Annotated in this window: 52 protein-coding genes, 1 tRNA gene and 1 pseudogene (2 of these 54 running past the window's edge); 33 read left to right on the forward strand and 21 right to left on the reverse strand. The window is 70.0% G+C overall.

The annotated features are described in order from the left end of the window. The 9 genes and pseudogenes from GNT64_RS09825 to GNT64_RS09860 form a co-directional block, all read left to right on the forward strand. Positions 1-9, forward strand: the 3' end of a protein-coding gene (locus GNT64_RS09825) for a hypothetical protein (RefSeq protein WP_156679375.1). 327 nt of this gene lie to the left of the window's left edge; the window shows 9 of its 336 coding nt (coding positions 328-336); the start codon falls outside the window, past its left edge; it ends in the stop codon at positions 7-9. A 121-nt stretch (positions 10-130) separates the two neighbouring features. Beyond that, positions 131-529 carry a hypothetical protein gene (locus GNT64_RS21530; protein WP_197277351.1) on the forward strand — a complete coding sequence of 133 codons (399 nt, stop codon included), beginning with the start codon at positions 131-133 and terminating at the stop codon, positions 527-529. Beyond that, positions 522-2,456 (forward strand): ParB/RepB/Spo0J family partition protein, encoded by a 1,935-nt coding sequence (locus GNT64_RS09835; RefSeq protein ID WP_156679376.1) that lies wholly within the window; start codon positions 522-524, stop codon positions 2,454-2,456. Before GNT64_RS21530 ends, GNT64_RS09835 begins: the two co-directional genes overlap by 8 nt. Further along, positions 2,453-2,761, forward strand: coding sequence for a hypothetical protein (locus GNT64_RS09840; protein WP_156679377.1), 309 nt, complete (start codon positions 2,453-2,455; stop codon positions 2,759-2,761). Before GNT64_RS09835 ends, GNT64_RS09840 begins: the two co-directional genes overlap by 4 nt. Further along, positions 2,758-3,237: a hypothetical protein gene (locus GNT64_RS09845; protein WP_156679378.1), complete on the forward strand. Its 480-nt coding sequence runs from the start codon at positions 2,758-2,760 to the stop codon at positions 3,235-3,237. Before GNT64_RS09840 ends, GNT64_RS09845 begins: the two co-directional genes overlap by 4 nt. Further along, positions 3,234-3,359, forward strand: a pseudogene (locus GNT64_RS22275) (helicase HerA domain-containing protein); the annotation flags it as partial. The gene GNT64_RS09845 and the pseudogene GNT64_RS22275, both read left to right, overlap by 4 nt. 150 nt (positions 3,360-3,509) lie before the next feature. Beyond that, complete coding sequence (locus GNT64_RS09850; protein ID WP_231639424.1) at positions 3,510-4,886, forward strand: ATP-binding protein; 1,377 nt, start codon at positions 3,510-3,512, stop codon at positions 4,884-4,886. Further along, positions 4,883-5,152 (forward strand): hypothetical protein, encoded by a 270-nt coding sequence (locus GNT64_RS09855; RefSeq protein ID WP_156679380.1) that lies wholly within the window; start codon positions 4,883-4,885, stop codon positions 5,150-5,152. Before GNT64_RS09850 ends, GNT64_RS09855 begins: the two co-directional genes overlap by 4 nt. 160 nt (positions 5,153-5,312) lie before the next feature. Then, positions 5,313-6,653, forward strand: a complete 1,341-nt coding sequence (locus GNT64_RS09860) for a site-specific integrase (RefSeq protein WP_156679381.1) — start codon at positions 5,313-5,315, stop codon at positions 6,651-6,653. Between the two features lie 15 nt (positions 6,654-6,668). Here the strand turns inward: GNT64_RS09860 and GNT64_RS09865 are convergent. Then, a tRNA-Thr gene (locus GNT64_RS09865) sits at positions 6,669-6,744 on the reverse strand. A 156-nt stretch (positions 6,745-6,900) separates the two neighbouring features. Here GNT64_RS09865 and GNT64_RS09870 point away from each other — a divergent pair. The 6 genes from GNT64_RS09870 (at position 6,901) to GNT64_RS09895 (ending at position 15,766) form a co-directional block, all read left to right on the forward strand. After that, positions 6,901-7,818 carry a PAS domain-containing protein gene (locus GNT64_RS09870; protein ID WP_156679382.1) on the forward strand — a complete coding sequence of 306 codons (918 nt, stop codon included), beginning with the start codon at positions 6,901-6,903 and terminating at the stop codon, positions 7,816-7,818. Between the two features lie 129 nt (positions 7,819-7,947). Beyond that, positions 7,948-12,651 (forward strand): NAD-glutamate dehydrogenase, encoded by a 4,704-nt coding sequence (locus GNT64_RS09875; RefSeq protein ID WP_156679383.1) that lies wholly within the window; start codon positions 7,948-7,950, stop codon positions 12,649-12,651. Positions 12,652-12,746: 95 nt separating this feature from the next. Next, the gene (locus GNT64_RS09880) at positions 12,747-13,391 is read left to right on the forward strand and encodes a PepSY-associated TM helix domain-containing protein (protein ID WP_156679384.1); all 645 of its coding nucleotides are present in this window, start codon (positions 12,747-12,749) and stop codon (positions 13,389-13,391) included. Positions 13,392-13,401: 10 nt separating this feature from the next. Continuing rightward, positions 13,402-13,926, forward strand: a complete 525-nt coding sequence (locus GNT64_RS09885; RefSeq protein WP_156679385.1) for a DUF2271 domain-containing protein — start codon at positions 13,402-13,404, stop codon at positions 13,924-13,926. A 14-nt stretch (positions 13,927-13,940) separates the two neighbouring features. Continuing rightward, a complete protein-coding gene (locus tag GNT64_RS09890; protein WP_156679386.1) occupies positions 13,941-14,768 on the forward strand; it encodes a DUF4198 domain-containing protein in 828 nt (275 codons plus the stop codon). 89 nt (positions 14,769-14,857) lie between these two features. After that, positions 14,858-15,766, forward strand: a complete 909-nt coding sequence (locus GNT64_RS09895) for an FAD:protein FMN transferase (RefSeq protein WP_156679387.1) — start codon at positions 14,858-14,860, stop codon at positions 15,764-15,766. A gap of 525 nt (positions 15,767-16,291) precedes the next feature. Here GNT64_RS09895 and GNT64_RS09900 read toward each other — a convergent pair. The 7 genes from GNT64_RS09900 to GNT64_RS09930 all read right to left on the reverse strand — a co-directional run bounded on the left by GNT64_RS09900 (position 16,292) and on the right by GNT64_RS09930 (position 23,920). Continuing rightward, positions 16,292-16,975: a Fe2+-dependent dioxygenase gene (locus GNT64_RS09900; RefSeq protein WP_156679388.1), complete on the reverse strand. Its 684-nt coding sequence runs from the start codon at positions 16,973-16,975 to the stop codon at positions 16,292-16,294. 16 nt (positions 16,976-16,991) lie between these two features. After that, complete coding sequence (locus GNT64_RS09905) at positions 16,992-17,747, reverse strand: energy transducer TonB (protein ID WP_156679389.1); 756 nt, start codon at positions 17,745-17,747, stop codon at positions 16,992-16,994. 102 nt (positions 17,748-17,849) lie between these two features. After that, on the reverse strand, positions 17,850-18,125 hold the full coding sequence (locus GNT64_RS09910) for a ribbon-helix-helix domain-containing protein (protein WP_277873266.1): 276 nt from the start codon (positions 18,123-18,125) through the stop codon (positions 17,850-17,852). 13 nt (positions 18,126-18,138) lie between these two features. Continuing rightward, positions 18,139-18,861, reverse strand: coding sequence for an acetoacetyl-CoA reductase (gene phbB / locus GNT64_RS09915; protein WP_156679390.1), 723 nt, complete (start codon positions 18,859-18,861; stop codon positions 18,139-18,141). Positions 18,862-18,892: 31 nt separating this feature from the next. Next, on the reverse strand, positions 18,893-19,897 hold the full coding sequence (gene hemH, locus GNT64_RS09920; protein WP_156679391.1) for a ferrochelatase: 1,005 nt from the start codon (positions 19,895-19,897) through the stop codon (positions 18,893-18,895). A gap of 24 nt (positions 19,898-19,921) precedes the next feature. After that, a complete protein-coding gene (locus GNT64_RS09925; protein ID WP_156679392.1) occupies positions 19,922-22,135 on the reverse strand; it encodes a xanthine dehydrogenase family protein molybdopterin-binding subunit in 2,214 nt (737 codons plus the stop codon). 99 nt (positions 22,136-22,234) lie between these two features. Continuing rightward, entirely contained in the window at positions 22,235-23,920 is a 1,686-nt protein-coding gene (locus GNT64_RS09930) for a class I adenylate-forming enzyme family protein (protein ID WP_156679393.1), read from the reverse strand. Positions 23,921-23,991: 71 nt separating this feature from the next. Between GNT64_RS09930 and lgt the strand changes: the two genes are divergently transcribed. The 3 genes from lgt to pgeF all read left to right on the forward strand — a co-directional run bounded on the left by lgt (position 23,992) and on the right by pgeF (position 26,790). Continuing rightward, positions 23,992-24,852, forward strand: coding sequence for a prolipoprotein diacylglyceryl transferase (gene lgt, locus GNT64_RS09935; RefSeq protein WP_156679394.1), 861 nt, complete (start codon positions 23,992-23,994; stop codon positions 24,850-24,852). 157 nt (positions 24,853-25,009) lie between these two features. Next, positions 25,010-25,978, forward strand: a complete 969-nt coding sequence (locus GNT64_RS09940) for a class I SAM-dependent methyltransferase (protein ID WP_156681529.1) — start codon at positions 25,010-25,012, stop codon at positions 25,976-25,978. Positions 25,979-26,028: 50 nt separating this feature from the next. Beyond that, entirely contained in the window at positions 26,029-26,790 is a 762-nt protein-coding gene (pgeF, locus tag GNT64_RS09945) for a peptidoglycan editing factor PgeF (RefSeq protein ID WP_156679395.1), read from the forward strand. A 19-nt stretch (positions 26,791-26,809) separates the two neighbouring features. On the opposite strand, the gene GNT64_RS09950 is transcribed toward pgeF, so the two are convergent. Next, a complete protein-coding gene (locus GNT64_RS09950; RefSeq protein ID WP_197277353.1) occupies positions 26,810-27,463 on the reverse strand; it encodes an N-acetylmuramoyl-L-alanine amidase family protein in 654 nt (217 codons plus the stop codon). Next, the gene (locus GNT64_RS09955) at positions 27,460-27,918 is read right to left on the reverse strand and encodes a glucosaminidase domain-containing protein (protein ID WP_156679397.1); all 459 of its coding nucleotides are present in this window, start codon (positions 27,916-27,918) and stop codon (positions 27,460-27,462) included. Before GNT64_RS09955 ends, GNT64_RS09950 begins: the two co-directional genes overlap by 4 nt. Positions 27,919-28,047: 129 nt before the next feature. On the opposite strand from GNT64_RS09955, the gene GNT64_RS09960 reads away from it, so the two are divergent. Continuing rightward, positions 28,048-29,376, forward strand: a complete 1,329-nt coding sequence (locus tag GNT64_RS09960; protein ID WP_156679398.1) for a cystathionine gamma-synthase family protein — start codon at positions 28,048-28,050, stop codon at positions 29,374-29,376. A gap of 18 nt (positions 29,377-29,394) precedes the next feature. On the opposite strand, the gene GNT64_RS09965 is transcribed toward GNT64_RS09960, so the two are convergent. Both GNT64_RS09965 and GNT64_RS09970 read right to left on the reverse strand, forming a co-directional pair. Next, on the reverse strand, positions 29,395-31,191 hold the full coding sequence (locus GNT64_RS09965) for an EAL domain-containing protein (RefSeq protein WP_156679399.1): 1,797 nt from the start codon (positions 31,189-31,191) through the stop codon (positions 29,395-29,397). A 98-nt stretch (positions 31,192-31,289) separates the two neighbouring features. Further along, positions 31,290-31,964, reverse strand: a complete 675-nt coding sequence (locus GNT64_RS09970) for an HAD family hydrolase (protein WP_156679400.1) — start codon at positions 31,962-31,964, stop codon at positions 31,290-31,292. 160 nt (positions 31,965-32,124) lie between these two features. Here GNT64_RS09970 and GNT64_RS09975 point away from each other — a divergent pair, with 160 nt between their 5' ends. The 4 genes from GNT64_RS09975 to GNT64_RS09990 are packed head-to-tail and all read left to right on the forward strand — an operon-like array spanning position 32,125 to position 35,684. Next, positions 32,125-33,228 carry an ABC transporter permease gene (locus GNT64_RS09975; RefSeq protein ID WP_156679401.1) on the forward strand — a complete coding sequence of 368 codons (1,104 nt, stop codon included), beginning with the start codon at positions 32,125-32,127 and terminating at the stop codon, positions 33,226-33,228. Further along, positions 33,225-34,127 carry an ABC transporter ATP-binding protein gene (locus tag GNT64_RS09980; protein WP_156679402.1) on the forward strand — a complete coding sequence of 301 codons (903 nt, stop codon included), beginning with the start codon at positions 33,225-33,227 and terminating at the stop codon, positions 34,125-34,127. The genes GNT64_RS09975 and GNT64_RS09980 overlap by 4 nt, the downstream gene beginning before the upstream one ends. 7 nt (positions 34,128-34,134) lie before the next feature. Next, complete coding sequence (locus tag GNT64_RS09985; RefSeq protein ID WP_156679403.1) at positions 34,135-35,076, forward strand: MlaD family protein; 942 nt, start codon at positions 34,135-34,137, stop codon at positions 35,074-35,076. Further along, positions 35,073-35,684, forward strand: a complete 612-nt coding sequence (locus tag GNT64_RS09990) for an ABC-type transport auxiliary lipoprotein family protein (RefSeq protein ID WP_156679404.1) — start codon at positions 35,073-35,075, stop codon at positions 35,682-35,684. The genes GNT64_RS09985 and GNT64_RS09990 overlap by 4 nt, the downstream gene beginning before the upstream one ends. Before the next feature lie 13 nt (positions 35,685-35,697). On the opposite strand, the gene mnmA is transcribed toward GNT64_RS09990, so the two are convergent. Next, positions 35,698-36,807 carry a tRNA 2-thiouridine(34) synthase MnmA gene (mnmA, locus tag GNT64_RS09995; RefSeq protein WP_156679405.1) on the reverse strand — a complete coding sequence of 370 codons (1,110 nt, stop codon included), beginning with the start codon at positions 36,805-36,807 and terminating at the stop codon, positions 35,698-35,700. Between the two features lie 122 nt (positions 36,808-36,929). Between mnmA and GNT64_RS10000 the strand changes: the two genes are divergently transcribed. The 3 genes from GNT64_RS10000 to GNT64_RS10010 all read left to right on the forward strand — a co-directional run bounded on the left by GNT64_RS10000 (position 36,930) and on the right by GNT64_RS10010 (position 38,077). Further along, the gene (locus GNT64_RS10000) at positions 36,930-37,250 is read left to right on the forward strand and encodes a hypothetical protein (RefSeq protein WP_156679406.1); all 321 of its coding nucleotides are present in this window, start codon (positions 36,930-36,932) and stop codon (positions 37,248-37,250) included. A gap of 76 nt (positions 37,251-37,326) precedes the next feature. Then, a complete protein-coding gene (gene sciP / locus GNT64_RS10005) occupies positions 37,327-37,626 on the forward strand; it encodes a CtrA inhibitor SciP (RefSeq protein WP_156679407.1) in 300 nt (99 codons plus the stop codon). Between the two features lie 181 nt (positions 37,627-37,807). Next, positions 37,808-38,077, forward strand: a complete 270-nt coding sequence (locus GNT64_RS10010) for a GlsB/YeaQ/YmgE family stress response membrane protein (protein WP_156679408.1) — start codon at positions 37,808-37,810, stop codon at positions 38,075-38,077. A 61-nt stretch (positions 38,078-38,138) separates the two neighbouring features. Here the strand turns inward: GNT64_RS10010 and GNT64_RS10015 are convergent, their stop codons facing one another. Then, on the reverse strand, positions 38,139-38,861 hold the full coding sequence (locus GNT64_RS10015; protein WP_156679409.1) for an SIMPL domain-containing protein: 723 nt from the start codon (positions 38,859-38,861) through the stop codon (positions 38,139-38,141). A gap of 191 nt (positions 38,862-39,052) precedes the next feature. Between GNT64_RS10015 and GNT64_RS10020 the strand changes: the two genes are divergently transcribed. The 4 genes from GNT64_RS10020 (at position 39,053) to GNT64_RS10035 (ending at position 45,081) form a co-directional block, all read left to right on the forward strand. Continuing rightward, positions 39,053-40,246, forward strand: coding sequence for an efflux RND transporter periplasmic adaptor subunit (locus tag GNT64_RS10020; RefSeq protein WP_156681530.1), 1,194 nt, complete (start codon positions 39,053-39,055; stop codon positions 40,244-40,246). Between the two features lie 13 nt (positions 40,247-40,259). Next, positions 40,260-43,331 (forward strand): efflux RND transporter permease subunit, encoded by a 3,072-nt coding sequence (locus GNT64_RS10025; protein WP_156679410.1) that lies wholly within the window; start codon positions 40,260-40,262, stop codon positions 43,329-43,331. 126 nt (positions 43,332-43,457) lie between these two features. Continuing rightward, positions 43,458-44,663 (forward strand): DUF445 domain-containing protein, encoded by a 1,206-nt coding sequence (locus GNT64_RS10030; RefSeq protein ID WP_422396638.1) that lies wholly within the window; start codon positions 43,458-43,460, stop codon positions 44,661-44,663. Positions 44,664-44,745: 82 nt separating this feature from the next. Next, complete coding sequence (locus tag GNT64_RS10035; RefSeq protein WP_156679412.1) at positions 44,746-45,081, forward strand: hypothetical protein; 336 nt, start codon at positions 44,746-44,748, stop codon at positions 45,079-45,081. A gap of 44 nt (positions 45,082-45,125) precedes the next feature. Here GNT64_RS10035 and murA read toward each other — a convergent pair whose 3' ends face one another. From murA to GNT64_RS10055, 4 genes are all read right to left on the reverse strand, one after another. Then, positions 45,126-46,406: a UDP-N-acetylglucosamine 1-carboxyvinyltransferase gene (gene murA / locus GNT64_RS10040; protein WP_156679413.1), complete on the reverse strand. Its 1,281-nt coding sequence runs from the start codon at positions 46,404-46,406 to the stop codon at positions 45,126-45,128. Positions 46,407-46,477: 71 nt separating this feature from the next. Beyond that, the gene (clpS, locus tag GNT64_RS10045; protein WP_156681531.1) at positions 46,478-46,804 is read right to left on the reverse strand and encodes an ATP-dependent Clp protease adapter ClpS; all 327 of its coding nucleotides are present in this window, start codon (positions 46,802-46,804) and stop codon (positions 46,478-46,480) included. Positions 46,805-46,997: 193 nt separating this feature from the next. After that, positions 46,998-48,002: a phasin family protein gene (locus tag GNT64_RS10050; RefSeq protein ID WP_231639430.1), complete on the reverse strand. Its 1,005-nt coding sequence runs from the start codon at positions 48,000-48,002 to the stop codon at positions 46,998-47,000. A gap of 115 nt (positions 48,003-48,117) precedes the next feature. Further along, positions 48,118-49,851 carry a PHA/PHB synthase family protein gene (locus GNT64_RS10055; RefSeq protein ID WP_231639510.1) on the reverse strand — a complete coding sequence of 578 codons (1,734 nt, stop codon included), beginning with the start codon at positions 49,849-49,851 and terminating at the stop codon, positions 48,118-48,120. Positions 49,852-50,016: 165 nt separating this feature from the next. Here GNT64_RS10055 and GNT64_RS10060 point away from each other — a divergent pair, with 165 nt between their 5' ends. The 3 genes from GNT64_RS10060 to GNT64_RS10070 all read left to right on the forward strand — a co-directional run bounded on the left by GNT64_RS10060 (position 50,017) and on the right by GNT64_RS10070 (position 52,327). After that, entirely contained in the window at positions 50,017-51,225 is a 1,209-nt protein-coding gene (locus tag GNT64_RS10060; RefSeq protein WP_156679414.1) for an LL-diaminopimelate aminotransferase, read from the forward strand. 81 nt (positions 51,226-51,306) lie between these two features. Further along, positions 51,307-51,771, forward strand: a complete 465-nt coding sequence (locus GNT64_RS10065; RefSeq protein WP_156679415.1) for a DUF2721 domain-containing protein — start codon at positions 51,307-51,309, stop codon at positions 51,769-51,771. A gap of 70 nt (positions 51,772-51,841) precedes the next feature. Continuing rightward, positions 51,842-52,327: a pyridoxamine 5'-phosphate oxidase family protein gene (locus tag GNT64_RS10070; RefSeq protein WP_156679416.1), complete on the forward strand. Its 486-nt coding sequence runs from the start codon at positions 51,842-51,844 to the stop codon at positions 52,325-52,327. Between the two features lie 48 nt (positions 52,328-52,375). On the opposite strand, the gene dgcA is transcribed toward GNT64_RS10070, so the two are convergent. The 3 genes in view from dgcA to GNT64_RS10085 are tightly spaced (at most 15 nt apart) and all read right to left on the reverse strand, a layout consistent with a single transcriptional unit that may run on beyond the window. Continuing rightward, the gene (gene dgcA / locus GNT64_RS10075) at positions 52,376-53,347 is read right to left on the reverse strand and encodes an N-acetyl-D-Glu racemase DgcA (protein ID WP_231639432.1); all 972 of its coding nucleotides are present in this window, start codon (positions 53,345-53,347) and stop codon (positions 52,376-52,378) included. Between the two features lie 15 nt (positions 53,348-53,362). Beyond that, positions 53,363-54,919 carry a hypothetical protein gene (locus GNT64_RS10080; RefSeq protein ID WP_156679418.1) on the reverse strand — a complete coding sequence of 519 codons (1,557 nt, stop codon included), beginning with the start codon at positions 54,917-54,919 and terminating at the stop codon, positions 53,363-53,365. Next, on the reverse strand, positions 54,900-55,598 hold the 3' portion of the coding sequence (locus GNT64_RS10085; RefSeq protein ID WP_156681534.1) for a polyhydroxyalkanoate depolymerase. The gene runs 531 nt beyond the window's last position; only the last 699 of its 1,230 coding nucleotides appear in the window; the start codon falls outside the window, past its right edge; its stop codon occupies positions 54,900-54,902. Before GNT64_RS10085 ends, GNT64_RS10080 begins: the two co-directional genes overlap by 20 nt.

Consider the following 55,598-nt stretch of genomic DNA (forward strand, 5'->3'; position numbering starts at 1 on the left):
GCGTACTGATGGTCCGCGCCTGGCGATGGTTCGTGGGCCTTCTCCGCGCGGAGCGGGAGCAGCGCAAGCGGCGGCGGGACGAGGGCCTCTGCCCGGAGTGCGGCGTACGACCACCCGAACGCGATGGAATGTGTCTGCCTTGCTGGCTGCACAGCCGGTGGTGAAGCCGGTCCGCAGCGCCGCCACCTCGCGCGAGGTCCGCGCCGGTTGCTTCACCTGCCACGGCGAGGATGCCCGTTGGCGCGGCCCACAAGCCCAGGGAACGGCCGCGCGCCACCATGACCTGACCGGGCATCCCACCTGGTGCGACGTGAGGCTGCTTGTCCGGTACGGCCAGGCGCTTGCCGATCCGCGCCAGATCGACATCGAGGACAGCATCGCCGCCCTCGGTTCGGGGGACCGGCCGGAAGCGGTCCCCCTCCCCGTTCCCGACGCACCGGTCGCTGCCACGGCCGGTGTGAGCGCACGCAAAGGCCGCTCGTCGAGATCTGCGCTCGCGGCCGTAAAGCCGGAGCACGCCCATGCCTAGCACGACGTCCAAGGGAACCGTCACGTCCGCGACGATGACGATCGACCAGATCGAGGTTTCGCCGCTCAACGTCCGCCGCCACCGCGCCACGATCAACGCGATCGCGGCGATGGAGGCTTCGATCCTCGGCCGCGGTCTGATCCAGCCGCTCAACCTCCACCCGATGAAGGGCACCAAGAAATTCGGCGCCTTCGCCGGCGGCCGCCGCGCGCGCGCCATCCGGAACCTCGTCGATCGCGGCGACCTGCCGGCCGACTGGCCGGTGCGCGTGGAGATCTACCGCGACTATTCCGACATCGAGATCATCGAGCTGTCGCTCGGCGAGAACATCCAGCGCGCCGATCTCGAACTCTACGAGATCTGCGCCGGCATCCGCGCCCTCGACGCGCGTTGCGAACCTGCCGAGGCGATCTCGACCGCGCTCGGCCAGCCGCTTGCCCTCGTGCGGCGCTGGCAGCGGGTCGGCCAGCTGGCCGAGCCGATCTTCGTCGCGTTCGCCGAGGAGAAGATCTCCGGCGACCTGGCCCGCGCCTTCGCCGCCACCACCGACCACAAGCTGCAGCTCGCCGTCTTCGAGCAGTTGCAGGGCTGGCGCGACTATGAGCGGACGCCGGAAAAGGTCCGGTCAGCGCTGAAGGTCGGCGATCGCGCGGCGGCCAGACTGCTTCGCCTGGTTGGCGCCGACGCCTATCGCGCCGCCGGCGGACGCTTCGAGCTCGATCTCTTCGCCGACGAGGCGGAGCAGCGCGGCCGGATCGTCGACGAAGGTCTGCTGAGCCAGCTGGCCAACGCACAGCTGGACGAGGCGCGCGATGCCACTCGAGCTGCGGTCGGTCGCAGCATCCGCTTCGTCCCCAAGCCGCCGGTCAACGCGTCGGGCTACCCCGACTATACGCTGCAGGTGACGCCGAAGAAGGGCGCCGAGGGCAAGCTGGTGCTGCCAGAGGGAGAGGTGGTCGCCGCGATCGACCTTAGCGAGGCCGGCGAGCCGCAGGTCACCTACTGGTGGGAAAGCCGCAAGGCCAAGTTCGGCTCCGGCAGCTCGGCAGAGGCGCGCGACACGGCGAAGGTCAAGGTGAAGGGCGCTGCCGCATTCTCGGACCCGTACCATTCCGCGGCCCCGGCCCGTGCACTGGCGAAGGAAGAGCACGGCGTCTCGGCCGATGCGCTCGAGGTGATCCGATCGACGCGCCGCGAGCTTCTGCGAGCCTTCATGGTCGAGGACGCGCAGCGCGGTGGCGACGCCGGCCGCGATTTCGCGCTCTGGGCTCAGCTGCGGGCGCTGTTGGCGCGTGGTAGCGGCCAGCTGGTCGGGGCACGATCGCCGGCGCCGACGGAACATACGATCGGCATCGCATTCGGCGCGCTGCGCGCCGCCGACGAGCAGCTGGAGCAGCACGTCGCGCACGATGTCTGGCTCGGCGCGGTCCGCGAGATCTCTGCCGAGAGCTTCATCACCGAGCCCGACCTCGCTGCGGCGTTCGTCGACTTTCTCAACGCCGGCGCCAGCACCAAGCGGCTCGCCGGCGCGGTCCTCGCCGGACTCACTCTCGAGCGCAGCGCCAACGCACCCGGCTTCACGCTCGCGCCCCACGACGCCCTCGCGCAATTTACCCGGGGCGTCCACGCGCCGCTGGTGCGCAAGCTCTGGTCGCCGACGGCCGAGTTCCTGGCTCTGCTCCCGAAGGCGCAGCTGCTGGCGATCGCAGAACCGCTCGTCGGATCGGAGACGTTGGCGCGCTGGAGCAAGGTCAAGGCGGCCGAGCTGCCCGGGCTCCTCGCCCAGGCGCTGAATGGCGCGGGCAACGCCGTGGCCGCCCGCAACCGCCAGGCGGCGCTGGAGTGGATCCATCCGCTGCTGGCTTTCCGCCAGCTGGACTTCAAGCAACCTGCGCCCTCGGCCGCACTCGCGGAGGCGGCGGAATGAGCCAGCATCGCATCGCCGAGGATCTCGGCCGCAAGATCGCGAGCGAGCTGCAGGAGAAGCTGCAGCGGGAGATCGACCTGGCCCAGGCGGTCGGGCTCGAACCGCCCGCGCTCACCGCGATGGTGATCGAGCTCGCCGCCGGCATGGCGAATGCCGCCTGCCTGATTGGCGTCCAGATGCGAAAGGACGGCGTCTCCGAGCAGGCAATCTACGACACCACTCTGGCGCTGGTGACGCAGCGCGCGCGCATGATGCAGGCGCGCAGCCTTCAGACGCTGCGCGCCGCCCAGGAGCGTGCGCGTTGACCCGGCAGACCGTGGCTCGCGAGATCGCCCGGCTGGATGCGCTCAGCCGCACGCGCGCGCTCGACGTGGGCGAGACACAGCAGCTCGCCCGTCTCGTGCAGACCGAGCGGGCATATGGGCGGATGCAGGCGGCAGAGCCCCGGATCGCGCCGGCAAGGAAGACGACGTCGCCACGATCGCCGATATCGATCGTTGAGCGCCTCGACGCGACGATCGCCCGGATGGTGCGCGAGAGCCTGTCCATCCGCGCGATCTACCTCACCGAGGCCGATCGCACCGCGCTTCTCGCGACAGTCGGCGACTGTGGGGCGACTGGAAACCAGCCTCTCTCCTACCGCGGCTACCCGGTTCGCCAGACGTCGAGCGGGACGCCAAAGTCGACGATCTACTCGATCCACGGGATCGCGCGGAGCGTGTATCTGGGCGGACGCAAGTCGCCGTCGTCTGCCCAGCCGGCCGAGGCGGTTGCACCATGACGATCGACGCGATCCTCGACACCCACACCGCGATCGTCGGCGCGTCCGGCGCCGGCAAGACGGTGACGGCCAAGGGCTTCGTCGAGCAGCTGCTCGGCGATCGCCGGCACGTTGTCGTGATCGACCCGACGGGCGCGTGGTGGGGCATGCAGTCCAACGCTGCCGGCGACGGTGCGGGCTTTGCGATCCCGGTGATCGGAGGTCTTCACAGCGAGATCGCGATCGAGGCAGGCGACGGCGCGGCGATCGCCGGCCTTGTCGTCGAGCAGGGCATGTCGGCGATCGTCGACCTGTCCGAGCTTCACGACGAGGAGGATCTGCGCGGCTTCATGCTCGCCTTCGTCGAACGTCTGCGCGCCAAGCCGCCGGCGAACCTTCATCTCGTCGTCGACGAGGCCGACGAGTTCTGCCCGCAGATCGCACCTGACAGCGTCGGCTACCGCCTGATCCGGCAGATGACCTGGATCGCCAAGCGCGGACGCCTGCGCGGCTTCGTACTCACCGCGATCACGCAGCGTCCCGCCGACATCGCCAACGCCGTCCTCTCGCAGATGCAGACGATCGTCGCGCACCGGCTGATCCTGCCGCACGATCAGGATGCGATCGATCGCTACCTCAAGCGTCACGCCTCCAAGGACGTTCGCGCCGAGGTCATGGGATCGCTGGCGGCGCTCGCGCGCGGCGAGCGCTGGATCTACAGCCCGGCTGAAGCCCGGCTGGAGCGGGGCATCTCGCCTCTGCTCACCACGTTCGACAGTTCGTCGACGCCGGTCGCCGGCGAGAAGCGCGCGCTGCCCCTCCCATCCGGTGAGATCGATATCGCGGCGATCCGCGCGGCGCTCGCCAGGCCGGCCGCGGGCGCCAGCGCGAATGCATCGCCGACGGACGTCGACCGACGCGTTTTCGAGCTCGAGGAGGAGGCTGCGGGTCTGCGCACCGAACTTCACGCGGCGACGGTCAGATCCGAGCAATATGAGGCCGGGCTCGGCATCATCGAGGAGCTGCTCGTTGCCGTGCGCGACGGAAAGCCATGGCCGAACCTGCAGCCGGAGAATGCAGGATCGGCCGCGACAACCGATCTCGGGACAACGCGCGGAGCGGCGGCCAAGCGCCGGCCATGCGTTGCGGACGCGCCGCCGCCGGCTCCCCTCTCCGGTGGCGGCGCGTCCGGTCTTCTGCCCGGGCACGGCGCACGCGAGATGCTGGGGCTGCTGATCGTACTGCACCCGGAGGGCGTGAGCTGGGCGGATCTCGCGCTCCTCGCCGTGCGCAGCCCGCAGGGAGGTGCGATCAACGTCGACCGCAAGGCTCTCCGCACTGCAGGCCTGGTCGAAGAGCGCGATGGCCTGGTCTATGCGCTGAAGAGCACCGCCACGTGGGCGGCGGCATCGCCGGTGGGATTGCCGCGCCCGGCCGAGCTGCGCGAGCGCTGGTCGGCAAAGCTCGGCCGCGTGCCGCGCGCGATCATCGAGCTGCTCGGCGACACACTGACAGGCACGGCGCCGACGGCGGCGATCGGCGCAGCGACCGGCCGGGCGACCCGCGGCGGCTCCTGGAACGTGGCGCTCAAGGCGCTCCGGACCGCGAACGTCGCCCACCTGAACGACGGTGAGCTCGCACTGCACCGCTTCATGGTGGATCCCGCATGAGCGACCAGCTTCTCTGGCGAAGCATGGACAGCGCGCCTCGTGATGGCCGCGGCTTCCTCGCGTTCGGCATCCACACCGATCCGGTGCCCGCCAGCGCCGGTCGGGGCGTGAAACCCGGCGATCACTGGTGGGCGATCCTGCTGTTCGACGTCTGGCGCGTGCAGAAGCAATTCGTCTTCGCGAAGGACGGCACCGCGACTTGGTCGCAACCTCTCGCCTGGGCCGAGCTTAGAGTGCCCACGATCATCTTGGGAGAATTGGCATGAGCGCGTCGCCGATCGTCCGTCTTGATCAGCGGCTGAGCCGCGCGGCGGAGGAGGGCCGCGGTATTCGCTTGGAGCCGGCCGACCTCGACGTCCTTGTCAGCCTCGGCTGCTTGGACAAGCTGCACGAAGCCAAGGCAATCTTCATCAAGGAACAGACGCGATGCCGGGACGCGAGACGCCGCTCTATCGGCGCGGGAAATATTGGCTCGGTTGGGACCGGCGGAACGATGGGAGCCTTCGCTCCCCCAACCTTACGATCTTCTGGTACGATCCCGCCGCGAGACGCGAACGAAGCGCGAGCACGGGCACGGCAGAAGAGCAGCTCGCCATCCTAGCTCTCGATCGCCGCTATCTGGCCGACGCCGACGAGGCACCCGCTTTCTGTCACGCCTGTGGCCAGCCGCTCGCACAAGCGGAAGCGTATTTGCTCACCGACGCGATCGCGGACTATCGCCTCGAGTGGGGGAGCACGCGCGTCTCGGCCGACACCATCGAGGGGCGGATCAAGCACGTCCTCGACTTCCTCGATGCGGAAGACGCCCGCGGATCGGACGGGCGATTCGGTATCGCGACCAGCTGCGCGGCCGCCTGCACGGTGGTGTTCGTCAACGCGTTCCGTAGCTGGTCGCGGCTTCAGCCTGTGACCTGGCGCAACGGTGCCGGCGCAGTGACCGTGTCCAAGCCCCGCTCGCCGGCAGCTACGGAGGCGGCGATCGCGCAGCTGATCGCCGTGCTCAACCATGCGGCCAATGCTAGCCCACCGCGATCCGACAAGCGCCCGACCTACCGGCCGCTGCCGGGTAGCCAGGTGCAGCGCAAGCGCAGGACGCGGATCGGCGTGGACGAGTTGGCGCGCATTGTGGCGTACGCGGCAGAGCCGAACAAGAGGCGCGGCTCGCTCCACCGCTTCGTGATCGCATCGATCTGCACGATCGCCCGTCCTGGCGCGGTGGTGGACATCTCCGTCGCTCCCGACCGGCAGCAATGGTGGCCGGGGTCGCCGACGATAGACCTCAACCCGCTGGGCCGATCGCAGAACAAGAAGCGCCGGCCAGTGCTGCCGGTGCTGCCGCTCCTCGCCGATTGGCTCGAGGCCGAGTGGGAGGAGTTCGTTGCCCTGAAGCCCGAACAGCGCGTCGGACGAGGTTGGCTGGTCAACTATTACGGGCGCTCGGTGAAGAGCATCGATTCCGCCTGGGCGGCGATGCTGGTCGACCTGAAGATGCCGACCGGCCGTGACTGGCAACCTTATGTCCTTCGGCACAGCCTTGCGACGCTGGTTCGCAACCGCGGCGCCGAACGCTGGGATCTCGAAGGCTTCATGGGGCATCGCGCCTCGAGCCAGACCGAGGTCTATGCGGTCGGCGAATTTCCCAGCGTTGTTCGCGCGCTACAGACACTTCTCACGGAGATTGAGCGGCTGGCTCCGGGCTCCCTGCACCGGAAACGCACCGGAGCCAGCCGCTCCTCACCGCCAGCGCGGGAGGCAAATATGCCGTAGAAACCAGCTTTTCGGTGGTGCCGCTTACAGGACTCGAACCTGTGACCCCCGCATTACGAATGCGATGCTCTACCAACTGAGCTAAAGCGGCATGGTTCGCGCGCCTTATCAGCGGGCTCGGCGCAGCACAAGCTCCCGCGCAAGCCGCGCACGGCGTTTACCGAACGGCAACCATGTCGCGCGCATGACCGGCGGGCACGATCCTCCCACCGGCCGGGAGGGCGGCTGGGGCGATGATATGGACAGCATGGGTTCGATCGACGGCGAGGATGTGGAGCGGGACTATCCGGCCGCAGACGAGCCCGCCATGGAGCCGCCGCCCTCGATCGGGTCGGACGAGCGGCGCATGCACGTCCGCGCGTATAATCACTGGGTGTCGCTGCTGCACGGCCGCTCCTACCCGGTGATCGCGGAGCTGCGGCCGGAGACCGTGCCCGATTTCGGGCCGCACGGCGTGGTGCTCGATTTCTCGGCCGGCGCGGACGATCCGGCGATCCCGTTCGTCGGCCAGGCGCTGCGCGACGAGGGCGGGCACGATCGGCCGATCGAGCATGTGTCGGATGTGCCGCGCGGCTCGCTGCTGTCGCGGCTGACGGATCATATCGACGAGATCATCGCCAATCACGCGCCGATCGGCTTCGAGGCCGAGTTCGTCAACCAGCGCGGCCGCAACATGATGTACCGCGGCATTTTGATGCCCTTCTCGTCCGATCAGCGGACGATCGACGCGATCTACGGCGTGATCAACTGGAAGGAGGCGCCGGCCGCCTCGGAGAGCGCGGCGCTGGCGGCGGAGGTGGATCGCGCGCTGCGGCAGGCGCCCGCCCCGCTCGCGGTGCCGAGCCCGGTGTGGGCGGACGGGCCGAATGCCGGCCCGCAGGGTGCCTTCCACGCCGATACGGATCATCAGTCGCTGGACGATCTGGGCATGCCGATGGCGCCGGCGGATACGGCATCGCCGTTCGATGGAGCGGAGCCGGCGCATCAGGCACGCCGCTTCCTGCGCGATGCCGCGCCGCGCGCCACGCTGGCGCTGAACGGCATCGATGCGGACGAGTTCGTCCTGCTCGTCGCGCGGCGGCTGGCGGATGGCACGTTCGGCGTGCTGGCGCCGGTCCACGATCCGCTGCTGCTCGATCGCGCGCTGCGCCGCCTGGCCGATTGAGGCGGGCGGCCGGCCGCCGGGCGGGATGCGCCGCCTTGCCCGTGTCACGCACGCGGCGCATATAGGCGGCCGTTCGAGGCGGCGGCCATCCGAGACCGCGCCCGGTGGTTTGCGGAGCGGGACGGAACGATGACGGCAATCAAGGCGAAGTCTGCCGGTGGCGCCCCCACCGGCGCCGAGGGCGATTCGGCATCGGGCGCGGCGCGGACCGATCCGGCGGTAAGCGCGGCGATCGCCGAGGCGCTGCTGGCCGGCGCGCTGCCGGGCGAGACCGATCGCTTCGATCGGGCGGCTCGTGCGGAGGCGGCCGCCTTCGTCGCCGATGTCGCCGCCAGCCGCCCCGCCGGCCAGCCCGCCCTGCGCATAGAGTCCATCGGCGGGGAGGATGCGCGCCGCCGAATGCGCCTGGCCGCGATCAACGACGACATGCCGTTCCTCGTCGATTCCATCGCCGCCGCCATCGCCGCGCACGGCCTGGACATCCACCGGCTGCTGCATCCGGTGGTCACGGTGCGGCGCGACGCGGCGGGCACGCTCACCGCCATCCTGCCGCCGGACGAGAGCGGCGAACGCCGCGAGTCGATGATCTATATCGAGATGGAGCGTGCCGACGCGAAGGCCCGCCGCGCCCTGGCCGACGATCTGCGCGACGTGCTGGGCGACGTGCGCGCCGCCGTGCGCGATTGGCCGCGCCTGCAGATCGCGCTGCGCGAGGATGCCGAGAGGCTGCCCGATGGCGAGGGCGCGGCGCTGCTGCGCTGGTTCGTCGATCGCCACTTCACCCTGCTCGGCCATCGGGTCGAGACGAAGGAGAACGGGCGCGAGAACGGCCTCGGCATCCTCGCCGGCGATCGCGCGCCCATCTGGGATGCGGCGGCGCGCGACGCGGCGATCGCCCATTTCGAGCATGGCGGGGAGGCGCCGCTGATCCTGAAGGCGGATTGCGTCGCGACCGTGCATCGCCGCGCGCCGATCGATCTGATCGTGCTGCCGTCGCGGCAGGAGGGGCGTGTCGCCGGCGTGTCCGTCCATGCCGGCCTGTGGACCAGCGCCGCGCTCGCCACCCCATCGGAGAAGGTGCCGGTGCTGCGCGCGCGTCTCCGCGCGATCGAGGAGAAGTTCGGCTTCGATCCGCAGGGCCATGCCGGCAAGGCGCTGCGTCACGCCCTCTCCGCTCTGCCGCACGATCTGCTGATCGGCCTCCGCTCGGCGGATCTGGAGGCGCTGGCGCTCACCGCCATGTCGCTCGCCGATAGGCCGCGGCCCAAGCTGATGCTGGTGGCGGGATCGCTGGCCCGCCACCTGTTCGCCTTCGTCTGGCTGCCGCGCGACGAGCTCACCACCGGCCGCCGCGTCGCGATCGGCGAACTGGTGGAGCGGGCCGCCGGCGGCACCGTCTCCAGCTTCGCGATCGAGCTTGGCGAGGGCGGCGTCGCCCTCGTGCGCTACATCCTCGATCTGCCGGACGGCGCCGCCGTGCCCGATGCCGCACCGCTCGACGCGCAGGTGGAGGCGATGGTGCGCGGCTGGGGTCCGGCGGTGGAGGCGGCACTGGTCGATCGGCTCGGCGCGGGCGCGGCCGCGCGCCTCGTCATCAGCTACGGCAACGCCTTTCCGCCGCCCTATCGCAACCGCTACTCGCCGGAGGAAGCGGGGCAGGACATGGTCCGCCTGCGCGGTTTGGCCGGGCCGGAGCAGCGCGGCGCCCGCCTCTACCGCAACGAGGCGGACGGGCTGCGCCGGCTGCGCCTGAAGACCTACCGTCTGGGCGACTTCATCCCGCTCTCCGATGCGGTGCCGGTGCTGGAGAATTTCGGCTTCCGCGTGCTGGAGGAGAATCCCACCGCGCTCGATGGCGGCCGGCTGGGCTACGTCCACGATCTGCTGCTGGAAGTGGACGAGACCATCGACGCGGACGCGCTGATGGCGCGGGCCGATGTTGCCGAGGGCGCGATCGCGGCCGTTCTTGAGGGCCGCGCCGAGAATGACGCGTTCAACCAGCTGGTGATCGCGGGCGGGCTCGATCCGGTCTCGGTCGTGCTGTTCCGCGCATGGTTCCGCTACCTGCGTCAGACCGGGCTCGCCTACGGGCTGGATACGGTGGCGGCGGCGCTGCGCCGCGCGCCGGTGGTCGCCCGCCGCCTGATCGATCTGTTCGCCGCGCTGCACGATCCCGCGCGCCAGAGCGAGGACGCGGCGACCGCCGCCGGCGAGGCGATCGATGCCGCGCTCGCCCAGGTCGCCGCGATCGACGACGATCGCATCCTGCGGCGGCTGCGCGCCGTCGTCACCGCCACCTTGCGCACCAACGCCTATACCCCCGCCGCCGACGAGGCGCTGGCCTTCAAGTTCGACAGCGCGCTGATCCCCGGTCTGCCTGCGCCGCTGCCGTGGCGCGAGATCTGGGTCTATTCGCCGCGCGTGGAGGGCATCCACCTGCGCGGCGGGCCGATCGCGCGCGGCGGCCTCCGCTGGTCGGACCGGCGGGACGATTTCCGCACCGAGATCCTCGGGCTCATGAAGGCGCAGGTCGTCAAGAACGCCGTCATCGTGCCGACCGGCGCGAAGGGCGGCTTCTACCCCAAGGCGCTGCCGCCGGCCGCCAACCGCGACGCCTGGCTGGCCGAGGGCACGGAGAGCTACCGCATCTTCATCCGCTCGCTGCTGTCCGTCACCGACAATATCGTCGAGGACGCGGTGACGCATCCGGCCGGCATCGTGATCCGCGACGGCGAGGACCCCTACTTCGTTGTCGCCGCCGACAAGGGCACCGCCGCCTTCTCCGACGTCGCCAACGCCATCGCCCTCGATCGCGGTTTCTGGCTCGGCGATGCGTTCGCCTCGGGCGGTTCGCAGGGTTACGACCACAAGGCGATGGGCATCACCGCCAAGGGCGCGTGGGTGTCCGTGCAGCGCCACTTCCTCGAACTCGGCGTGAACGTGCAAAGCGATCCGGTCACGGTCGTCGGCTGCGGCGACATGTCGGGAGACGTGTTCGGCAACGGCATGCTGCTGTCGAAGACGCTGCGGCTGGTGGCCGCCTTCGATCACCGTCACATCTTCCTCGATCCGGCGCCCGATGCCGGCCGCAGCTGGACGGAGCGGGCGCGCCTGTTCGCCCTGCCCCGCTCCTCCTGGGCGGATTATGATGCGGCCCTGATCTCGCCCGGCGGCGGCGTCTTCCCGCGCACGCAGAAGGCGATCCCGCTCTCGGCGCCAGCGGCGGCGGCGCTTGGCGTGGAGCCCGGCACCTACGATCCGTCGGGGCTGATCGCCGCGATCCTGAAGGCGCCGGCGGACCTGCTCTGGTTCGGCGGCATCGGCACCTATGTGAAGGGCCGTGCGGAGAGCAACGCCGAGGTGGGCGATCCCGCCAACGACGCCAACCGCGTGAACGGCGAGGATGTGCGCGCCCGCGCCATCGGCGAGGGCGCCAATCTGGGCGTAACCCAGGCCGGGCGCATCGCCTTTGCCGCGCATGGCGGCCGCATCAACACCGACTTCATCGACAATTCGGCCGGCGTCGACTGCTCGGACAACGAGGTCAACATCAAGATCCCGCTCAATCGGGAGATGCGCGAGGGCCGGCTCGGCTTCGACGATCGCAACGCCTTCCTGGCGGCGATGACGGACGAGGTCGCCGCGATCGTGCTGGAGGATAACCGCCTGCAGACGCTCGGCCTGTCGCTGGCCGAACATGGCGGCGCGTCGGCGCTGCCCGCGCAGGTCCGCGTGATCGAGATGCTGGAGGCGTCCGGCCGCGTCGATCGCGCGGTGGAGGGGCTGGAGAGTTCGGACGAGCTGCTGCGCCGCGCGCAGGACGATCGCGGCCTCACCCGGCCGGAGCTGGCGATCCTGCTCTCGCACGGCAAGCTCGCGCTGCAGGCGGCGATCGAGAAGACCGATCTCGCCGCCGATGCCACCCTCACGCCCCTGCTGCACGCCGCCTTTCCCAGAGCCATGCGGGATCGGTTCGCCGAGGCGATCGATCGTCACCGGCTGCGCGGCGAGATCGTCGCCACCAAGATGGCCAACCGCGTCGTCAACCGGCTGGGCGTGGTGATCCCGTTCGAGCTGGCCGAGGAGGAGGGCGTCTCGCTGGCGCAGGTCGCCGCGACCTACTTTGCCGCGGACGCGATCTTCGGCCTGGAGGATATCTGGACGCAGATCGAGCAGGCGAAGGTCGCCGAGAATGCGCGCCTCTCGCTGATGGAGGCCGCCGCCGGCAGCGTACGCCTGCACATCGCCGATCTCGTCCGCGCATCGACGCCCGAGATGAACGCCGGCGCGATCGCGGAGCGGTTCGGCGCCGGCGTCCGCCGTCTCGACGACGCGGCCGAGGCGCTGCTGCGGCAGGAGGCGCTCGTCCAGGCCGATGCCCTGCGCGCACGGCTGGCCGGCACCGGCGCTCCGGACGATCTGGTCCGCCGCATCGTCCGCCTGAACGAGCTGGACGGCGCCGTCGGCACCGCCGCCGTCGCCAGCCAGCTGGGCGTCGACGAGGTGGCGGCCACCCACGCCTATGTCCGGCTGGGCGAGGCGCTGGGGCTGGACTGGGCGAAGGCGCAGTCGGTCCGCTACGTCTCGTCCGATCCGTGGGAGCGGCTGCTCACCGCCGGCCTTTCGCGCGATTTCGAGCAGTTGCGGCTCGATTTTGTCGCCCGCGCCGGCGGCACCGATCCGGTCGGCGCGGTGGAGGCGTGGCTGGAGGCGCAGCGCCCGCGCGTCGCCCAGTTCCGCACCGTGGTCGACCGCGCCCGCACCGCCCCGGCCACCACCGCGGCGATGCTCGCGCAGATCGCCGGTCAGGCCAGGGTGTTGCTGGCGCGATAATCTCCGGCCGGGGCCGGTTGATACGCGGCACTACTTGCGAATGATTATCACCCGCGTTATGCGCCTTCCAACGGGGAAGGCGAACAAGACGGGGCATGTCCAGCACGACGCGACCAACCGGCCGGGCCGATCGGCAGCGCCGTGCCTTCTGGCTGAAGCAGCTCCACCAGTGGCACTGGATGAGCTCGGCCCTGTGCCTGATCGGCCTGCTGCTGTTCACCCTCACCGGCATCACCCTGAACCACGCCGGCGACATAGATGGTGCGCCCCGGGTCACGACGACGCGGGGCGCCCTGCCCGCCCCGCTGCTGCGCGCGATCCGGCCGGATGATGCGGCGGACGCGAAGAAGCCGCTGCCCGCGCCCGTCGCCGCCTATCTCGCCGCCACGCTGAGGATCCACGCCGGCGGCCCCGCCGAATGGTCGACCGACGAGATCTACCTCGCTTTGCCGCGCCCCGGCGGCGACGGCTGGGTCACGCTCGATCGCCGCACCGGCGCGATCGAGGCCGAGGTGACGGATCGCGGCTGGATCTCCTGGCTCAACGATCTCCACAAGGGCCGCAACGCCGGGCCGGCGTGGAAATGGTTCATCGATGTCTTCGCCGTCGCCTGCCTGGTCTTCGCGATCACCGGCCTGTTCCTGCTCCAGCTCCATTCCGCCAGGCGCCGGCTGACATGGCCGATCGTCGGCATGGGGCTGCTGATCCCCGCCATCCTCGCCGTCTATTTCGTCCATTGAAGGGGCAGATATGAAGCCTAACCACATCCTCGCGCTCACCGCGCCGCTGATCGGCGGGCTGGCCGCCAGCCCCGCTCTCGCCGCCGGCATCGACCTCACCGTCACCATACCGCAGCTGAAGGTCGCCGAATATCACCGGCCCTATGTGGCCATCTACTTGGAGCAGCCGGGCCAGCCGGTGCGCAATCTGGCCCTCTGGTACGATGCCGACAATCGCGAGGATGGCGGCCGCAAGTGGCTGACGGAACTGCGCCAGTGGTGGCGCAAGAGCGGCCGCACCCTGAAGCTGCCGGCGGACGGCATCACCGGCGCCACCCGCGCGCCCGGCCCGCAGAAGATATCCTTCGCCGCCGGTGCCCGCCCGCTCGGCACCCTGCCGCCGGGCCAGTACATGCTCGTGGTGGAGGCGGCGCGCGAGGTGGGCGGCAAGGAGATCGTCCGCCTGCCCTTCGCGTGGCCGGCCAAAACGCCGCAGGTGGTGAACGCCGCCGGCACCACCGAACTCGGCGCCGTCACCGCCACGATCAAGCCCTGAAGGAGCGCGCAGCCATGATCCGCGTCACCAAGATCCGCCTTGCCCTCGCAGCACTCGCCGCCGCCGCGCTCGTCCCCGCCGCCGCGCAGGCCCATCGCGGCTGGATGCTGCCCTCCGCCACCACCGTTTCCGGCGACGATGCGTGGGTGACGGTGGACGCTGCCATCTCCAACGACCTGTTCTACTTCGAGCATCAGCCGCTCCGCCTGGATGGCGTGAAGGCGTGGGCGCCGGACGGCACAGAGGCGAAGATCGAGAACGCCTCCACCGGCCGCTACCGCAGCACCTTCGACGTCCACCTCACCCAGCAGGGCACGTACCGCATCGCCACCAGCATGGGCGGCATCATGGGCGGCTACACGCTGAACGGCGAGCAGAAGCGCCTGCCGCGCGGCCTCACGCCGGACAAGCTGGCCGCCGCCATCCCCGCCGGCGCCACCGACGTGAAGCTGTCGGAGGGCATGAACCGCAACGAGACGTTCGTCACCAACGGCGCCCCCAGCACCAGCGTGCTGAAGCCGACCGGAAAGGGGCTGGAGTTCGCCCCCGTCACCCACCCGAACGATCTGGTTGCGGGCGAGCCGGCGACCTTCGGCTTTCTGCTGGATGGCAAGCCCGCCGCCGGCCTGAAGGTCACGATCATTCCCGGCGGCATCCGCTACCGCAACGCGCTCGGCGAGATCGACCTCACGACCGACGCGAAGGGGCAGGTCACGGTCAAGTGGCCATATGCCGGCTTCTACTGGCTGAACGTCACCGCCAGCGACAAGAAGGTCAGCGTGCCGCAGGCGACCGAGCGGCGCCTGGGCTATGTCGCCACGCTGGAAGTGCTCGCGCCCTGATCGAGCCGCGCCTCGCCATCCCGACGACGCTGTCGCCCGCCGGGCTGGCCCCGCCGGCCGGCGTCGTCCACCGGATCGGCGGCGCGACGATGGGCACGACATGGTCGGCCCGCTTCGTCGCGCCGCCGGGTCTCGACACCGCGCCGGTCCGCGCCGCGCTGGTCGCCGAACTGGACGGCGTGATCGCGGCGATGAGCCCTTGGGAGCCCATGTCGGAGATCAGCCGCTTCAACCGCGCCCCCGCCGGCAGCTGGCACACGCTGTCGCCCCCCTTCTTCCACGTCCTCCAGGCCGGCCTCGCGCTGGCGGAGGCGACCGGCGGCGCCTTCGATCCCGCCGCCGGCGCGCTCGTCGATCTGTGGGGCTTCGGCCCCGCCCCCGCCCGCCTCGCCCCGCCGACACCGGCGCAGATCGAGGCCGCGCGCGCCGCCGGCGGCTGGCGCGGCATCGCGATCGACCCGCCCGCCCGCCGCGCGCGGCAACCGGGCGGCGCGCGCCTCGATCTTTCCGGCATCGCCAAGGGTCATGCGGTGGATCGCCTCGCTACCCGCCTCGCCGCGATCGGCCATCCGCACGCCCTCGTCGAGATCGGCGGGGAGCTGCGCGGCGGCGGCGTCAAGCCGGACGGCCAACCCTGGTGGGTCGCGGTGGAGGCGCCGCCGGGCGTCGCCGTGCCGCCGATCCGCGTGGCGCTGCACGGCCTGTCGATCGCCACCTCGGGCGATTATCGCCGCTGGTTCGATCACGACGGCCGCCGCCACGCCCACAGCATCGATCCCCGCACCGGCCGCACGGTGGCGAACGGCATCGCCTCCGTCACCATCCTCCACGCGAACTGCATGACGGCCGACGCACTGGCCACCGCCCTGCTGGTCCTCGGCACGGACGCGGCGCTGGCCTATGCGGACGCACACGACATCGCGGCGCTGATCGTGGAGCGTGGCGATGTGGGAACAACGGAACACCTGTCGCCGGCTTTCGCCGCGATGCTGGGGTGAGACGGCCGGGGCAGCTGAGGCCCACTTGCGGACGATCGCTACGGTAAGCGACGAGACCGGCGATACTCTGCGCTTGTTCCTTCGAGACAGGGTTTGCCTTGCTTCTGACAACCCGCAGCATGACCGATACGCGCCTTCAAAGCGCGCTTCGCCGCGCAATCGAGGTCCGATGAAAACTGAACCAAGGTAAGCGGCGCAGGACTCATACGCGCTGCCTGCCGAAGATAGGTGAAAAAGGTCACGTCAGCTATGGTAGAGCCGTTCCACTTCCAACCGCCTTTATCAAGTTGAACGGCGACATTGTAGATTGGTTCGGAATAGGGAACTGGTGAAGGTTTCTGTTCTTCTGCCAGTTCCCAGCCGGGCACTTTCGGGCACGTCCCTTTGCCATAAGCAGAACCTCCGGCCGCTGCGCAGGTTAGGCCCATGATAAATATCGATGTAAGCGGTCGGTTCACCTCATCAGCATATTCAAGCCGACCGTCTTCGCAACGTCCGCTTTCCACCAATCCCGGCCGCTTCAACTCAGCAGTCCGCCCACCGCCGCAGCAGGTTGTGATAGACGCCGGTCAGCCGGATCATCGCCGGATCGGCGTGGCCGCGGTCCGCCGCGATTATCTGGATCGACTGGTCGAGATCGAACAGGGTGCGCCGCGCGTCGTCGTCGCGCACCATGCTCTGGATCCAGAAGAAGCTCGCCACCCGCGCGCCGCGCGTCACCGGCTCCACCCGGTGCAGGCTGGAGGCGGGGTAGAGCAGCATGTGCCCAGCCGGCAGCTTCACCGCCTGCGTGCCGAAATGATCCTCCACCAACAGCTCGCCGCCGTCATAAGCGTCGGGCGGCGCCAGGAACAATGTCGCCGAAAGGTCGCTGCGCACGCGGAAGTCGCTGCCGCGCTGGATGCGGACGGCGTTGTCGACATGGATGCCGAACGCCTCGCCGCCCTCGTAGCGGTTGAACAGCGGCGGAAACACCTTCAGCGGCAGCGCCGCCGCCACGAACAGCGCGGTGCGGCCGAGCGCGTCCAGGATGATGCCGCCCGCCTCCCGGCCCGCCACCGATCCTTCCGGCAGCTGCCGGTTGCGCTTGGCCAGCGCCGACTGGTGGCCGGCCGTCACCTTGCCGTCGACCCACTCGGCCGCGTCGATCAGCGCGCGCACCCGCGCCACGCCGGCGGCGTCCAGCACATCGGGAATGGCGATCATCATCGGCGGCGCGGAGGGCTCAGGCCTGCAGCACGAACGGGATCTCGACCATGCCGCGCACCTGCACCGCCTGCCCGCCCTGCACGGTGGGGGACCAGCGCCAGCGGCGCACCGCCTCCAGCGCCGCCTTGTCCAGCCGGTCGAAGCCGCTGCTGCGCGCGACCGCGATATCGGCGACGCTGCCGTCGATGCCCAGCAGCAGGCGCAGCACCACGGTGCCCTGCTCCTTGTTGCGGCGGCACTCCACCGGGTAGCGCGGCGGCTTGGCGGAGACCATCCTGGTCGAGAGGTCGATCGCCACCGGCGCGGCGGTCACCGCCTTGGGCGCGGGCGGTGCCACGATCGCGGCCTGCGGCGGCGGCGCCTCCGCCACCACGGCCACGGGCGGCGGCGGGGCCGGCGTCTCGACGATCGGCGGCGGGGCCACCAGCGGCGTCTGCGGCGGCGTAACCGGGGCCACCTCGGGAACGACGGCAGCGGCGGGCGGCGGGGGCGGCGGCGGATTTGTTTGCAGATCGACGACCACCAGCGGCGGCGCCGCCTCGCGACCGATCTCGATTACGTCCAGCCGCACCAGCGCGAACAGCAGCGCCGCATGGCCGGCGACGATCGCGGCGATGGCGGCCCAGTTCGGCCGTTCGCGCGCGCCATAGCCACCCGGCTCCGGCGCCATCGCGGGCGGACTCTCGACAGAAGGGGGCGCTTCCGGAAAGCTGGCGCGGAAGTGCGGCTCGCCCGCTGCTATCCGGCCATCGCGAGCATAGGCAGCCTGCATCGCCTCTCCCCCTCTGATCCGATCCGCCTAGCGCAAAGACTATTGAGAGGCAATCGCATCTTTGATCGACCTGAGAACGCGGCGCAATCGCCGCGCAGGTCCTCAGTCGGGCGGACCGGGGGAGCGAAGGTCGCGGTTCAGGTCACGTCGGCAGCGGGCAAACAGCCACACGCGCACCGCGCTGGCGAGGTTGGCGGGTGCCTCCGCCGCCGCGCGGGCCACGTCGATGCGGTCGGCATCGATCCGCGCCACCAGCGCGTTCAGCGGCAGCCGCTCCTCTGCGGCTGCAACGGCCAGCGCATCCCAGAAGATCGGCTCCAGGCTGATAGAAGTCGCGTGGCCCGCGATCATCACCGATCGCTTGACGGGGCCGGCCACGCCGCCGTCCGGCTCAGTACATGTGCTGGCCGCCGTTGACGGACAGGGTGGAGCCGGTGATGAACCCGCCCTCCTCGGCGCAGAGGAACACCACCGTGCGGGCGATCTCGTCCGCCTGGCCCAGCCGGCCGACGGGGATCTTGGCGACGATCTTGGTCAGCACCTCGGCCGGCACCGCCGCCACCATGTCGGTATCGATATAGCCGGGCGCGATGGCGTTCACCGTCACGCCCTTCTTCGCGCCCTCCTGCGCCAGTGCCTTGGTGAAGCCGTGGATGCCGGATTTGGCGGCGGCATAGTTCACCTGACCATATTGGCCGGCCTGGCCGTTGATCGATCCGATGTTGACGATCCTGCCCCAGCCGCGCTGCACCATGCCGGGGAAGGTGGGCTTCACCATGTTGAAGCAGCCGCCCAGATTCGTGTCGATCACGTCCTTCCAGTCCTGCGCGCTCATCTTGGCGAGCACGCCGTCGCGGGTGATGCCGGCATTGTTGACGACGATGTCTACGGGGCCGAGCGCCGCCTCCACCTGCTGCACACCCTCGGCGCAGGCGGCGTGATCCGCCACGTCCCACTTGAACGCCTGGATGCCGGTGCGGTCGGAAAAGTCGCGCGCCCGCTCCTCGTTGCCGGCATAGTTCGCCGCCACGGTGACGCCCGCCTCGCGCAGCGCGATGCTCACCGCCTCGCCGATACCGCGTGTTCCGCCCGTCACGATTGCAACGCGTGCCATGATCGCTCTCCCTTGCTTGCTTATGTGCCGGTCAGGGCGGTGTTAGCCATCCGGCAAGCTGGCGCGCAAGCACAATGCGCAGCATTTCGATCCCCGCCGGATCATCGTTGAGGCAGGGCAGATAGGCGAAGTCCGTACCGCCCGCTTCGATGAAGGTGGCGCGTCCGCGGATCGCGATCTCCTCCAGCGTCTCCAGGCAATCGGCCGAGAAGCCGGGCGCCACCACCGCCACCCGGCGCGTGCCCGTCGCCGCCAGCGCGGCCAGCGTCGCATCGGTCGCCGGGCCCAGCCAGCGCGCCCGGCCGAAGCGGGACTGGAAGGCGATCGTCACCGGCCGGCCCAGCGCCTCCTGCAGCAGCCGCGCCGTCTTCTGGCAGTGGCAGTGATAGGGATCGCCGCGCTCCAGGGTCCGCTGCGGCATGCCGTGGAAGCTCGCCACGAGCGCCTCCGGCACGAAATCGAGCGCCGCGAGCCCCGCCTCGATCGATGCGGCCAGCGCCGCGATATAGGCCGGGTCGTCATGATATGGCGGCAGCGTGCGGATCGCCGGCTGCCACCGCATCGTGGAGAGCGCGGCGAACGCCGCATCGTTGGCCGTCGCCGTGGTCGCCGCGCAATATTGCGGGTAGAGCGGCGCGATCAGGATGCGGTCGCAGCCCTGCGCCCGCATCGCCTCCAGCCGCTCGGCGATGGCGGGGCTGCCGTAGCGCATCGCATGATCGACGATCACGTCCGGCAGCGCGGCAGCGAGTGCCCGCGCCTGCGCCCGCGTGATCGCGGCGAGCGGCGATCCGTCCTCGCGCCACACCTGCCGGTAGGCATGGGCCGATTTGGCCGGCCGCGTCATCAGGATCGGCCCGCGCAGGATCGGCTGCCACAGCAGCGCCGGCAACTCCACCACCCGCCGGTCGGAGAGGAACTCGGCCAGGTAGCGCCGCACCGCACCGGGCGTCGGTGCGTCGGGCGTGCCGAGATTGACGATCAGCACGCCGATCCTGGCTGGCGGCAGGCTGGGATGATCGGCGGGAAGGGTCACGCGCGGGCTTTCTGTAGATCTCGCCTAGCGGCCGCCGGGCAGCAGCGGAAGCGTGCGGAGCCGCCGCCCGGTTCCGGCGAACAGCGCGTTGGCGATGGCCGGCGCCACCGGCGGCACCGCGATCTCCCCCACCCCGCCCGGCGCGGCGCCGCTGCGGATCAGCTCCACGCGGATCTCCGGCGTGTCGGCCAGGGTCGGCAGGTTCAGCGCGTCGAGGTTGCGCGCCTCGGTCCGCCCGCCGGCATAGCCGGTCGTCGCGCCGAGCGCCGCGGCGATGCCCCAGATGATCCCGCCCTCGATCTGCTGGCGCACGATCTCCGGATTGATGGTGCGGCCGCAGTCCACCGCCGCCACCACCCGGTCGACGACGATCCGCGGCCCATCGCCGACATGCGCCTCCACCAGCATCGCGACATGGCTGCCGAAGCTCGAATGGCAGGCGATGCCCTGGCTCGATCCGGCGACGCCGCCGTCCCACCCGCCCAGCGCGGTCGCGGTCGTCAGGCACTGCGCCAGGCGCGGATCGTTGCCCAGCGACTGGATGCGGAAGGACAGCGGCTCGATGCCCGCCAGCCGGGCGAGCTCGTCGACGAAACATTCGTTGAAGAAGGCGGTGTAGCTGTTCGCCACCGATCGCCAGATGCCGGTCGGCACGCCGATGTCGGCGGGGAAGTGGTCCACCGCCAGCGCGCCGGTGGCGTAGGGCGGCACCGCGCCCTCCACGGCCGCCTGCTCCGGCGCACTGCCGTCGCCTGACCCCGGCACCAGCCGGTCCATCAGCGAGGCCATTGTCGCCGGCGCGGCGATCTCCGCCTGCCAGCCCCTGATCGTGCCGCGCGCCCCCAGCGCCGCCGTCATGCGCGCGATGGCGGGCGGGCGCATCGGATCGAACATGGTGTCCTCCGCGCGGGACCATGTGACGTGCGCCGGCCGCTTCATCGCCTGTGCCACGATCGCCGCCTGCACGCCTGCCGCATGCTCGATCTTGCGGCCGAAGCCGCCGCCGATCAGCATCGGATACACCGTCACGCGATCCTCGGCGAAGCCGATAGCTTTCGCCGCCGCCGCGCGGGCCATGCCCGGCGCCTGGGTGGGCATCCAGAGTTCCAGCCGGTCGCCGGTGATGCGCGCGGTGGCCGTCATCGGCTCGATCGCGGCATGGGCGGCGAACGGCACGGCATATTCCACCTTCAGCCCGCCGCCCGTGGCGAACGCCGCCTTCAGGTCGCCATGGCCGGCGAAGCGGCGCCCCTCGCCCTCGTCCATCGCCCGCCGCAGCGCCGCCGCCACCGATGCGCTGTCCGGCGGTGGCGCGCCTCTGGCGAAGCGCGGCGCCATCGCTGCGGCGCCGCGCTCGGCCGCCCACCAGTTGGTCGCCACGCACGCCGCCCAGCCCGGCTGCTCCACCGTACCGATCACGCCGGCGACCCGCGCCGCCGCCGCCTTGTCGACCGCGGCCAGATCGCCACACCCGATCGGCCCGTGCCGCACGGAGGCGTAGACGAGATCGGGCACCCGCACGTCCGCCGCATAGCGGGCCGATCCGTCCACCTTGGCCGGCAGATCCAGCCGCGGCATGTTGCGCCCGCTGATCCCGCCCGCGCCGATCGGCCGCAGCGGCGCCTCGTCGGGCGGATCGTAGCCGGCCGCAGCCTCCGCCAGCTCGGCGAAGCGCAGTCGGTCCTCGCCGCGCGTCACGAAGCCGGCGGCGGTGTCGCACGCCTGCCAGTCCGCGTCCCAGCGCGCGCCCGCCGCCATGCAGAGCAGCGCCCGCGCCATCGCCCCCGCCTCGCGGAAGCGCGCCTCGAAGCCGCGGATGGAGGAGGAGCCGCCGGTGATCATCAGCGCGCTGCGCGTGGCATAGGTGCGCGCCGCCCAGCCGGCGATGCCCTTCAGCGGCGCCGGCATCGCCTGCTCGGCCGCCTCGCCGATCAGCAGCGTGTTGGCGTAGAGCGGGCTGATTGGCGCCGGCTCAACCGAGACGGTGCGCCAGTCGGCGCCCAGCTCGTCCGCCAGGATCTGCGGCAGCGCCGTCCACACGCCCTGCCCCATCTCGGCCTGCGGCACGACGATCGCGACATGTCCGTCCGTGCCGATCTTGAGGAAGCCGTTGAGGATCGTCTCGCCGGGCGACGCCACCAGATTGGGCCGGTAGGCGCGCGGCCACAGCCCCCACGCCACCACCAGCCCCACGCCCGCCCCGCCGCCGACCAGCAGGGTTCTGCGGCTCATCGCCATGGCGGAAAGGTCCGTCGCGTCATCGCGTCGCTGTCTAGGATAGGCGGGCGGCAAGCGCCAGACGGGCGCATTCCTCGCCCGCCCACCGCTCCGGCGCCGCTACGCCGCCGCTACCGCGCCGTACACCGCCCGCAGCGCCTTCTTGTCCACCTTGCCGGTGCCGAGCTTGGGCAGCGGCCCATCGCTGAACCAGATGCGCGTCGGCAGCTTGAACTTCGCCAACCGCTCGCCGGCGAAGTCGCGTAGCGCGCAGGGCTCCAGCGCCGCATGGTCGCGCAGGTGGACCACCGCCACCGGCACCTCGCCCAGCCGCTCGTCCGGCAGCCCCAGCACGCACGCCTCGGCGATCGCGGGATGGGCGTAGAGCGCCTGCTCCACCTCCTGGCAGCTGATATTCTCGCCGCCGCGGATGATGATGTCCTTCGCCCGGTCGACGATGAACAGATAGCCGTCGGCATCGAGGTAGCCGAGATCGCCGGTCAGGAAGTGGCCGTCGGCGGTGAAGGCACGCGCCGTGGCGTCCGGATCGTTCCAGTAGCCGCGCATGTTGGCGGCCGATCGGATGCCGATCTCGCCCACCGCGCCCGCCTCCACGGGCTCGCCGGTGGCCGAGAAGATGCACACCTCAACGAAGGGCGCCTGCGCCGGCCCGGTCGATCCGGGCTTGGCCAGATAGCTGCCGCGGATGTTGGTGCAGCCCACCGCCGACGTCTCGGTCAGACCGTAGCCCATCATCGGGTTGCTCGCCGGGAAGGCCGCCTTCAGCCGGGGCACGTGCGATGCCGGCCGCGCCGCGCCGCCCGCGACGATGTCCAGCAGGCTGGACGTGTCGAAGCTGTCACGCGCCGGGTGCTGCATCATCTCCAGGCTCATCGTCGGCACGCCGACGAAGTAGCTCACCTGCTCGCGCGCGATCAGGCGCAGCGCCTCGCCGGCATCCCACCGGCCCATCAGCACCATCTTGCGGCCCAGCGCGAAGCTGTTGAGCATCACCGGCACCTCGCCCGTCACGTGGAACAGCGGCACCGCCACCAGCACGGCCGGCGCACTCGGCAGGCTGGCGCGATCGCCACCGTGGAACTGGTGAAGGATGGCGGCGGTGATGCTGAGGAAGGTGTAGGTGCCCGTCACCACCGCCCGGTGAGTGGCGACGGCCCCCTTCGGCCGGCCGGTGGAGCCGGACGTGAACAGGATCGTCGCATCGTCGTCGGGCATGATCTCCGGCAGGGTCGCGCCCGCGCCGGCATCGGCCAGCAGCGGCGCCAGCGCCGCCTCGATCGCGGCGTGGATCGGCAGTTCGACCACCACCTCGCCATGCCCCGCCGCCGCGATCCGCCGCGCGCGCTCCGCATCGGCGATGACGATGCGGGGTTTGGTCAGGGCGATGCCGTGGGCCAGCTCCTCGCCGGTCCACCAGCCGTTCAGCAGGGTCGCGATGCCGCCGGCCTTGGCGATGGCCATGTAGCAGAGGATCCAGGCCGGGCAGTTGCGCATCGCCAGCCCCACGCGATCGCCCGGCGCGATGCCCCACCGGCCGGCCAGCGCCGCCGCCAGCCGATCGGACAGCGCATCGATGTCGGCAAAGGTCAGCCGCTCCTCGCCGGATATGATCGCCTCGGCATCGCCGTGCTGCGCGCAGAAGGTGCGGAAGAAGTCCCCCAGCGTGCCCGGCAGCCCCGGCACGATCGCGCGGCCGGCCGCGTCCGGCGCCACCCGGATCGGCCCGTCCGGCCCGGTGATCGCGCCCATGACCTCGCCGAAGCGGCGGTCCATCTCACTCGGCATCGCCGATCCTCTCGCTCTTTTCGTTCTTCTCCGCTGCCAGTATGAGGGCCAAAATCCGATCGGAACAAGCCTTGATCCTGACCCTTCTCGCGGACGCTACGGCAGCCTTTCGTTTCGAGAGTCTGGGCCTCTCGCCCGTGGCGCTCGATCTCGGCATCCTCCAGATCCGCTGGTACTCGCTCGCCTATATCGCCGGCATTCTGATCGGCTGGTGGTATCTGCTGAAGCTGATCGATCGCCCCGGCGCGCCGATGGCCCGCCGCCATGCCGACGACATGGTGTTCTACGCCACGCTCGGCATCCTGATCGGCGGGCGGCTGGCCTATGTGCTGTTCTACCAGCCACAGATCCTGCGCCACCCGGTGGACGTGCTGAAGCTGTGGGAAGGCGGCATGTCGTTCCACGGCGGCGTCATCGGCGTCACCTGCGGCATCATCCTTCTGGCCCGGCGGAACGGGCTCAACTGGCTGCGCATCCACGATTACGTCGCCTGCTGCGTGCCGTTCGGCCTGTTCTTCGGCCGCCTCGCCAACTTCGTGAACGGCGAATTGTGGGGCCGTCCGACGGACGTGCCGTGGGCCGTGGTCTTCCCCCGCGCCGGCGACATCCCGCGCCATCCGAGCCAGCTCTACGAGGCGGGGCTGGAGGGGATCGTGCTGTTCGCCGTCCTTTGGTTCATGTTCTGGAAGACGGATGCGCGCTACCAGCCGGGCAAGCTCGTCGGCACCTTCCTGCTCGGCTACGGGCTCTGCCGCTTCTCGATGGAGTGGTTCCGCGAGCCGGACGCCGGGCTGGAGCATCTGAGCTGGGGGCTGACGATGGGGCAGACGCTTACCGTGCCAATGCTGATCGGCGGCCTCTATCTGATCGCCACCGCCAAGGGCCGCCGCATCCGCGTGGAGCCGATCGCCGGCACCGAGAGCGTGGCGTGACAAACACGCCTCTCCCGTTCCGCACGCGGGAGGGAGAAGGCACTTCCGCCTTGCGGACGGCGGCGCCCTCTCCAATTCCGGGAGAGGAAAGATAGACATCTCCGCCCGGCTCGAACGGCTGATCGCCGCCACCGGCCCGGTGCCCGTCGCCCTGTTCATGGCGGAGGCGAACGCCGCTTACTATGCCGCGCGCGATCCGCTGGGCGCGGCAGGCGATTTCGTCACCGCGCCGGAGATCAGCCAGATGTTCGGCGAGCTCACCGGCCTGTGGCTCGCCGACCTGTGGCAGCGCGCCGGTCGGCCGGACGCGGCCTATGCCGAGCTTGGCCCCGGTCGCGGCACGCTCGCCGCCGATGCGCTCAGGGCGATGCGGCCGGCGGGTCTGACGCCGCCAGTCCATTTCGTCGAGACCAGCCCGGCCCTGCGCGCGCGCCAGGCGGAGCGCGTCCCTGCCGCCCTCTGGCACGACGACATCGCCGGCCTGCCGGAGGACCGCCCGCTCCTCCTCGTCGCCAACGAGTTCTTCGATGCGCTGCCGGTGCGCCAGCTCGTCGCCACCTATTCCGGCTGGCGGGAGCGGATGGTGGCGCATGACGGTGCCGCCTTCGTACCCGTGCCCGGCACCGTGCCGTTCGACGCCGCCGTGCCGGAACGGCTGCGCGGCGCATCGCCCGGCAGCATCGTCGAGACGTCGCCCGCCGCCGTCGCGATCGTCCGCGGGCTCGCCGAGCGCATCGTGGCGCAGGGCGGCGCGATGATCGTGATCGATTACGGCTACGACGCGCACGCCGCCGGCGACACGCTGCAGGCCGTCCACGCCCACGCCTATGCCGATCCGTTCGCCGCACCCGGCACGCGCGATCTGACCGCCCACGTCGATTTCTCCGCCCTGGCCCAGGCGGCGCGGGCCGAGGGCGCGGCGGTGGCCGGGCCGGTCGATCAGGGTGCCTGGCTGGAGGCGCTCGGCCTCTCCACCCGCGCCGCGATGCTGGCGAAGGCCGCGCCCGATCGCGCCGACGAGATCGAGGCGGCGCGGGCGCGGCTGGCCGATGCGGACCAGATGGGCAGCCTGTTCCGCGCGCTGGCGATCGTCGCGCCGGGCTGGCCGCAGCCCGCCGGCTTCTGACGCCACCCGCCATCCTTCCGCCGGCCAAGCGGAGCCGCTACACGGGCGCAATGGCCGTCACCCCAATCACCGCACCCGCGCTCGCCGGCATCCGCCACGGCTTCCTGGGCCGGCAGGGCGGCGTCTCCACGGGCATCCACGCCGGCCTCAACGTCGGCCTCGGATCGGACGACGATCGCCACGCGATCGCCGCGAACCGCACGCTGGCGGTGGACGCGGTTGCGCCCGGCGCGGCGCTCGTCACGCTCCATCAGGTCCATTCGGCGGAGGCGATCGCCGTCACCGCTCCATTCGCCGACGCGGCGCGGCCTCACGCCGATGCGCTCGTCACCGATAAGCCGGGGCTGCTGCTGGGCATATTGACGGCGGACTGCGTGCCGGTGCTGTTCGCCGATCCCGCCGCCGGGGTCGTCGGCGCCGCCCATGCCGGGTGGAAGGGGGCGCTCGGTGGCGTCACCGATGCCACCGTTGCGGCGATGGAGGGGCTGGGCGCGAACGCCGCACGCATCGTGGCGGCGATCGGCCCCTGCATCGCGCGCGCCTCCTACGAGGTGGACGGGGCGTTCCTCGCCCGCTTCTGCGCCGCCGACGCGGAGAATGAGCGCTTCTTCACCGATGGCGTCCGCCCCGGCCACCACCAGTTCGATATCGAGGCCTATGTCGTCGCCCGCCTCGCCGCGCGCGGCCTCGCGCGGATCGAGGCGCTGGGGCTGGATACCTATGCCGATCCCGCCCGCTTCTTCAGCTACCGCCGCGCGACCCACAGAGGCGAGCCTGGCTACGGCCGCCAGATCAGCCTGATCGGCCTGTAGACCCCGTCGCCGCTGCCGATCAGGCCGAGAGATAGCCGCGGATCGCCTCCGCCATCCGCCCGGCCACCGCCTGCCGGTTCGCCTGCGCCGCCGCGCCGGAAACGAGCAGCCGGTCCACCCTCGGATGGGTGATGAACTCCAGCTCCGCCAGCGCCGCCACCGCCGGGCGCGGGCGGCGCAGATTGCCCAGCGCCGCATCGTTCAGCACGCCGATGCCGCCGGGGCCGGACTGGCTGTCCGGCTTCACGCCGCGATCCTTCGCGGCCGGATCGATCGCCCGCATGCCCGCCATCAGCCCGGCCTGCACGGCGCCCGCGAAGGCGATGTCGGGCGCGGGATTGACGTTCCCCTTCTCGGCCGCGCGGTAGAAGGTCTCGCTGCCGCGCACCGCCGGATCGGCGGCGCCGTTGAAGTGCAGGCTCAGGAAAGCGCGCGCGCCGAGTGCGCCGACCAGCGCCGCCCGCGCCGCGCCGGCGACGTTCACGTCCGTCTCGCGGGTCAGCGCCACCGTGATCCGCTCGCCGGTGCGCGCCGCCTGCGCCACCAGCGCATCGCGCAGGCAGAAGCCGAAGTCGAGCGTCAGCACCTTCTCCGCAACGCCAGACACGCTGGTGGCGTTGTTCGGCGCACTGCCCGGCAGCTTCACCGTGCCGCCGTGGCCGGGATCGATCACGATCGTGCCGAGGTCGGCCGGCGGATCGCCCGCCCGCCGAGCAGGGCGGTCGCCTCCGGCAGCAGCGCCAGCACCTTGTCGGCATAGCCCGGCGCCGGCGTGTAGATCGGCCCGACGAAGCGGATGAACGCCTCGGCCGATCCCGCATGGTCCTGCCAGCCGGCGTAGGGCGCGCGACCAAGGAACGCCCAGTAACCGGCGATGAACGCCGCTAGGCTTGGAAAGCGGCAGTAGGCGTCGGCGCCGTCATGGGCGGCATAGGTGACGCCGCTGGCGAACGGCGCCATCTCCGCCCGCCACTTCAGCCCGGCATAGTTGCGATGCTCGCGCGCCAGGGCAGACGTGCCACGGCCGCTCTCCAGCAGCCACTGCGCCAGGGTCACGGCGCGCAGGGCCGGATGCGGCAGGGGGTAGCCGCGATAGGTGGTGATCAGCCGGGTCAGCGCATCGTCCATCAAACCGTCTCCTCGGGGTTCGCCAGACCGGCCCAGTTATCAGCCGTGCGCCGGGTAGGAAAATGCGCCGCGCTGGCGCGCCCGTGGCGATGCGATAGGATGCCGCCACACCATAACGGGAGACATCGGATGGCCGAGAACAGCACCCCCGAGACCGAAGCCGACCTGACCGGCGCCACCGCGCGCCGCCGCCCGCGCGCCCAGCCGCTGGAGGTGGGCGGCCGCCGCCTCGCGCCCGAGACGCTGATGATGGGCCACGGCTATGATCCGATGCTGTCGGAAGGATCGCTGAAACCGCCGATCTTCCTGACGAGCACCTTCGTGTTCGAGAGCGCCGCCGCCGGCAAGCGCCATTTCGAGGGCGTCACCGGCAAGCGGCCGGGCGGCGCGGAAGGGCTCGTCTACTCGCGCTTCAACGGCCCCAATCAGGAGATATTGGAGGATCGGCTCGGCATCTGGGAGGATGCGGAGGACGCGCTCGTTTTCTCCTCCGGCATGGCCGCGATCGCCACCGTCATGCTGGCGAGCGTGCGGCCGGGCGACACGATCGTCCACTCCGCCCCGCTCTACGCCGCCACCGAGACGCTGATCGGCAAGATCCTCGGCCGCTTCGGCGTCCACTGGCTCGATTTCCCCGCCGGCGCCTCCCGCGCGGAGATAGAGGGAGTGCTGGCGCGCGCCGCCGCCGGGCGCGTGGCGATGATCTATCTCGAGAGCCCGGCGAACCCCACCAACGCGCTGGTGGACGTGGAGGCGGTGGCCGCCGCGCGCGACGCCGTGTTCGGCAACCTCGCGGAAAAGCCGCCGATCGTCATCGACAACACCTTCCTCGGCCCGCTCTGGCAGCGGCCGCTGCGCCACGGCGCGGACCTCGTGCTCTACTCGCTGACCAAATATGCCGGCGGGCACAGCGATCTCGTCGCGGGCGGGGCGATGGGATCGAAGGCGGCGATCGATCCCATACGGGCGATGCGCAACACCATCGGCACGATCACCGACCCCCACTCCGCCTGGATGCTGCTGCGCTCGCTGGAAACGCTGGAGCTGCGCATGAGCCGCGCGGGCGAGAATGCGGCAAGGGTCTGCGCGGCGCTGCGCGATCATCCGAAGGTGGAGCGGGTCGGCTATCTCGGCTTCCTGGAGGAAGCCGGCGGCACCCAGGCGGACATCTACCGGCGCCACTGCACGGGCGCCGGCAGCACCTTCTCGCTCTACCTGAAGGGCGGCGAGCGCGAGAGCTTCGCCTTTCTCGACGCGCTGAGAATCGCCAAGCTGGCCGTATCGCTGGGCGGCACCGAGACGCTGGCAAGCCACCCGGCCGGCATGACCCACCTGTCGGTGCCGGATGCGCGGAAGGCGGCGCTCGGCATCACCGACAATCTGGTGCGCATCTCGATCGGCGTGGAGAATGCGGACGATCTGATCGCGGACTTCGATCAAGCGCTCGAACGAGTGTAGCCCTCGTGGCCCCGGCGCTCAGGCCGCCGCCCGGCGCAGCGCCTGCATCGTGTCGGGGCGGCCGGTTTCGGGCAGGCGCCGTATCGACAGGCCGTCCACCGCCGCCTTGGCCGCCTGCTTGCCGGCGGAAAGCTGCATGTTCACCATCTCCGCCGTCAGATGGGCGCGGGCCTCCGGCAGATGCAGCAGGCTGGCCGAGACGCGCAGCAGCGGGAAGAAGCGGTCCAGGCCGAAGCGGTCGGTCGAGACGATGCCGCCGCGGCCGCGATCGGCGGGCGAGTAGAGGCTCTCGGCGTCGCTCGCGAACTTGGCACACAGCTCGGCGATAGCGACGGTCGCTTCCGCCTCGTTGCGCTCCAGGCTGATGAAGAAGTCGTCGCCGCCGATATGGCCCACGAAGGTGCCGTCGGCGCCGTCCAGCTTGCGCAGCAGATCGCCGAACATCAGCAGCGCGCGATCGCCGGCGGCGAAGCCGTAGGTATCGTTGAACGCCTTGAAGTTGTCGAAGTCCAGGAAGGCCAGCGTCTGCGCGCCGCCGCGCGACAGGCTCTCCTCGATGTGGCGGGCGATGCTGCGATTGCCGGCCAGCTGGGTCAGCGGGTTCTGCTCGCGCGCGGCCGAAACCTCGCGCTCGGACGCCAGGCGCAGGACGGCGTGGTTGCTGAGATAGCCGACATAGCGTCCCTCCGTCGCCAGGATCAGGCCGCCGGCGCTCTCGGCCGCGACATAGCTGTTGACGATCGCCTCCACGCTGCCGTGCGCCTCCCCGATCGGCACGCGGCGGACGAGCTTGTCCAGCCGCGGCGCGGCGCCCTTGTTGGCGAGCAGCGCGGGGCCGAAATCGCTCAGCAGATAACGGCGGACATCCTCCTCCAGCACCGCCCCCAGCACCGTGCCGGCGCGATCGGTGACGGGCAGGATGCGCAGGTCGGGCGCGGCCTTGAACACGTTGGCGGCGGCCAGCAGCGGCTCGTCGATCGTCAGCGGCGTCACCGGCGTGAGCAGTTCCGCCACGCGCGGCGCCATCGCCGTCACCGCCACCGTCCGCAGCGTGCCGGCGTAGACCAGCGAGAGGTCGCGCAGGTCCGTCGTCGGCCGGGCGATGTGATAGCCCTGCGCCAGATCGCAACCCAGATCGCGCGCGGAACGGAACTCCGCCTCGGTCTCTACCCCCTCGGCCACTGTGAGGAAGCCCAGCGCGTGGGCCAGGCCGCACAGCTTTGCCACGATCGCCTGCTTGCGGGCGTTGCTCGGCAGATCGGCGATGAAGCTGCGGTCGATCTTCACATAATGCGGCTCCACCGTCATCAGCATGTGCAGGCCGGACATGCCGACGCCGAAATCGTCGAGCGCGATGCGCACGTTCAGCCCGGTCAGCATCCCGATCGCGCGCTGCAGGTTGGCAGAGGAGAGGACGGGCAGCCGCTCCGATATCTCCAGGCAGAGGCTGTCGGGGTTGAGGCCGCTGTTGAAGACGATCTCCCGCATCGTCTCCTCGGTGATCGGATGGCCGTCGTAGCTGCGATTGTCCACGTTGCAGAACAGCCGCACTCCGCCCATGTCCGGCACGCGGGCGAACTTGCCGATCGCGCGGCGCAGCAGCATCTTCTCCATCGGCCGCACGATGCCCAGATCGGCGGCCGCATCCAGCAGCGTGCAGATGCCGCCCGCCCCTTGCGCCGGCCGCGCCAGCGCCTCGAAGCCGTGCACGCGCAGCGTGGATGTGTTGATGATCGGCTGATACGCATGGTCGGTGGCGGCAAACTGCGCCTCCAGCCGCGCTGCGGCATCCATCCTGTCGGGAACGGCACTCATCTTCACGCGACCCTTCGTCTTTGGGCAGACGGTAGCGGGCCAATGTAAAGAGCGGGTTATCCTGCGTGTCACATGGCTGTCACGTCGGGACGGCGGCGTCAGCGCGTCCAGTCCACCACCGGCCAGCCCTTCTCGGCCGCCATCGCGCGCAGCCGCGCGCTGGGGTTCGCCGCAACGGGCGTGTCGCACCAGTCGAACACCGGGCTGTCCGATGCGTGATCGCTGTAGAAGCGGATGCGGCACTCGGCGCGCACCAGCCGCTCCGCCGCCATCCACGCCTCGATCATGCGCAGCTTGGCGGGGCCGTAGCTGTTCTCGCCGTCTATCTTCGCGCGGATGCGCCCGTCCAGCCCGGCCACGCTGTTGGTAGCGATCACGTCGTCGAAGCCCAGCCGCTCGGCGATTGTGCCGGCGTAGAGGCGGTAGCTCGCCGTCGCCATCACCAGCCGGCGGCCGGCGGCCCGGTCCTCGGCGATCTGCCGCAGCGCGCCCGGCAGGATGTTCGTGCGCATCGTCTCGTCGGCGAAGCTGCCGGCGACGAGCGCCAGTTCCTCCGGGCGGTTGTGGCGGCCCAGCAGCAGCGCGTGGTTGATCTCCTTCAGGCGGCCTCGGTCGATCAGCTTGCAGGCATAGGCCAGCATCGAGAGCAGCACGACGGGCACCAGCACCAGGCGCCACGGCGCCCGCCTGCGTACGGAATGGAGCAGGAACGGCGTGTAGGTGGCGACACGGGTGATCGTGCGATCCATGTCGTAGATGGCGAGTTCGGTCATCCGCGCCGCTTACACGCGCCGGTGCGCCTGTGGAAACCATCCTGCGTTCCACCGCCTTGGTGGAACCACGGCGCAGGTGACGAGTATGGCAGGGAATGCCGTGCTCCTTTCCGCTTCCGGCGCTTGCCCAGCCGCTCCGCTTGCCCCACAAAGCGAGCACATGAGCGCACCGGCAGATTTCACTCTCGACGATCAGGACGGCGCACGCGTCCTGCGTTTCTCGGGTTCGCTCATCCTCTCGCGGCTCCGCGACTTGCCGGCCCGGTTGGACGGGGTAAGCGCCACCAGCATCGATCTGGCCGACGTCGACCGGATGGACACGGTGGGCGCGTGGATCGTCCACCGCGCGGCCAAGGACGGCGACGCCGAGATCAAGGGCGCCGACGAGTCGCAGGCCCGCCTGCTGGAACAGGTGTCCGCCGCCGACCAGCCGGTGCAGGTGCGGCCGGACACGAGATCGCCGTTCCTGCGCGTCGTCGGCCAGATCGGCAACGCCGCGATCAAGGCGGGCACCACCTTCAACGGTCTGGTCGGCTTCCTCGGCGCGGTGGTGATCGGCTTTGGCGGCGTGATCCGCCACCCCCGCCGCTTCCGCTTCAACGCCGTCGCCCGCCAGTTCGAGGTCGTGGGCGTCGAGGCGCTCGCCATCATCGGCCTGATGAGCTTCCTGATCGGCATCGTGATCGCCCAGCAGGGCGCGATCCAGCTGCGTCAGTTCGGCGCGGAGGTCTACACGATCAACCTCGTTGGCCGGCTCACCTTCCGCGAGTTGGGCGTGCTGATGACGGCGATCATGGTCGCCGGCCGCTCCGGCTCCGCCTTCGCCGCGCAGATCGGCTCCATGCGCCTCGCCGAGGAGGTGGATGCGATGCGCACCATCGGCGTCTCGCCGATGGAGGCGCTGATCCTGCCGCGCGTGATCGCCGCGGTGCTGATGATGCCGCTGCTCGGCTTCTACGCCGCGATGCTGGCGCTGATCGGCGGTTGCCTGTTCAGCTGGTTCTCGCTCGATCTGCCGCCCGTCACCTTCATCACCCGCATCCGCGAGGTGGTGCCGATGACGGACGTGTACCAGGGCCTCATCAAGGCGCCGGTGTTCGGCCTCATCATCGCCATGGCCGGCTGCTTCCAGGGCATGCAGGTGGAGGGCAATGCCGAGGCGGTCGGCCTGCGCACCACTGCCGCAGTCGTCCAGTCGATCTTCCTCGTGATCGTGCTCGATGCCTTCTTCGCCGTCTTCTTCGCATCGATCGGGTGGATATGAGCGAGACGGACGCACCGGCGCGGCCGGCGGAGGCCAAGACCGACGACGATGCGATTATCCGCGTACGCGGCCTGCGCAACGCGTTCGGCGAGCAGGTGGTCCACGAGGATCTGGACCTTGACGTGCGGCCCGGCGAGATCCTGGGTGTCGTCGGCGGGTCGGGCACCGGCAAGTCGGTGCTGATGCGGTCGATCATCGGCCTGCAACCGCCCTCCGCCGGCGAGGTATCGGTGTTCGGCACGCCGATGATCGACCGCGACGAGGACGAGGCGACGGACGTGCGGCGCCGCTGGGGCGTGCTGTTCCAGGGCGGCGCCCTGTTCTCGACCTTGACGGTGGCCGAGAATGTCGAGGTGCCGCTCCGCGAATATTATCCCGCGCTCACCGAGCAGCTGCTGGACGAAATCGCCGCCTACAAGATCGTGATGTCCGGCCTGCCTTCCGAGGCGGGGCCGAAATACCCGTCCGAACTGTCCGGCGGCATGCGCAAGCGCGCGGGGCTGGCGCGGGCGCTCGCGCTCGATCCCGAACTGCTGTTCCTCGACGAGCCGACCGCCGGCCTCGACCCGATCGGCGCCGCCGCCTTTGACGAGCTCATCAAGAGCCTCCAGAAGACGCTCGGCCTCACCGTGTTCCTCATCACCCACGATCTCGACACGCTGTACGCGATCTGCGATCGCGTGGCGGTGCTGGCCGATCGCAAGGTGATCGCGGTCGGAACGATCGAAGAATTGCTCGCGTTGGACCATCCGTGGATCCAGGAATATTTCAACGGCCCGCGCGGCCGCGTGGCGGCGGACAGCGCGGATCGGCTGCGCGAAGGCGAGATGGACGAAGAGCAGGCGAAGAAGGCGCGCGACCAGCAGGCTGCCGCCGAAGCCACGACCGGGGGAGCGTGAACGCCTGATGGAAACGAGATCCAATCACATCCTAGTCGGTGGCGTGGTGCTGGTGCTGCTCGCCATCATCGTGGGCTTCACGATCTGGATGGCGCGCCTCTCCAGCGGTAACGACCAGCTGTTCGACATCTTCTTCAAGACCTCCGTCGACGGTCTCGCCAAGGGTTCCGCCGTCACCTTCGCCGGCGTGCCCACGGGGCAGGTGAAGGAGATCGCGCTGATGCCGGAGAGCCCGGAGTTCGTCCGCGTGCGCATCAGCGTGAACGAGAAGACGCCGGTGCTGCAGGGCACCACCGCCACGATCGCGGGCGTCGGGTTCACCGGCGTTTCCCAGATCAACCTCGATGGCGCGATCAAGGGTGCGCCGCCGATCACGGAGGTCGGCCCCTACGGTGCGCCCGTGATCCCGACGAAGCCCGGCGCGCTCGGCGAGCTGCTGAACAGCGCGCCGCAGCTGCTCCAGCAGATCTCCACCCTTACGGAGCGGATGGGCGAGCTGCTGAACGACCGCAACCAGAAGTCGCTCGGCAATATCCTGGCCAATCTCGATCGCGTCAGCGGCTCGCTCGCCGATCGCGGACCGGATATCGCACAGGCGCTGGCGGAGAGCAGGATCGCGGTGCATCAGGCCGGCATCGCCGCGCAGAAGATCGGTGAGCTGGCCGATACGACCAACACCCAGGTCGGCCCGATCGCCGCCGACCTGCGCAAGACGGTGGCCTCCGCCCAGCGCAGCATGGATGCGCTTGAAGGCGCCATCACCGAGGCGCGGCCGGGCCTGCGCGCCTTCTCGACGCAGACGATCCCCGAGGTCAGCCAGCTGGTGCGTGACTTGACGGAGATGTCGGAGGCGCTGACCGGCGTCGCCACCAAGCTGGATCGCGGAGGCGCGGGCGCCGTGATCGGCGGCGGCAAACTGCCCGACTACAAGCCAGGGAAGACGAGATGAGCCCGCGCAGCCTGCCCCTCCGCTCCGTCCTGCGGCACGCCGCGATCCTCGGTGCCGCCCTGCCGCTCGCCGCGTGCATCAGTTTCGGCGCCAAGCCGCCGGCCCAGCTGCTGGCGCTGACGGCGGACAGCGTGCCGGCCAGCGGCGCCGCGCGAACCGCGCGGGATGGCGAGACGGTGATCGTCTACGTGCCCACCGTGCCGCAGGAGCTTTCCACCGCGCGGGTGCCGGTGCGCGCCGGGCCGACCTCCGTCGCCTATCTGAAGGACGCGCAGTGGGTCGACGCGCCGAACCGCCTGTTCCGCGACGTGCTGGCGCAGACGCTGGCGGCGCGCAGCAGCCGGGTGGTGCTCGATCCGCGCCAGGCGGCGCTCGCCCCCGGCATGCGGCTGGGCGGGCGGCTGATCGCCTTCGGTCTGGACGCGCCCACGAACAATGCGGTCGCCATCTATGAGGCAACGCTCGCCCGCGGCGAGAAGCGGCCAGTCGAGACGCGCCGGTTCGAGGCGCGGGTGCCCGTCTCCGCGCAGACGGTGGCGGCAGTCGCGCCGGCGCTGAACCAGGCGGCCAACCAGATCGCGAGCGAGGTGACGGGCTGGGTCGGCTGAGCCGGCCCGCACGTCACGCGGCCAGCGCCGCCTCCGCCGCGACCGTCTGCTCGATCCACCCGCCGCCACGCACCCGCTCGCCCTCGTAGAGCACCGCCGCCTGGCCGGGCGCCACGCCATATTCGGGCGCGGCGAAAGTGAGCGTCCGGCCGTCGAACGTCGCCGGCGCCGGCCGCGCCATCGATCGGATCTTGGCCGTCAGCGGCCCGGCCGGATCGCCGCCGAGCCAGTTCACCTCACCGATCCGCGCCGCCGCCACCGCCAGCGCCGCGCGCGGCCCGACGACGACGCGCCGCGTCTCCGGCTCGATCCGCACCACGTAAAGCGGTTCGGGGCTGCCGCCGATCTCCAGCCCGCGCCGCTGGCCCACGGTGAAGTGGATCAGGCCGCGATGGCGGCCCAGCACCCGCCCCGCCTGGTCGACGATCTCGCCGCCCTCGCCGGCTTCCGGTCGCAGCGCGCGCACCACGGCGGCATAGTCGCCGGCCGGCACGAAGCAGATGTCCTGGCTGTCCGGCTTGGCGGCCACGCCCAGTCCCAGCTCCGCCGCGATCTCCCGCACCCGCGCCTTCGGCATGTCGCCGAGGGGGAAGCGGAGGAAATCGAGTTGCGCCTGCGTGGTGGCGAACAGAAAATAGCTCTGGTCGCGCGCCGGATCGGCCGCGCGGTGCAGCTCGGCCCCTTCCGCCCCGACGACGCGGCGCACATAATGGCCGGTCGCCAGGCAGTCCGCCCCCAGGTCGCGCGCGATGCCGAAGAGGTCGGTGAACTTCACCCCCTGATTGCAGCGCACGCACGGTATTGGCGTGCGGCCGGCGACATAGTCAGCGGCGAAGCGATCGATCACGCTCGCGCGAAAACGGCTCTCATAATCGAACACATAGTGGGCGATGCCGAGCCGGTCCGCCACGGCGCGCGCATCGCGTATGTCCTGCCCGGCGCAGCAGCTGCCGGCGCGGCCCACGGCGCTGCCATGATCGTACAGCTGCAAGGTCACGCCGATCGTCTCGGCGCCGCTGCGTGCCGCAAGCGCCGCGACCACCGAACTGTCGACCCCGCCCGACATCGCCACGACGATGCGCGCGCCGGCCATCGGCCGATCGAGCTGGAAGGAAGCCTGCATGGCCGCGCCCTTAGCCCATCGTGCGATCCGGCGCAAAAGCCGCGCCTCTTTTACTCCGCCTTCACCATCCCGGGTTAGATCCCGTTGACCAGTCCCGACGAGGTAGAAGGTGGCGCGAGCAAATGGATCTCGGCTTTACGCGGCTCGACGCGCTCCGCTGCGACGCGGCGGCGCCGCTGCCGCTGGACTATGTGCGGCTGGTCGCCAGCCTGGCGGCCATGCAGTCGGCGACGCGAACCGCGGCGGTGGAGGCGCGGCTCTCCACCGGCACGTTCGACAGCGCGCATCCGATCGTCGCGCTGGTGAAGCTGCTTGCGGCGGGGCCCGGCTGGGCATCGAGCGTAACGACCCTCGGCGGCAGCTTCCATCCTGCCCTCGCGGCGACGAACCGCGGTTTCCGGCCGCGGGAGCCGGTGAATGGCATATTTACCCTGAGGGGTTAGCCTTCCTTCAAGCTGGCCGATCTAAGGATGCTGGCGTCGAACAAGAACGGGTCGCCAGACCGATTTCGAGGGCAGAATGATCGAGAACCAGAAAATCAGGCCAGCGCAGGTGATCGGCCCATTGGGGGAGCCGCTGACCCTTGCCTCGCTGCCGCCGCCCTCCACGACCCGCTGGGTGGTGCGACGCAAGGCGGAGGTGGTCGCGGCGGTGAACGGCGGCCTGCTCACGATCGACGAGGTATGCGACCGCTACTCCCTGAGCCTGGAGGAGTTCGCCAGCTGGCAGCGCGCGGTGGATCGATCCGGCATGCCCGGCCTGCGCGTGACCCGCATCCAGCACTACAAGACGCTGTACGAACGCCAGCAGAAATTCTGAACCCTGCCCTTCCCGTGAAGCTGAGCCCCGCCGGCAGAGATGCCGGCGGGTTTTCGTTGATCTCCGCTCATCGCCTTTTCAGGAACGGATTCGTTTCCGGCGCGTATCAACCGGCAACCATCGTCGCGGGAACGGCACGGCCCGCCGCAGCGATGTCGGCATAACAGGAGGAGTTACGGTCATGGGTCTTATCATCGTTCTGATTGTGGGCGGCATCTTGGGCTGGCTTGCCAGCATCGTCATGCGCACGGATGCGCAGCAGGGCATCCTGCTGAACGTCGTCGTCGGCATCGTCGGCGCGCTGCTCGGCGGCTTCCTGCTCGGCCCGATCCTTGGCGGTGCGTCGATCACGTCGGGCGCGCTCGATATCCGCTCGCTGCTGGTGTCGTTCCTCGGCGCGGTGATCCTGCTCGCGATCGTCAACCTCATCCGTCGCGGCCGCGTCCGCTAAGCGGAACGCTTCATCGTCGGCAAGGGAGGGCCGTCCGACACCGTCGGGCGGCCCTCTCGCGTCATTGCAGCTCGAACGTGACGGACAGGGTGACGCTCAGCTTCTGCTCGCCGGCCTCGATGCTGGTATCCGCGGCCTCCTTGCTGCGCGCCATCGCCATGACGGTCATCGGCCTCGGCGGCGGCGAGGTATCGCCGCTCTCGCTGATCGCCAGGATGCGCTTCACTGACAGGCCGGCGGCCTTGGCATAGAGTTCGGCACGCGCACGCGCCCTGGCGACGGCGGCGGCGCGGGCCTCGTCCAGCGCGGCGTCCGGCTTGTCCACCGTGAAGCTCGGCCCGTTGATCTGGTTGGCCCCCTGCGCGACCAGCGCGTCCAGGATCGCGCCCGCCCGCTTCACGTCGCGGAAGCGCACGTTCACCTGGTTGGACGCCTGATAGCCGGTGATCACCGGCGGTACGTTCTCACCGTAGCGATATTGCGGATTGAGGTTGATCGAGCTCGTCTGGATGTCGCGCTCCGCCACGCCCGCGCGACGCAGGGCGGCGACGGTCGCGGCCATGCGGGTCGCATTCTCCGCCATCGCGGCGCCCGCCGTGGCGCCCTGCGTCACCACGCCGGCGCCGATCGTCGCGACGTCGGGCGTCCGCGTCACCTCTCCCTCCGCCACGACGTCGAGCCGGGTGCCCTGGATCACCGGCACCGGCGTCACGGCCGCCACCTGCGCGCTCGCGGCCGTCGGCACGGCCATCGCCGCCAGCAGGATTGTCGCTCCGAATCTCATGTCCGTCCCTCCGTTCGCGGCATTGCCGCCTCCTGCCGCCTAAGACGGGATCGCCGCTGCACGCCCGCTGAACGGCCGATCCTCGCTGTCCGACTCGGCGCCCGGGACATCTTGAGGCCGGTGCCTTATTAAGCTAATACAGCGCCCGTCCGGTCGGGAGAGCGGTCGTGAGCGCGGAAAGAGCGGGCGTGATGAATATCGAACAGGGATTTGCGGGCGATCGCGCGGCGGAGCCGGCCGTGGACGAGCCGCGCCGGTTCGCGCGCTTCGCCCCCGGCGGCGGGCGCAACCGGCTGTGGCTGATCGTGCTCGCCGTGATCGCGATCGCGCTGGTCGGCGGATTTTTGCTGCTGCGTGGCGGCGGCAAGGCTGCGGCGCCCGCCGCCTCGCCACTGCCGCGCGTCACCTTTATCGTGCCCGGCCACCAGTCCGTCGCCGGGCAGATCAGCACCACCGGCTCGCTCGCCGCCCGGCGGGAGATGCCGGTGGGTGTCGCCGGCGAGGGCGGCATGATCTCGCAGGTGCTGGTCGAACCGGGCGACTGGGTCGCCGCCGGTCAGGTGCTGGCGACGATCGATCGATCGGTTCAGGTGCAGGAAGGCGCCTCGCTGGCCGCCGCGATCACGGTGGCGCGGGCCGACGCCGCTCTCGCCCAGTCGGAGCTGGACCGGGCCAGGGCGCTGGTGGCGCGCGGCTTCATCTCCAAGGCCGACATCGATCGCAAGACGGCCACGCGCGACGCGGCGAACGCGCGCGTCAAGGTGGCGCAGGCGCAATATGGCGAGGCGGGCGCGCGCATCGGCCGGCTGGCGGTGAAGGCGCCGGCCGCCGGCCTGGTGCTCACCCGCGCGGTGGAGCCGGGGCAGGTCGTCAGCTCCGCCAGCGGCACGCTGTTCCGTCTGGCCAAGGGCGGCGAGATGGAGCTTGCCGCGCGCCTTGCCGAGCAGGATCTCGCGCGGCTGCGGGTGGGGGCGCCCGCCGACGTGACGCCGATCGGCAGCAGCCGGCCGTTCCGCGGCGAGATCTGGCAGATGTCGCCGGTGATCGATGCGCAGACCCGCCAGGGCGTGGCCCGCATCGCCCTGCGCTACGACCCCGCCTTGCGCCCCGGCGGCTTCGCCGCCGCGACGATCCGCAGCGGATCGGTGGATGCGCCGCTGCTGCCGGAATCGGCGGTGCAGAGCGATGCGACGGGCAATTTCGTCTATGTGATCGATGGCGCCAACGCGGTGCAGCGGCGGGCGGTGAAGGTGGGCGAGGTCTCCGACAGCGGCATCACCGTGCTGTCCGGACTGGCGGGCAGCGAGCGCGTCGTGCTCTCGGCCGGCGCCTTCCTGAATCCGGGCGACAAGGTGATCCCCGTCCGTGCCGCCGCGCGCGGCTGAGAAGGCAGCGGCCATGAACTTCCGCAACATATCGGCCTGGGCGATCCGCAATCCGGTGCCGCCGATCGTGCTGTTCGTGGCGCTGACCCTGGCCGGCATCGTCGCGTTCATGGGCATGGACGTGAACAACAATCCGGACGTCAGCTTCCCGGCGGCGCAGGTGATCGTCACCCAGCCCGGCGCCGCGCCGACCGAGCTGGAGACGCAGGTGACGCAGCGCGTCGAGGCGGCGGTGCGCGGCATCAACGGCGTGGACGAGCTCTCCTCCTTCGTCAGCGAGGGATCGTCGACCACCACCGTGCAATTCTCGATCGGCACGCCGGTCGATCGCGCCGTGACCGACGTGCGCGAGGCCGTCGCCCGCATCCGCAGCGATCTGCCCGAAGGCATACTCGAGCCGCAGATCGTGCGCGTCGATATCGACGGCGGGCCGATCGCCTATTTCTCGGTCGAGGCGGTCGACATGTCGCTGGAGCAGCTGAGCTGGTTCGTCGACAACACGATCGCCAAGCGGCTGCTGGCCGTGCCCGGCATGGCGCAGGTGAAGCGCGGCGGCGGCGTGACGCGCGAGATCCGCGTCATCCTCGATCCCGCCCGCATGCAGGCGCAGGGCATCACCGCCAGCCAGGTGAACGCGCAGCTGCGGCAGACGAACGTGAACGCCGCCGGCGGCCGGGCGGAGATCGCCGGTTCCGAGCAGTCCGTCCGCGTGCTGGGCAACGCGCAGGATGCCTATGCGCTAGGGCAGAAGCTCATCTCGGTCGGCAACGGCCGCACGGTGAAGCTGTCCGACATCGCCGAGGTGCGCGATCTCTACGCCGAGCAGCGCAGCCTCTCGAAGATGAACGGGCGGCAGGTGCTGAGCTTCAGCCTGGTCAAGGCCAAGGGCTATTCGGACCTGACCGTCTACGAAGAGGGCATGAAGGCGCTCGACAAGATCAAGCAGCAGAACCCGAAGATCCACTTCACCCAGCTCTACACCAGCGTCGACTACACCCGCAGCCAGTACCATTCGGCGATCGACGCGATGATCGAGGGCGCCGTGCTGGCGGTGCTCGTGGTGTTCCTGTTCCTGCGGGACTGGCGGGCGACCCTGATCTCGGCACTCGCCATCCCGCTGTCGGCGATCCCCGCCTTCTGGGCGATGGATCTCATGGGATTTACGCTGAACGGGCTCAGCCTGCTCGCCCTCAGCCTAGTGGCGGGCGTGCTGGTGGACGACGCCATCGTGGAGATCGAGAATATCGTCCGCCACATGCGCATGGGCAAGACGGCGTACCAGGCGTCGATCGACGCCGCCGACGAGATCGGCCTGGCGGTGCTGGCGACGACGATGGCGATCGTCGCGGTGTTCCTGCCGGTCGGCCTCATGCCCGGCATATCCGGCCAGTTCTTCAAGAATTTCGGCCTCACGATCGTGGCGGCGGTGCTGCTGAGCCTGGCCGTCGCGCGCCTCATCACGCCGATGGTCGCCGCTTATTTCCTGAAGGCGCACGGCCATGCGCCGCACGGCGAGAACTGGCTGATGCGCCGCTACATGGCGCTGCTCTCCGTCTCGCTACGGTATCGCTGGTGGACGCTGGCGGCAGGCGGCCTCGCCTTCCTGCTGACGATCGCCGCCTTCGCCACGCTGCCGTTCAACTTCCAGCCGACGATCAACACCGATTACAGCCAGGTGAAGATCCAGATGGTGCCGGGCTCCACCCTGAACCAGACGACGTACGTGGCCGACGAGGCGACCGCCGTGCTGAAGTCGGCGCCCGAGGTGACGGCCGCCTTCTCCGATATCGAGGTGGGTTCGGGCGAGATCTACGTGACCCTGGATCACAAGCGGAAGCGCACCAGCATCGAGGTGGAGCGGGCGCTGGCGCCCAAGCTGGCCGCCATCCCCGATGCGCGCGTGACGTTCCAGTCGCAGAGCGGGGGCCTTGGCCGCGACATCACGATCATGCTGGCCGGCGACGATCCGGATCAGCTGAACGCCACCGCCCTGAAGGTGGTGGACGGCATGCGCGGCATCCCCGAACTGCGCAGCCCGCGCGTGGACGGCGATCTCCAGCGGCCGGAAATCGTGATTCGCCCGCGCTTCGATCTGGCGGCCGACATGGGCGTCACCACCTCGGCCCTCAGCCAGACGATCCGCATCGCGACCCTGGGCGACATCGACCAGAACGTCGCCAAATTCTCGCTGGCCGATCGCCAGATCCCGATCCGCGTCGCGATCAACGAGAATGCGCGGCGCAACCTCTCCACGGTCGAGAATCTGCCGGTGCCGACGGCGATGGGCGGATCGGTGCCGCTGAAGGTGGTGGCCGATATCGGCTTCGGCGCCGGCCCCTCGCAGCTGCGCCGCTACAACCAGACGCGGCGCATCGTCATCGGCGCGGATCTGGCGCCCGGCGCGGAGGCGGGCGTCGCCAACCCGAAGATCGAGGCGCTGCCGGCGATGAAGAACCTGCCGGCCGGAGTGGAGCGGGTGAAGTTCGGCGACAGCAAGTGGCAGGCGGAGCTCGTCAAGAACTTCATCGTCGCGGTCGTCTCCGGCACCCTGCTGGTGTTCGCGGTGCTGGTGCTGCTCTACAAGCGGGTGATGCCGCCCTTCGTCAACATGGGCTCGCTGCTGCTGGCACCGCTGGGCGGCGCGGTGGCGCTGCACCTCACCGGGCAGGCCGTGTCGATGCCGGTGATGATCGGTTTGCTGATGCTGCTGGGCATCGTCGCCAAGAACTCGATCCTGCTCGTGGATTTCGCGCTGGAGGAGATGGGCAAGGGCGTGCCACGCGAACAGGCGATCCTGGATGCCGGCCACAAGCGCGCCCAGCCGATCGTGATGACGACGGTGGCGATGGTCGCCGGCATGGTGCCGATCGCGCTCAGCCTGTCCGGCGACGGCAGCTGGCGGGCGCCGATGGGCATCACCGTGATCGGCGGCCTGCTGCTCTCCACGATCCTGACCCTGGTGATCGTGCCCGCCACGTTCAGCCTGGCGGTGGGGCTGGAGGAGTGGCTCGGCCCGCGCCTCGGCCGGCGCCTGACCAACAACGAGCCGCGCGAGCCCGCGCCCGCGCCGATGCCGGCCGAGTAGCGATTGAACCATCTGTCGGCATGGTCATTCTAGCGGCGTGACGATCCTGCCCGAGCGCCTTCGATGAACATCCTGCGCGCCAGCGGCCTGGATCGCTTCAACCCCGCGCAGGGTGGCGTGCAGGGCATGCGGGTGGTGGCGACCGGCCTGCTGGTGGCGATGGCCGGGCTCTACCTGCTCGCCCGCGCGCTGATCGGCGCGCATCCCGCCTGGGGCTTCGTGCGCGCCTTTGCCGAGGCGGCGATGGTGGGCGGGCTGGCGGACTGGTTCGCGGTGACGGCCCTGTTCCGTCATCCACTGGGCCTGCCAATCCCGCACACCGCCATCATCCCGCGCAACAAGGATCGCATCGGCGACAATCTCGCCACCTTCCTGCGCGAGAACTTCCTCACCGCCTCCATCGTCGCGCGGCGGATGCGAAGGCTGGACCTCGCCACCGCCGCCGGCCGCTTCCTCGCCCAGCCGCCGGAGAGCCAGGGGCGGCTGCGGGAGGGCGCCTCGCGCCTCGTCGCGAACGTGCTGGAGGCGCTCGATCAGGAGCGGCTCGGCGGCATGGTGAAGGGGGCGATCGCCACGCGGCTGCGGGCGCTGGACGTCTCGCCGATGATCGGCCAGGCGCTGGGCGCGGCAATGGCCGAGGACCGGCACGTGCCGCTGCTCGATTCGGTGATCGTCTGGGTGGGGCGCACCCTGGACGCGAACGAGGGCCTCGTCCGCGCGATGGTGAGCAAGCGCGCCGGCGCGATCATGCGCTGGACCGGGCTGGACGAGAAGCTCGCCAACTCGATCGTCGATGGCTTGCGCCGGCTGGTCGACGAGATCGTCGCCGATCCGGCCCACCCCCTGCGCGCCAAGGCGGAGGAGGCGCTGGCCCGGCTGGCCGACGATCTGCAGCACGATCCGGAGATGCAGGCCAAGGTCGCCCGGCTGCGGGACGAGATCCTCGCCAACCCGGCGATCACGCGGTGGATCGACGGCCTGTGGGAGAGTGCGCGCGCCGGGCTGCTGCGCGCGGCGCGCGACCCGCAGGCGACGATGGCGGGCAAGTTCGGCGAGGCGCTGCGCCAGCTTGGCGACACGCTGCAGCAGGATGCGCGGCTGCGTCACACGATCAACCAGTTCGCGCGCCGCGCGATGGTGGGCACGGTGGCGAGCTACGGCGACGCGATCGTGCGGCTGGTATCGGATACGATCCGCGGCTGGGATGCGCGCACCATCACTGGCCGGCTGGAGTCGGCGGTAGGGCGCGACCTGCAATATATCCGGATCAACGGCACGATCGTCGGCGGGCTGGTGGGCCTGGCGCTCCACGCGATCGACCTGCTGCTCTGATCGACGGCGGATGGGACTTTCGCGGCCGTAGGGGGTTTTCTCCGCGACGGGCGTGATCGCCCGCCCCGCAGGAGTAGAAGATATGAAGCTCATCATCGCAACCGCCGCGCTGGGCGCGCTGGCCTTCGGCAGCATCGCCGCCTCGGCGGAAGGCCCGGTCAATCTGCGCCAGGTGAACCAGGAGCGGCGGATCGACGCCGGCAAGCGATCCGGCAAGCTCACCCGCTCCGAAGCGGCGCGGCTGAAAGCGCAGCAGGCCGCGATCAAGCGCGAGGAGGATCGGATGCGTGCGCGCAACCACGGCAAGCTCACCGCCCGCGACAAGCGCATCCTGCACGCGCGGCAGGATCAGGCGAACCGCGCCATCCTGCACCAGAAGCATGACGCCCAGCGCGGCAAGAACCACCTGAAGCTCTAAGCCGCCGGTGCGCCGCCGCCCCGAGCGGGCGGCGGCGACACGCCTCAGTCGGACGCGCGCTCGATATCGGCGCCCACGCCGGAGAGCTTCTCCTCCAGCCGCTCGTAGCCGCGATCGAGATGGTAGACGCGATGGACCTGCGTCTCGCCCTCCGCCGCCAGCCCCGCCAGCACGAGGCTCATCGAGGCGCGCAGGTCGGTCGCCATCACCTCGGCGCCGATCAGCCCCTCCACGCCGCGCACCACGGCCGTGCGTCCGCGCACCTGCACGTCCGCCCCCATGCGGGCGAGTTCCGGCACGTGCATGTAGCGATTCTCGAAGATCGTCTCGGTGAACACGCTCGCGCCGTCGGCCAGCGCGACCATCGCCATGAACTGCGCCTGCATGTCGGTGGGAAAGGCGGGGAACGGCGCGGTCGCTATCGTCAGCGGTTTCAGCCGACCGTCCACGCCAACCCGTATCCCGTCCTCGCCGATCGTCACCGATGCGCCGGCCTCCTCGAGCCCGGCGAGGATCGCGGTCATGTCCTCGGCGCGGGCGCCTGCCAGCTCGATCTCGCCGCCGGTGATCGCGGCGGCGCAGGCGTAGCTGCCGGCCTCTATCCGATCGGGCATCACGTTATAGTCGGCGCCGTGCAGGCGATCGGCGCCGTGGACGACGAGCCGCTCCGTGCCGATCCCCTCGATCCCCGCGCCCATAGCGACCAGGCATCGCGCGAGATCGGTGATCTCCGGCTCGCGGGCGGCATTGTCGATGATGGTCTCGCCCTTGGCCAGCACGGCGGCCATCAGGGCGTTCTCGGTGGCGCCCACCGACACGACGGGAAAGACGATGCGTCCGCCCCGCAGGCCGCCATCGGGCGCGATCGCGCGGACGTAGCCGGCGGCGAACTCTATCTCCGCGCCAAGCGCTTCCAGCGCCTTCAGGTGGAGGTCGATCGGGCGGTTGCCGATCGCGCAGCCGCCCGGCAGCGACACCGTCGCCTCACCCGCGCGTGCCAGCAGCGGGCCGAGCACCAGGATGGAGGCGCGCATCTTCCGCACGATATCGTAGGGTGCGACGGTGGCGGCGATCCGCTCCGCATTGAGCGTCATCTGGCGGGCGTAATCCTCGCCCGGCGCGCGCTTCACGGTGGTGGAGACGCCGAGTTCGTTCAGCAGGTGGCCGAAGCTGTCGACATCGGCCAGCCGCGGCAGGTTGCCGAGAGTGAGCGGCCCGTCCGTCAGCAGCGCGCAGGGCAGCAGGGTGAGCGCCGCATTCTTGGCGCCGGAGACAGGCAGACGGCCCGAAAGGCGCTTGCCGCCCCTGATGATGATCTTGTCCATCGGGCGCTTCTATCGGCTCCGCCCGGCCTTGCAAGGCGACGTAGGGTAAGGAGAGCCCTGGGCGAGAGCAGTCAGGCCTTCTCCAGCGTGCATTGCAGCGGATGCTGGTTCTGGCGGGCGAAATCGATCACCTGCCCCACCTTCGTCTCGGCCACCTCGTAGCTGAACACGCCGCACACGCCGACGCCCTTCTGGTGGACGTGCAGCATAACCCGCGTCGCATCCTCGATGCTCATGCGGAAAAAGCGCTGGAGGCAGAGGACGACGAACTCCATCGGCGTATAGTCGTCGTTCAGCATCAGCACCTTGTAGGGCTGCGGCTTCTTCGTGCGCGTGCGCGTGCGCGTGGCGACGCCGAGGCCGGACTGGCCATCGTCGGCATCCTTGCGTCCCGCCATCGCGTGAATCATCGGGGTGGCCGCGGCCATTATATCGCTCGTCTCCAAGGGTTCGTGCGAGGATATGGCAATGCGTGGCGCGAGGGCAAGGTCCGAGACACCGGACGAGCTTGCGGGAACGTACGAACGGCCGCTTCCCGCGAGGGAAGCGGCCGTCGATCGCGATGCGCCGGCGCGGCCGGCGCGTGCGGGATCAGAGCGCGGCGGCCTTCAGCTTCTCGGCGGCAACGGCGTAGCGGTTCGAGATCGGCTGCACCATCTCGCCGGCCAGCTTCACCCAGGCCTCGCTCAGCTTCGACGCCTCGGCGACGGCGCTGTCGAACGAGGACTTGGCGAACTCGCTCTGCAGCTGGAACAGCTCGGTCGGGCTCTTGGCGGAAGCCAGGCTCTTGAACATGGCGGTCGCGCTCTCGAAGCTCTTCTTGCCATATTCGGCGGCTTCCTGCGCCATCGTCTCGGCGCCCTTGGCGGCGACCTTGCCGGACGCGACGAGCGCCTCGACATTGCCCTTGGTCAGCTCGGTCATCTCTTCGCCGAGCTTGGCGCTCTTCTCCATCGCGGTCTTGGCGCGATCGTTGAGGCCGCCGAACACGGCCTTCATCTTCTCGGTGGCGACGGCGGGAGCGGCGGTGGCGGAATCGAACGTGGTAGCCATATCGAACAGTCCTTTGGTCATGGCCGGCGCGAACATGAACGCTGCGACGGATGGGGTTTGCGGGCGAACAATCGGTTCGGGCTTGCCGGATTCGGTCGCGACCGGATCCGCTTCGGGGGCGGCAACGGGTGTCGGAGCCGCTGTCGTCTCAGCAGCGGCAGGTGCCGGCACTGGCGATGGTTCGGCGTCCGGAAGCGGCGCCGGTTCGTCCGCCGGCGCGACTGGCGCGACTGCGGACGCGATCTTTTCCTCAAGCGTCGGCTCCGGCGCGGCTGCGACCTCGATCGCGCTCATCGCCGGCTCGGCCTTGGCAGGCGCCGCAGCGAGCGGCGGTGCCTGGGGAATGGTTGCAGCCGGGAGCGGGCTGTTCGTCGGCGCAGGCTCATGGCTCATCGACACGACGGGCACGGGCTCGGGTGCAGGGACCACTGGAGCAGCAGCGGACTTAGCCGGTTGCGCGACAGCCTTGACGATGGACTTGGCGGCAGGCCGTACAGGCGGCTTGCGGCCACCCTTCCCGCCATGATCACTAGCCTCGCTCATCCCTCGCCTCCGCGTCATGTTGCGTTGCACAATATGCAAGTCACCACCTTATTGCAAGGTGATGTTGCACCGCAGCATGACAGTTAGGCTCGGTTCATCGCCACGTCAGCACGGCTCACCGCATGCGAACATATCGTCCAGGCGCATCCTCGATCGCGGGAAGCTTGCCGGCTCCCGGAATGCGCGCACCCGCGGCATCCACGTGGCCCGATCCAAGTCGATCGATCCACGCGATCCAGTCCGGCCACCAGCTGCCCTTGGTCTCGGTGGCGCCGGCGATGAACTCGTCCAGCGATCCGACCTTCGCCTCATTGATCCAATATTGGTACTTCTTGCTGATGGGCGGGTTCACCACGCCGGCGATATGGCCGGATCCGGCGAGGAGGAAGCGCAGCGGTCCGCGGAAATGGTCGGTGATCTTCCACACGCTCTCCGCCGGCGCGATATGGTCCTCGCGCCCGGCCTGGATATAAGATGGCGTCTCCACCTTCGTCAGGTCGATCGGCGTGCCGTCCAGCGTGATCGCGCCCGGCTCCACCAGCTTGTTGTCGCGATAGAGGTCGGCCAGATAGGCCTGATGCCATTTCAGCGGCAGGTTGGTGGTATCGCTGTTCCAGTGCAGCAGATCGAACGGCGGATAATCCTCGCCCATCAGGTAATTGTTGACGACGTAGCTCCAGATCAGGTCGCGCCCGCGCAGCAGGTTGAACGTCACGGCCATGTAGCGGCCGTCGAGATAGCCGGCGTCGCCGGCGATCGCCTCGATCATCTTCATCTGCTCGTCGTCGATGAAGACCTTCAGGTCGCCGGATCGGCTGAAATCCACCTGGGCGGTGAAGAAGGTGGCGCTCGCCACCTTGCCCGCCTCGCCGCGCGCTGCCAGCCATGCGAGCAGCGCGGCCAGGTTGGTGCCGGCCACGCAGTAGCCGATCGTATGCACGGCCTCCACGCCAAGCAGGTCGCGCACGGTCTCGATCGCGTCCAGCTGGCCGCGCAGGACGTAATCCTCCATCGTCACGCCGATCAGGCTGGCGTCGGCCGACTTCCAGGAGACGACGAACACGGTCAGCCCCTGCTCCACCGCCCAGCGGATGAAGCTCTTCTGCGGGTTGAGATCGAGGATGTAGAAGCGGTTGATCCACGGCGGGAAGATGACGAGCGGCGTCTCGTACACCGTCTCCGTCGTCGGGGAATATTGGATCAGCTGGTAGAGCGGCGTCTCCTTGACGACCTTGCCGGGCGTCGCGGCCACGTTGCGGCCCACCTCGAACGCGTTCGGATCGGTGTGGGTCAGCTGCCCCTTCTTCAGGTCGGTCAGCATATATTCCAGGCCCTTCAGCAGGTTCGCGCCCTTTGTCGCGAACGTCCGCTCCAGCACCTGCGGGTTGGTAAGGAAGAAGTTGGAGGGGCTCATGGCGTCGGTGAAGGAGCGGGTGGCGAAGCGCAGCTGCTCGCGCTGCCGCTCGTCCACGCCGTCGAGCGCCTCGACGCTCTTCAGCATATGGTCGGCGATCATCAGGTAGCTCTGCCGGATCATGTCGAACACCGGCGAATCCCGCCAGTGCGGCGAGGAGAATCGGCGATCGGCATCCGCCGCAGCCGCCAGCGGGTGCGGATCGCCGCCGGGTTGCAGGAAGCGCTGCCACAGATCGGCGCTGCGCTGCCAGAAATCGGCCTGCATGTGCGCCACGCCCGCCGCATCGACGAGCGCGGGCAGCGCCGGCGCAGCCCCGCCCGAGGCGCCCTCCGCCTCCGCCTTCATCGTCGCCTCGCTCAGCGCCTCCAGCATCATCTGCTGGGCGCGCCCGATCATGCCGGTCCAATATTGGAGATCGTTCAGCGACGGCATCGGCGCCGCCTCCCGTTCGGTGGTTCCGGCATCGTCCGCCATCTCGCCTCTCCTCTCCGCGCCCTTGGCCGCTGACAAAGCCATCCTTCCGGGCCTATAGCGGCATCGGCCGCGATCATGGGCGATCCCCGCCGCGCCGCCAAGAAAAACCGCTGAGGCACGATCATGTCCGAGGATTTCTACCGCATCAAACGCCTGCCGCCCTATGTCATCGCCGAAGTGAACGCGATGCGGGCAGCAGCGCGCGCGCGCGGCGAGGACATCATCGATCTCGGCATGGGCAACCCCGATCTGCCGCCGCCGCAGCACGTGATCGACAAATTGTGCGAGGTCGCGCGCAAGCCCGATGCGCACGGCTATTCGGCGTCGAAGGGCATCCCCGGGCTGCGCCGCGCGCAGGCGAACTATTACGGCACCCGCTTCGGCGTCGATCTCGATCCGGACAGCGAGGTGGTGGTGACGCTCGGCTCCAAGGAGGGGCTGGCGAACCTCGCCCAGGCGATCACCGCACCGGGCGACGTCGTCCTGGCGCCGAATCCGTCCTACCCGATCCACACGTTCGGCTTCATCATCGCCGGCGCCACGATCCGCTCTGTGCCGACCACGCCGGACGAGCATTACTGGGAGTCGCTCGATCGCGCGGTGAAGTTCACCGTGCCCAAACCGTCTGTGCTGGTGGTCGGCTATCCGTCCAATCCCACCGCCGAGGTGGTCGATCTCGCCTTCTACGAGCGGCTGGTGGCCTGGGCGAAGGAGAACAGGATCTGGGTGCTCTCGGACCTCGCCTACTCCGAGCTCTACTATGACGATTGCCCGACGCCCTCGATCCTGCAGGTGCCCGGCGCCAAGGACGTGGCGGTTGAGTTCACCAGCGTCTCCAAGACGTACAGCATGGCCGGCTGGCGGATCGGCTTCGCGGTCGGCAACAAGACGCTGATCGCGGCGCTCACCCGCGTGAAGAGCTATCTCGATTACGGCGCCTTCACGCCGATCCAGGCGGCCGCCGTCGCCGCGATCAACGGGCCGCAGGATATCGTCGAGAAGAACCGGCAGCTCTACAAGCGCCGTCGCGACGTGATGGTGGAGAGCTTCGGCCGCGCCGGCTGGGATATTCCGGTGCCGCGCGCATCCATGTTCGCGTGGGCGCCGCTGCCGCCGGCGCTCGCGCATCTCGGCAGTCTGGAGTTTTCCAAGCAGCTGCTCACCCATGCCGGCGTCGCGGTGGCGGCGGGCGTCGGCTATGGCGAGGAGGGCGAAGGCCATGTCCGCATCGCCATGGTGGAGAACGAGCAGCGCATCCGCCAGGCCGCGCGCAACGTGAAGCGCTATCTGCAGAGCATGGGCGTCAACACGCCGGCGCAGGGTGCGGCGTGAGGGCGGGCGCCTGATCCCGCGGCGTCGCGAGGCATCGCGACGCCGCTTGACGCGCCCCAGCCATCGCCGCACCGTCCGGCGATGGCAGGTCCCGTCGCCCAGATCTCGGATATCGCCCACACCATCCAGCTGGCGGTGGCGCCGGTGTTCATGCTGGCAGGCATCGGCAGCTTCCTCAACGTGCTGACCGGCCGGCTGGGCCGCGTGGTGGATCGCGCCCGCTTCCTCGCCGACCAGCACCGCCAAGACGTCGGCGACCGGATCGAGCGGGTGCGCGAGCTGCGCGTGCTCGATCGCCGCATCCGGCTCGCCAGCATCGCCATCTGGCTGTGCACGGCCAGCGCGCTGATGATCTGCTTCGTGGTGGCCGGCCTGTTCGTGGCGGACCTCGCCCGGCTGGGCTTCGCGCGCACGATGGCGGTTGGCTTCGTGCTGGCAATGCTGCTGCTGGTCGCCGGCCTGCTCGTCTTCCTCGTCGAGGTGCGTGTCGCCTATCGCGCGATCCGCATCAGCGACGATCTGCTGGAGCGCAAGCTGCGACGCTAGCTGTCGGCGGAAACGCGGAACCTGCCTCCCGACGCATGGTTATCCGCTCGACCAGCAACGGAGACGACAGATGGCCACCGACGCAGAAATCGAAGACAGCTTCTGGAGCGCGCTGAAGACGAGCCCGTTCATCATGCTCGGTCTGGACGGCGCCCGCGACGGCCACACCCAGCCGATGACCGCGATTACCGAGCAGGACGGCAGCGGACCGCTGTGGTTCTTCACCAGCAAAGACAATGGTATCGTGTCCGCGCTTGGTCAGGCCCATCGCGCGATCGCGACCTATACCTCCAAGGGGCACGATCTGTTCGCGACGATCCACGGCGAACTCTCCGTGCAGACCGACAAGGCGACGATCGATCGCTTGTGGAACCCGCATGTCGCGGCCTGGTTCGAGGGCGGCAAGGACGATCCGAAGATCGCGCTGCTGCGGCTGGATACGGAGACCGCGCAGATCTGGCTCAGCGGCTCCAGCATGGTCGCCGCCGTGAAGCGCCTGTTCGGGCGGGATCCGAAGAAGGACTATGAGGGCAAGGTCGCCGAAGTGACCTTGTGACTGGCATCCTCTGACCAGTAGTGGAGGCGCCACGACGGCGCCTCCACTTCAACCCCAAGAATCGGCCGAGGGCCGCATCGTCGCGCCCTCGAAGATGAACCCCGGTTCTCTGTCGCGTGCCAGCAGCAGCGGTCCGTCGAGATCGACCCACCGCGCCGACTGTGCCAGCAGAAAAGCCGGCGCGACGCCGAGCGATGTCGACAGCATGCAGCCGACCATCGTCTCCAGGCCTGAGGCGGCGGCCTCCTCCGCCAAGACGAGCGCCTCGCTAAGCCCGCCGCTCTTGTCCAGCTTGATGTTGATCGCGCCGTAGCGCCCGATGCAACGGGCCAGATCGCCGCGATCCTGACAGCTTTCGTCCGCGCACAGCATGATCGGCGAGTTCAGGCCGTCGAGCAGATGATCCTCGCCCGCCCGTACCGGCTGCTCGATAAGTTCGACGCCGAACGGCACCAGCGCGGCGATCTCCGCCGGCAGGTCTCGGTTGGTCCACGCTTCGTTGGCGTCGACGATCAGGCGTGCGTCCGGCGCCCCTCGCCGTACCGCCGCCACCCGCTCGGCACCCCCCTCCCCGGCGAGCTTCAGCTTCAGGAGCGGATAGCGACTCGACGCCGCACGCGCCGCCGCCTCCATGGCCGCCGGTTCCGCGACCGAGAGGGTGAAGGCGGTGGTGAGCGGGCACGGCTCGGGCAGCCCGGCACTCCGCCACACGGGCACGCCTTCGATGTGCGCGGAAAGGCTCCACAGCGCCGCGTCCACCGCGTTGCGCGCGGCACCGCGCGGCAGCAATCCGGCGAGCGCGCTTCGATCGCCGCCCGCCGCGATCGACTGCGCCACCGACCGCGCTTGCTCAGCCACCGACTCGGCCGTCTCGCCATGATAATAGATCGCGGTCGCCTCGCCGCGACCGACATGTGCGCCGTCGGTCAGCGTCACCACCACCACGTCGACGAACGTCTTCGCGCCGCGCGCGATCGTGAAGGCACCGGCCACCGGCCACCGCTCGATGGCCACCGTCATCTCCCGGTGCAACGCTCAGGTCACCGGCACGTCGTCAGGCCGGGCGATGCGCGGGATCGGGCGGGCGCCGCGCTGCGGCCAGAAGCGTTGCGGCAGGATGCGTGCCGTCTTGTCGAACGCAGCCTTCACGTCGCCGCGCTGGAGCAGCGTCACCCACAATGCCCGCAGGCGCGAGCGGGCAGGCGCCCAGAGCGCCCCTTCCGGCTGAAACTGATCGGCCAGCACCCCCGCCCCCTCGGGCGTGGCAAGCGTCGCGATCGCCAGTGCCGCCGCCTCGTCGCTGCGTCGCAGGCAGAGCAGGGCTTCCACCGTCGCGGCCTCGTTGCGCGTCGCATCCGCCTTCAGGGCGTCGCCCAGCCGATTGGCCTCGTCCCGCCGGCCGAGCGCGGCCAGTGCGCAAACCTCGGTCCGCCTCAGCCAGCCCGCACCCCACGCGCTCAAAACCGGCCCGCCCTTCGCCAGCGCCGTGCGGGCGACCGCGAGGGCGTCCTCCTCCCGGCCATTCTCGTCGAGCAGTTCGGCCAGGCTCACCAGCCCGCTAGCGGCACTCTGGCTCTTGCCGAGATCGAGCGTGGCGAACGGCCGCAGCCGTGCGAGCGCCTCGTCCGTCCGCCCCTGCGCGGCGAGCGCCTGCGCATCATAGCGGACGGTGGTGACGTCGGCGTCGTCCATCGCCTCGGCGATCCTCGCCGGCGCCGCCGTTTCGCTGGCCTCGGCATAGCGGCCCAGCAGCAGAAAGGAGCGCGTCGCATCGCGCCGGCTCTCGGGATCGTCGGGCCGGCTGGCGAATGCGTCGAGCCTCGCGGCAGCGAAACGGTCGACGGCGGTGCCGCCATGATCGCCCAGCCTCGTCTCGATCGCGGGCCAGAGCGGTTGATAGTGGCGCTCCATCGCCATGCCCACCAGCAGTTCCGGCGCCCCGACACGCGGCAGCAGGGTGAGCGCCTCGTCGCTGCGACCAGCGCCGATCAGCGCGTCGATCGCACCCTGCGCCAGGCCGTCACGCATCTCCGGCCGGTCCTGAGGCTGCCAGTCCGCGCGGGCCAGCGCGATGAACACGCGATCGCGCACCGCATAGGATCGGCTCTCGGTCAGCGCCTGGGTGATGCCGCGCGCCACGGTCCCGGTCAGCCGGCTCAGCGCGGTCGGGTCCTCCTCCGCCAGGCTGGCGAGGCGATTGCCGGCCTCGACGAAATCGCCCGACGAGAGCGCCACCACCACACCCACGCTGCGGATCAGGCCGCTACGCGGATCGCTGGCGGAGATCTCGCGATAGACAGCCGTCGCCTCCTCGGTCCGCCCCGCCGCCACCAGGCAAGGCAGCCGCAGCAGCTGCGCCGCATTGCGGTTGCGACCGCTGACCCGCGGCAGAACGGGATCGATCATCCCGAGGACTTTCGGGCAGTCCTGCGCCTGCGCTGCCGTCAGTGCAGGCGCCATCAACGCGCGGAAGTCGGCGTCGCTCAGTGGCGAGAGCGGCGCGGGCTGGCGGCCGATCGCCGCCACGCCGGGCGACGCGAGCAGGAGCAGCGCGCCCGACAGCAGGCCAGCGCTACGCCGCAGCGGCGTCATGCCGTGCGATCCACTCCTCAACCACCGGCGCGATCGTCTCGCGCCACCGCCGGCCGTTGAAGATGCCGTAATGGCCGACCGACTCGGCGAGATAATATTTCTTCAGCGGATCCGGCAGCCCGCTAGAGATCGTCAGTGCCGCCTTGGTCTGGCCGATGCCGGAAATGTCGTCCCGCTCGCCCTCGATGGCCAAAATGGCGATGTCGCGGATCGCCGCCGGATCCACCCGCTCGCCGCGATGGACCAGTTCGCCCTTGGGCAGAAGGTGCTGCTGGAAGACGGCATCGATCGTCTCGAGATAGAATTCCGCCGCCATGTCGCACACGGCGCGATACTCGTCGTAGAATGCCTTGGTCTGGTCGGCACTCTCACCGTCGCCGGAAACCAGATGCTTGAACATGCCCCAGTGGCTGTTCAGATGGTTGCCGAGGTTCATCGTCATGAAGCCGCCCAGCTGCAGGAAGCCGGGATAGACCCGCCGTCCCGCGCCCGGATAGTAGAAGGGCACTTCCGCGATCACGTTCTGCTCGAACCAGGCGTGCGGGCGCTGGGTGGCGACCGTGTTCACCTCGGTCGGCGCCTCGCGCGTGTCGATCGGCCCACCCATCATCGTCAGCGTCGCCGGCCGCGCCGGATCATTCCGGGCGGACATGATCGCCGCCGCCGCATAGGCCGGAAC

Origin of the sequence: Sphingomonas profundi, assembly GCF_009739515.1 — a bacterium.
Classification (GTDB): domain Bacteria; phylum Pseudomonadota; class Alphaproteobacteria; order Sphingomonadales; family Sphingomonadaceae; genus Alterirhizorhabdus; species Alterirhizorhabdus profundi.

Coding starts and splice junctions, on each gene's coding strand:
- GNT64_RS09835 (WP_156679376.1), top strand. CDS start 522: ATGCCTAGCACGACGTCCAAGGGAACCGTCACGTCCGCGACGATGACG.
- GNT64_RS09840 (WP_156679377.1), top strand. CDS start 2,453: ATGAGCCAGCATCGCATCGCCGAGGATCTCGGCCGCAAGATCGCGAGC.
- GNT64_RS09850 (WP_231639424.1), top strand. CDS start 3,510: ATGTCGGCGATCGTCGACCTGTCCGAGCTTCACGACGAGGAGGATCTG.
- GNT64_RS09855 (WP_156679380.1), top strand. CDS start 4,883: ATGAGCGACCAGCTTCTCTGGCGAAGCATGGACAGCGCGCCTCGTGAT.
- GNT64_RS09860 (WP_156679381.1), top strand. CDS start 5,313: ATGCCGGGACGCGAGACGCCGCTCTATCGGCGCGGGAAATATTGGCTC.
- GNT64_RS09870 (WP_156679382.1), top strand. CDS start 6,901: ATGGGTTCGATCGACGGCGAGGATGTGGAGCGGGACTATCCGGCCGCA.
- GNT64_RS09875 (WP_156679383.1), top strand. CDS start 7,948: ATGACGGCAATCAAGGCGAAGTCTGCCGGTGGCGCCCCCACCGGCGCC.
- GNT64_RS09880 (WP_156679384.1), top strand. CDS start 12,747: ATGTCCAGCACGACGCGACCAACCGGCCGGGCCGATCGGCAGCGCCGT.
- GNT64_RS09885 (WP_156679385.1), top strand. CDS start 13,402: ATGAAGCCTAACCACATCCTCGCGCTCACCGCGCCGCTGATCGGCGGG.
- GNT64_RS09890 (WP_156679386.1), top strand. CDS start 13,941: ATGATCCGCGTCACCAAGATCCGCCTTGCCCTCGCAGCACTCGCCGCC.
- GNT64_RS09895 (WP_156679387.1), top strand. CDS start 14,858: ATGGGCACGACATGGTCGGCCCGCTTCGTCGCGCCGCCGGGTCTCGAC.
- GNT64_RS09900 (WP_156679388.1), bottom strand. CDS start 16,975: ATGATGATCGCCATTCCCGATGTGCTGGACGCCGCCGGCGTGGCGCGG.
- GNT64_RS09905 (WP_156679389.1), bottom strand. CDS start 17,747: ATGCAGGCTGCCTATGCTCGCGATGGCCGGATAGCAGCGGGCGAGCCG.
- phbB (WP_156679390.1), bottom strand. CDS start 18,861: ATGGCACGCGTTGCAATCGTGACGGGCGGAACACGCGGTATCGGCGAG.
- GNT64_RS09925 (WP_156679392.1), bottom strand. CDS start 22,135: ATGGCGATGAGCCGCAGAACCCTGCTGGTCGGCGGCGGGGCGGGCGTG.
- GNT64_RS09930 (WP_156679393.1), bottom strand. CDS start 23,920: ATGCCGAGTGAGATGGACCGCCGCTTCGGCGAGGTCATGGGCGCGATC.
- GNT64_RS09940 (WP_156681529.1), top strand. CDS start 25,010: ATGGCGGAGGCGAACGCCGCTTACTATGCCGCGCGCGATCCGCTGGGC.
- pgeF (WP_156679395.1), top strand. CDS start 26,029: ATGGCCGTCACCCCAATCACCGCACCCGCGCTCGCCGGCATCCGCCAC.
- GNT64_RS09955 (WP_156679397.1), bottom strand. CDS start 27,918: ATGGACGATGCGCTGACCCGGCTGATCACCACCTATCGCGGCTACCCC.
- GNT64_RS09960 (WP_156679398.1), top strand. CDS start 28,048: ATGGCCGAGAACAGCACCCCCGAGACCGAAGCCGACCTGACCGGCGCC.
- GNT64_RS09965 (WP_156679399.1), bottom strand. CDS start 31,191: ATGAGTGCCGTTCCCGACAGGATGGATGCCGCAGCGCGGCTGGAGGCG.
- GNT64_RS09970 (WP_156679400.1), bottom strand. CDS start 31,964: ATGACCGAACTCGCCATCTACGACATGGATCGCACGATCACCCGTGTC.
- GNT64_RS09975 (WP_156679401.1), top strand. CDS start 32,125: ATGAGCGCACCGGCAGATTTCACTCTCGACGATCAGGACGGCGCACGC.
- GNT64_RS09980 (WP_156679402.1), top strand. CDS start 33,225: ATGAGCGAGACGGACGCACCGGCGCGGCCGGCGGAGGCCAAGACCGAC.
- GNT64_RS09985 (WP_156679403.1), top strand. CDS start 34,135: ATGGAAACGAGATCCAATCACATCCTAGTCGGTGGCGTGGTGCTGGTG.
- GNT64_RS09990 (WP_156679404.1), top strand. CDS start 35,073: ATGAGCCCGCGCAGCCTGCCCCTCCGCTCCGTCCTGCGGCACGCCGCG.
- mnmA (WP_156679405.1), bottom strand. CDS start 36,807: ATGCAGGCTTCCTTCCAGCTCGATCGGCCGATGGCCGGCGCGCGCATC.
- GNT64_RS10000 (WP_156679406.1), top strand. CDS start 36,930: ATGGATCTCGGCTTTACGCGGCTCGACGCGCTCCGCTGCGACGCGGCG.
- sciP (WP_156679407.1), top strand. CDS start 37,327: ATGATCGAGAACCAGAAAATCAGGCCAGCGCAGGTGATCGGCCCATTG.
- GNT64_RS10010 (WP_156679408.1), top strand. CDS start 37,808: ATGGGTCTTATCATCGTTCTGATTGTGGGCGGCATCTTGGGCTGGCTT.
- GNT64_RS10015 (WP_156679409.1), bottom strand. CDS start 38,861: ATGAGATTCGGAGCGACAATCCTGCTGGCGGCGATGGCCGTGCCGACG.
- GNT64_RS10020 (WP_156681530.1), top strand. CDS start 39,053: ATGAATATCGAACAGGGATTTGCGGGCGATCGCGCGGCGGAGCCGGCC.
- GNT64_RS10025 (WP_156679410.1), top strand. CDS start 40,260: ATGAACTTCCGCAACATATCGGCCTGGGCGATCCGCAATCCGGTGCCG.
- GNT64_RS10030 (WP_422396638.1), top strand. CDS start 43,458: ATGCGGGTGGTGGCGACCGGCCTGCTGGTGGCGATGGCCGGGCTCTAC.
- GNT64_RS10035 (WP_156679412.1), top strand. CDS start 44,746: ATGAAGCTCATCATCGCAACCGCCGCGCTGGGCGCGCTGGCCTTCGGC.
- murA (WP_156679413.1), bottom strand. CDS start 46,406: ATGGACAAGATCATCATCAGGGGCGGCAAGCGCCTTTCGGGCCGTCTG.
- clpS (WP_156681531.1), bottom strand. CDS start 46,804: ATGGCGGGACGCAAGGATGCCGACGATGGCCAGTCCGGCCTCGGCGTC.
- GNT64_RS10050 (WP_231639430.1), bottom strand. CDS start 48,002: ATGAGCGAGGCTAGTGATCATGGCGGGAAGGGTGGCCGCAAGCCGCCT.
- GNT64_RS10055 (WP_231639510.1), bottom strand. CDS start 49,851: ATGCCGTCGCTGAACGATCTCCAATATTGGACCGGCATGATCGGGCGC.
- GNT64_RS10060 (WP_156679414.1), top strand. CDS start 50,017: ATGTCCGAGGATTTCTACCGCATCAAACGCCTGCCGCCCTATGTCATC.
- GNT64_RS10065 (WP_156679415.1), top strand. CDS start 51,307: ATGGCAGGTCCCGTCGCCCAGATCTCGGATATCGCCCACACCATCCAG.
- GNT64_RS10070 (WP_156679416.1), top strand. CDS start 51,842: ATGGCCACCGACGCAGAAATCGAAGACAGCTTCTGGAGCGCGCTGAAG.
- dgcA (WP_231639432.1), bottom strand. CDS start 53,347: ATGACGGTGGCCATCGAGCGGTGGCCGGTGGCCGGTGCCTTCACGATC.
- GNT64_RS10080 (WP_156679418.1), bottom strand. CDS start 54,919: ATGACGCCGCTGCGGCGTAGCGCTGGCCTGCTGTCGGGCGCGCTGCTC.